Below are 43,290 nucleotides of genomic sequence, written 5' to 3'. Positions count from 1 at the left end.
TAATAAAAGACCAATATTTACCGAAACAGGATGCTTGAGCCCCTCAGGGCGCTTTATTGAGAAACCAAAACCCGTGTGCACGCTCTAAATCGAAATTAATGGAAGTGTTTTGAGTTTTTACACAGCCTCGACCCATAAGAGACGGTGGCTAGATAAAGAAAAACCCACCGAAGTGGGCTAAAAACAAAGCTGAACTACTGATTTATGCAGCAAGGATTGGTTCAGCATTTTGCTTCTTACGACCAAACATCAGGAATAAGCATCCCAATAGGAATCCTACTTTAGGAGCGAGCGAGCCATCGATTTCGGGGGCGCCGCCAGTAACTGTTAAGGTACCGCTCATTGGACCATCACCAGCAGTCAGAGAAACAATGCCCGAATTAGAAGATAAAAGAAAGCTTGTTACACCTGCAGGATCATAATTAGGTGGTGGTGTTGTTACTGGTCCACCGGTTAATAAGTTCACGCCTTTACTGCTAACCCATGGAGAGCTATTTGTGAAAACATTATCATTGTAATTGCCCGGGGCACCAACACCAGTAATAGCGTAAGAAACAATACTATTATCAGATCGATTTAAGTAATTTATTGATCCAGTTGCGTTGGTAATAATTCCCGAATTATCAACTGTAAATGTACCTCCGGCAATATCTAGACCTAAGTATTGGTCGTAATCCATAGTAAAACTAAAGTTGTAGTTAGTTTGTGCTTGTACGGCCCCTGTAAAACTGCTTAATACAAAAAGGATGGCCGTAAATAGTTTCTTAAAATGCATACTCGACTCCAAGGCGAGTGGTTAATTGGTATGTTGATTATATATAAGCTTCATATCCATTGGCACTCCCCCAGCCACACTATTTGCACCAAAAAACAATAATTTTCAACCATGACTGACTGCTGCTGGCCGTTCTCTGCCTGTCAGACACCCCTAAATAGTTGAGTTGAACGTCCGAAATAGGGTTACAAATGGACATTAATTCAAAAAAATACCCCCCCCTGTTTTACATAGAAACGATGATGGGAGGAGGTCATTTGAATCAGCCCACTACCTTCGCATATTCAACCTCAATAGCATTAAATATTTCTTCAGGTACTGTTGTTGTAAATTTCTTACGACGGTTAGCTTTTACGCGATGGCGTGAGGCAGTAGCCTGAGTGATTAGCTCTCACTACATGAATTGATTATTGGGGCGGTTTGTGTGGGGTTTGAATATTTCTGGGGTTTTTATTTACTTAGCTCCTTAGCTCGCTATGGGTCTTTATGCCCAATGTGTCATTGCGCCACCTTGGGCATAAAAGAGCGTTTCTTTGGTCGTGGCCGTCAAGGGTGTGCAAGCCACCCCGTTGGGGTGCCCTTGACGGAATGAATGCCCATAGTCCACATAAGTCCTCTATTGGACTACATACTTTTATCATCAAGTGTGGGACAATAACAAAGTAGATTTTACCTAGATAACAAAGTAAATTTATATGGAAAAACAAAGTAATTATCTGTATTAAATCCATTTAAATCAATATTTTAAGACAATAAATGGCAACTAAGTCAATCAAAAAAAGTACAGATTCTCTGAAGCTTTCTGAGTCTTTAAAGGCTTTAAAAAGACTCCAAGATAAGCATCATGGCGTGATTGAATCAAAAGATCTCGCTGACACTCAGCGCGCCCTGCTTTTAGAAACTGGGTTTATACGCTCGGTAATGAAGGGTTGGTACATTTGCTCAAACCCTAGCGATCATGATGGCGACTCTACCGCTTGGTATGCTAATTATTGGGCCTTTATGTCTGGGTATCTTGCTAAGCGTTTTGGTAAGCGCTACTGCTTAAATGCCGAGGCATCACTCCTGCTGCATACCGGTAGCACTACCGTTCCCAAGCAAATTACCATCGTAAGTAAAGATGGTGGAACTAGCATTGTCAAACTCCCATTTGACACCTCACTGGTTATTTATCAGGATGAGAAGCGCGTCTCCAAAACCCGCACAGAAATTCGAGGCTTACAAGTCTTACCAATAGCTGAAGCACTTTGTATGGTGGGGCCCCAATTCTTTATTAATCATCCCATGGAGGCGGAAATTGGATTGGCGATGGTACGCGACCCAGCAGAATTACTGGCAACTCTACTGATGGGCAATTGCCTCCCAACAGCCGCCGCTCGCTTGGCAGGCGCACTTACTTTTACTAATAGGAAAGATGACGGAGAGCGCATTATTAAGGCTCTGAACAAGGCTGGGCACGCCATCCAAGCCAAGAATCCATTTGAGCTACCAGAACCGACTATCAGCCAGTCCCGAGAAAAGTCTCCTTATGTTCTACGCATTCGCTCCATGTGGGCGACGTGGCGTGAAGACGTTATCCAGAATTTTCCAAAGGCCCCCGGCATTCCGAAAAGCCCAGCAGTCTATATGAAGCAAATTCAGGAACGTTATGTAGCAGATGCCTACAACTCACTCTCCATTGAAGGCTATCAAGTTACTGATGAATTGATTGAGCGTATCGCCAAAGAGGGCTGGAATCCTGAGATCAGCGAAGAGGATAAAAAGAGTAAAGATGCTTTAGCCGCACGCGGCTACTTTTTGGCCTTTAACGAAGTAAAAGAAAGTATTAAATTAATTCTAGCTAGATCTAATTCAGGTGATGTTGTCAAAAAAAGCCATCATGACTGGTACGCCGCCATGTTCAATCCAACAGTGCTCGCGGGTATTTTGCAACGCCATCAGTTAGCAGGTTATCGGACGGGTCCGGTGTTTATTCGCAACTCCTTACACACTCCCCTGCCAAGAGAAGCCCTACTTGATAGCATGGAAGCTTTGTTTGATTTAATTGAAAATGAGCCAGAAGCCTGCGTAAGAGCGGTTCTAGGTCACCATATATTTGTATTCATACATCCTTACTTTGATGGTAATGGTCGTATTGGACGGTTCTTGATGAATGCTTTATTGGCATCAGGCGGCTACCCATGGACGGTCGTTCGAGTAAGCGAGAGAAAGCGCTATATGAATGCACTTGAAAAAGCGAGTGTGGATGGCGACATCAAACCTTTGACTAAATTTATAGCAGGAGAAATGGCTCAATAAATCTCTTGAGCCATTTCTATCCGCTTTAGATTCCCATATTGCCTAAGTGCTGAGCAATTCGATCCATAGGGTTTTCAGAGCTAGCGAGTGGCGCCCCCAATGTTGAAGTTCGTGCCCGAATAGGCTGAAGCGACTTCAGTGGCGTGATCTTTACATTGGCGAAGCTAGGCTCTGGCATCCCTATTGAGTCGTAGATGGATTCAATCGTAGATTACCATTGCTCTGGTTTATTGGTTTGCACAAACACCTGCATATAAAAAGGATCAGTCAGATATTTGTAAAAGCATTGAGCCTTAGCTGAATGATCAACCTCATCTTCGCGAGAGTTTAAGTATTTGATGATCTTGCCCTTGAGTTCTTAATTCTTACAGCTAGCTTTACACAAAAAGAGTTGACGCTTGCAACTAGAAATCTTCCACCAAGCGGGCTGGTAAGCGCTTCAAGAGCGCTAGTGCAAAATCTTGAAGGTGCTGGAGATCAAAAATCTGAATTCTGGAAGCATAGGATTAAGCCCTATATCCATAATGTTTGGCCAAAACAATTGAACAAGAAAACGTTCAACATGGATGCAATTTCAGAAAACTTTTGCAGATTATGCATAGCAGCGGATGATGAATTTCCGGAGGCTCTTGAACTCCTACGTCCCTGGCTAAAGCCATCAAAATATCCTGATAATTTAATTCAAGAGTTATTGAGGGTCAATATTTGCCTCAAATTTCCGGAGGCTGCATTAATCTATTTAAATTGCATTGTAGGAGAAAATCCTTTTTGGATAAGAAGTCACCTACAGGAATGCTTAAATGTCATACAAACTACGAACCCCAAATTAACTTTCGATGAAAATTTTCAAAATCTTTCAATCCTAGTTCGCAAACTCGACAACTAATACAATGTCACTGCTTCTATAATTTTTGCGCCATGAGTCTTTATGCCCAATGCGTCTCTCTGCCACCTTGGGCATAAAAGAGCGTTGCTTTAATCGTGGCCGCCAAGGGTTCGCAAGCCTCCCCCTTGGGGTGCCCTTGACAGAATTACTCTGGGGATTTTTGAATCAGCCCACTACCTTCGCATATTCAACCTCAATAGCATTAAATATTTCTTCAGGTACTGTTGTTGTAAATTTCTTACGACGGTTAGCCGATAGTTTTCCGTTTTGCTCCATGCAAGCCAGAATTAAGGTATTGAGGTCCTTGCCCCGTACATCGTACTGACCATCAATCGCACGGTAAATAAGATCGTACTTGGCTAAGAATTCAGTCTCTTCTCTTAAGTCCTTTTCTAGTGCCTGCTTGGCCATCTCCAATCCAAACTCAACACAGGCAGTGGCATTCCAATAGCGATATAAGGAATCATCTGATTTGAAGGTCATTTGATATTCATCACCATCAATCCAAATAACTTCCCAGCGCTTGCGAGCAGGCTCAGAAAAGCTCTTTAGAGCTGCTAGGTATGCATCTTCATTGCGCTTCATCGCAATAGATACTGGCAATAGCAGGCCATTCTTTAAAGCGCCAGACTGGCATATTGCATGATGAAATAAAAATCTGGACAAACGTCCATTTCCATCCATAAATGGGTGGATAAAAACAAACCCGAATGAAATAATTGCAGCTGCAACCAAGGGGTCTATCTGCTTTGGCGAGGCATTAGCAAAATCTACCAAACCTTTCATCAAGTCATTAACGATTTCAGGTGGCGGTGGAATATAGGTTACGCCAGCAGCACCGCGTAACGGACTACTTAACCAATTCTGCTCATGCCGATAATGAACGGCCCTATCTAATGGGTTTGTAATGGCAGTGTTTTGCAATCCAACCAAGTATTCTTCATTCAATTGAGGAGTCAGATGTGCTTTTTTAAGCAGCTCTACAAATGCTTCTGCTTTAGTTGCGCTTGGTGTTTCATGCTCAATCTCAAAAGAACTTTTGGTCTCGCTTAAATAAGCCCATGACATTGCCCTATCGGATGCGGCCCCACCTAGTTCTGATAGAAATTCATTTGCTTTCTGGAGAATATTAGATTCAAGCAGGCTATTAATACGTGTGGTTCGCTCAACAGTTACGCAGTAATCCAAAGAACCCAAGCCATTGAAGTTAACTCGCCATTTGGCATTGCGTATGCTTGGTCCTGTAATGTATTTTTTGGGGTCAAATAAATTAACCATAGGCCCCGTAATTACTGGCGCGCCCTTTAACTCTTGCTTATTAAAGGCTTCCCACAAAAAACAAGCCGTACGAATGTAAACGCCTGTTGGCGATTCGCTAATTGCGGCCAGCATCTCTTGGGCTGGGATTTTTCTTAAGGCCTGCGATAACAATTGGAGATTAACTCCTTCATGCTTTAGCGCAAACAACAGGTGGCTTAGTGGGCGATCATCTTTGGGAGCCACCTTTGCGGGTATCAACAACTCGCCCTGGGTGGACGTTACACTGGTTACCGAGGCAAGGCGTGCGGGTGCAAGTGGGTCAAAAGCACTGAGATCAAGCTGACTTTTTACCTGTGAATAGCCTATATCGCCCATATTTTCCCCAAGCCCCACTTTTTCGTTCGAATGGCTATTTTCCCACACTTTTTCTTACATATACACACTTTTTCTTACGATTACACATATTTACATACTTTTTCTTACATACTTCAATAGATTCATACATTTTTAAACATATCCTCACTTTTTCTTACGAAATAGCAGTTTGAATGTTTTTTGCTAACTAGCTTCAAAAGCTAAATTCACTTGGAATAGGCAGATTTATTGACAATAACTGCGATTATTAGCAGTTTTATTGACATTCCAGGGCAATTTAGCCAGAAATATGCAGCTTTATTGACATGTCACCCATTAGGAGCGACATGTCAAAAAAACACCTTAAATTCCCATATTGCCTAAGTGTTGCGCAATCCGACCTTCTCTGATCCATGCCGGGCAATGAGCTCAGACAATGTTTTGGTGGTGGGAGAGTGGTGGGTAGAAGAGCCCCAAAAACATAGAGCCCCGTGGTTAGGGGCTCTGCTGTCGTATATGGCGGAAGAGGTGTCTAGATTTTGCCCCTCCAGTGAACTCTAGCATTATCCATAAACCCATGAATTATATGGCTTTAAAGGCTAACCCCCCTCCCGATTAAACCACCTAAATCCATCTGAGACTATGTCTTACTGATGGGTGAGTAACGGGAAAAAAATCATCGTTAGCGCCTTAGAGAGTTTCGACTGCCGAATAACCAACAAAAGGTGAACTAATCTATTTAATCTAATTTTTTTTCTGCATGGTGGGTATCAAGGGGGGTTCAAACTCCATCATTAGACCCATCATTGAAATGGCTTCCATGTAACCATGCTCCCGTGTAACCCATTGAGATTGAATAAAATATGTTGATTAAAGATGAGTTCAAAAGGGGTAATTTTTGCTTGAGTTTGGGATGCCGAATGTCGAATAAATTTAGCCTTACGGCACGTCGTATTGTCAATCTCTCTGAGCCAGGTTTTTACCACGACTCAGAATCCCGAGGGCTATACCAGCTCATCATCAGATTTCTAAGTCTAGATTTAATTTCCTCTTCTGCATCTTTAGAGTTTTGCAACGACCTTGAATTAAAGTTGCCGCCCAAAGACTTTTGCCCAACAGCATAAGTCCCCCAGGCTGAATCAAACAACACAAAGACTTCCCCGGCACTGTTGTCGCTAGAAACTGTGAACTTAATGGCTGGAGAATTAAATTCAATAACAGGCTCCACAAAAGAATGAAAATCAATGCTTTCCAACTCATTTTGAAGATCTATGATTATTTGGGGCGCAACTAAATTTAGAAAATCGTTATAAGCAGTACGACGATTCTCATTTCTAAACAAAGAGTCTATTAAGTTCATATGGCTCTCCTTCCCAATTTAAGCTCTAAACATCAATAATTCGCTGTAAATTTATACAGTCTTCGTTAAGGCGGAAATTACTTGGTTTACTTGAAAACACTTGTATGTTACATTTAAAATCGTTTTTTGCAGAAAATATGCGTAAATTACAATTTAATTACACGAAAAGACATGTTAATAGAATTTAGCGTCGCCAATTTCAAGTCCATTCTTGAGCGCCAAACCCTGAGCATGGTAGCCAGCACAGACTCTGAGCATGCTGAAAAAAATGTAATTGAACTGCCTGACGAGGCAACCAAATACCTTAAATCGGCAGTTGTTTATGGACCAAATGCAGCAGGCAAGAGCAATCTCTTAAAAGCTACACTGGTATTACAACAGCTCATCCTTCACTCCGCCTCCTCTCAAGAGGGCATCCCAATGGGAGGCATTACCCCTTTCTTGCTTGACGGAAATATCCCAAACGAGCCCTCTGAATTCAATATTGTTTTCATAGCAAATGATGGTGTGAAGTATGAATACCATCTCTCCGCCACACCAAAGGCAGTAGAAAAAGAGTGGATGGTTTCTTATCCGAATGGAAGACCTCAACGCTGGTTTGAGCGCGAGCTAAACAAAGAGTCTGGCAAATATGAATGGTGGTTTGGATCGAAGTTTAAGGGTGATAAGGCAGAGAAAAAGGTTTGGCAAGAATTCACTAGAAATAATTCTTTGTTTTTTTCTACTGCCGTTCAATTAAATAACGAACAACTTAAAACTCCTTTTGGCTGGATAGCCAATCAACTCATTGTCATTACATCGGGCATAGACCTCAATCCATGGCTTAGCATTAATCTCATCAAGAACAATGAAGGATACAAAATCCTTGATTACCTAAAAGCTGCTGATGTTGGCATTGATGGCATTGATATTAAAGAAGAGGAGCTACCTCCTCAAACTCAATTTATTGGTAACAACCCCTTTGCGCTAGGTGCATTTCACTTTAACCTTGGCGGTCCTGAGGATGGCGTTGGCCAAAAACCGACTATGATTAAAGTCACTACTACGCATAAGAACGCAAAGACCAATGAAGTGGTTCACTTAAGCATAGAAGATGAGTCTGAGGGCACCAGGAAATTATTTAATCTAACTGGAGGCTGGATTAGGTCGCTTGATATTGGGGCAACCTTATTAGTTGATGAATTAGAACGAAGTCTTCATCCAAAAATTACTCGATTTCTTGTTGAATTATTTCATAGCAAGAAAAATAAAAGTAACGCTCAACTGGTTTTTACAACACACGATACAAATCTTTTGGATACAGCATTATTAAGAAGAGATCAAATTTGGTTTGTTGAAAAAAGCAATCAAAAGGCAACACATCTCTATTCCTTGCTTGACTATAATCCGCGCAAAGAAGAAGCTCTAGAACGCGGATACCTTAAAGGCAGATACGGAGCTGTCCCTGTTGTGGGGGAAATTAACTAATGACTTCTCGTAGACTCTCAGTATTAAGGGGCGAAAGATCATTTACTAGAAAAGCGGGGAATACTCCGCCCAAAGAAGTAACGCTGATTGTTTGCGAAGGTGAAACTGAGACCAAATACCTCAAGGCTATTTGTCAAAGCCTAAGGCTGGCCACTGCTACCATATATGTTTGCGACAACGGCACCGACTCAGCGCCTGTGAATCTAGTTAATAAAGCAGAGCAGCTCAACTTAACAAACGATGGTTACGACCATATCTATTGTGTATTTGATAAAGATATTCATGAAAGCTTTGACAGGGCCAGAGAAAAAATACGAAGCCTAAGTCGGCGGACTAGAAAACCCCTTCCCATTAAAGAGGCTGTTAGCATTCCATCGTTTGAACTATGGGTGCTGCTTCATTTTGAGCAAACAGATCGTTCATTTGGCACCTCTGCCGAAGTTGTGAGATACATCTCAAATCAAAATCACATTCGTGCCTATAAAAAAGCGGATGATTTGATTTGCCAAGAACTAATAACAAGGCTAGAAACCGCCATTAAAAACGCTGGATGGCTTGAGAGACGCGGACACACTAGCAATGAAAACCCAATGACTAATGTTCACAAACTTGTGCAACATATAAAAGAAATTGCCATCAAGCAGTCACAAAATTAAGTCCCCGACTCGACGCTGTCGATGCCATTTGGGAAATATTTGAAACCGCTGTGAGCCACGAGATTCGTTGCTTGTAGGGCAGTAGGTCGCAACCAGCTTAGACCCAATGTGCAGAACTGTTTTAGCCCTCTATCCTACGTTTTCAATTCTCCACTCTTCCAATCGGTATTGGCTGAAAGCAGCCATCTAGGTAATTTTAAACCACCCTCTCAAAATGCGGCACATCCACAAACCCTTTGAAATTCCCGCCCCATCTATTCTTTGGCCCTAGGCTTTCCCAGTATTCACCGACCATGCGGATCAACTCTTTATCCCAAACTAGTCTTCCATTCCAAAAGAAATTTAGATCAATAGCGCAACGCCTTAGGTGGTTGCTATTCATAGTCTTTGATCTGCCGGTCTTAAAGTAGATCTCTTGTTGCTCCGGAGAACGCCAAAGCTCGCCACCAGTAATCACCCACCCCTCCGCAGTAGCAAACTGGATTAGTCTGCTGACGTCAATTAGAAAGGCAGCTTGCTCTGCTACTAGACCACTTACCTTTGTATTCACCTAGCTTCTTCTTTTTTATTTGAGCTATGCATGCGCATCTCAAAGATCTTCTCGACTGATCTACCGCCAAAATAGGCCAGCATGACTAACTGGCCCCATTCGCCAAGAAGCCTTACATAGGCTTCATTGATATCTATACCCATTGCTGATAGCAATGCAAATAACAGGTAGGCCGTGAGGATATAAACCAGCGTTCCTGGTCTGATGTTCTTCGATAACCTGGAGTCACTGCCCATATCGGATTGCCAACGACTGGTGGCATTGTCTTGTGAAGCTCGATGCATCTCCGCTAGAAGCTTGGATTCCTCTATCTCGAGCTCTTTTTGCTTTAGCGTGTATTACAATAGAAGCTGCTCTTGCTCAATCTCCAGCTGTTTGAGCTTGATGAGATCTTCGTGGCTAGGATTGTCGGGAATTCTCACCCCAATCTTGCTCTCAATGAATTCTTTGCCTTTGGCTTGAACCGCGCCCGCAAGCAATCCAAGGCCATTGACTGCTAAGGTTTGTACTAGAGAGGTGATGATTGGAAGCATGTCATTAGCTCTTTTCTTGATGCTCGAAGGTATGAATAAGTATGGAAGTCCACCGCCCCACTACCGCCTAGGCTTTTAATTGGTGTTGGCAGTGGGGCGCAGTTACACGCGCCCACACACCATGGTTACTTCAACACCCGCAGCCGCACCCAAACACCTGCTGCTATCCACAATCGTGATCTCACCAAATCGTGAGTCTGAGTGCTTCTTGATGGTCTTCTCATTGATATCAGCAGAGGCTACCCATCCCGGTATACAGAGGTCGCGGTGTTGATTAAATCGATCACGCGCTTCGTTGTGTTCATCCTGCAATCGCTCAGTCAGATCAACTAGCAGCCATGTTCAGTAACTTGATGCGGTTCTCCGTGATCATGGTGCCACGACCATCATCATGTTCGTTAGCCTTGGTGTCTGGTGAGCATTGCGTTCGCAATGCGATAGCATTGCGAACGCATCCGATATTTTGGGTGATTTCCGATTGTAAATTCTCTGCTGGAAGTGATTGCCACCTCCCTTCTGCGCTCCGCCTGGCTTTGATCCGCTTATCTTTGAAGCGGGCTATTTCATGGTCACAGCGCTCTTGTCTCCAGCCATCATCAGTAAGGGTAAAAAATTCATTGAGGACAGATACAACTGCATTTTTTTCTTCTTTTGATCGCGCGTTGATCAATCTTTGCACTAACTTGATCTCGTTAGGTAGCGGTTTTTCCGTGGCGTAGTACTTTCGGATGAGGCGGCTGTAGGTTGCATCCTCTATGAATGTAAGATGCGCAGTCGCTTCTGCGTAATCTCCAATGTGATGCTCGTAGTAATTCATCTCGATCTGTCTCCGTGTAGTTCTTTTTCTTGCGTGCAATATTTTTTTGCAAGAGATGAATCTAACAATCGGAAAGCGTATCGTCAAACGCGTTTTTTCTGAATTTTTCTTTAATTTATTTATCTATCAAATGTCTGTAATCCTTCTTTGGAAATTCGTATGAATTTATTTTGAGGTTTGATGTATTGATTGATCTATGTGTGTCCACCACTCTCTTTGCGCTATCAGAATTTACTGACAGCTCTGTAGCCATTTATTTATATGACTTGTGTCACTTCTATGAATAAATATTTTTTTGTAGTCAAAAAATAATTTGTGTTTTTAAAGTGGTTATTGACATTTGATTGACCACCAAAATTTCATTGACTACATTGCACTTCAGCAGCACGCAAAATGATTCATAACAAAACATAAACGGAGATTAAATTTAATGATGGCAATTCGCTTATATAGCTTGTATCGCTCTTACGGATATACAAAAATGAGTTCTGCAAAGATGGTGTTTCAGGTTTATCGTAAAAACTTAAAGCGCGCCCGCTAAGGAGATGATGATGAGTCAATCAACCCCCCAAATCCCACCTATTACTTTGATGAGAATTCCGCAGATATTGAAAGTGATGCCCGTTTCTAAATCGAAGTTTTGGTTGATGGTTCAGAAAGGTGAGTTTCCCAAACCAATCAAGATTGGAAGGTCTTCGTTTTGGACAATTGAACAGGTGCAGGCATTTATTCGGGACAGGAGTGGTCAATCCACCAATTAAAAGATGGGTATCCCCTGAGGGTAAGCTAACAATCCTACGGAAAACTCAGGGGACGACTATGGAAGCAATCAACTTATCGAAATCATTTAGCGTTGATGTTTACAGCGACTTTAGAAGGAGTAAACAGAGCCCCTGGGTACGCATTGGGGAGTTTGACAACTTGGACGACGCAATCGAAGCATGCAAGAAGGTTGTGGATGACTTTCTTCAATCCCCCATCAACGCATTTTTAGGCTCTGAACGGCTCAGAACTGCTTTTTTGAGCTATGGGGATGTTCCAGTCATTAACGGCGTCGAGAACCTACGCTCCTTTGATATTTACGAGTATCTTGCCAAGCGTTGCGGGGAAGTTTCCCGCCCACCTATATCCAACTCAATCCAAATCTAGACAATGTTTTGGTGGTGGGTAGAAGAGCTCCAAAAACAAAGAGCCCCATCTATAGGGGCTCTGCTGTCGTATATGGCGGAAGAGGTGTCCAGATTTTGCCCCTCCAAAGCACTCTATCATTACCCATAAACCCTTTAAATATAAGGGTTTGAAGGTTGACCCTACTCCTGAGTAGCCCACTCTACCCCATTAAAATCTATGCATTACTGGTGGGTAGAGCGGTGGGTACAAAGCATAGGGAGCGGCATTGCAAGAGAGTAGGAAAATCAGTTTTACGGCACGAGGTCTTGGCTCAATAGTAACTCCTGGATACCATGCCGACCCTGAATCTAAAGGGCTATATATCCAAGTTTTTAAGGGTGTTAGCGACTACAAGCGTAGCTGGATCTTTCGTTACACCAGCCCCACTCTACTTAAACGCCGTGAAATGGGCCTAGGTTCACTGGATTCTCGATCTTTAGCTGAAGCACGCAAAGCAAGCCTTGATCTCAGAAAAATGATCTTAGAAGGAATAGACCCTGCCGAAGAGCGGTCTAAGGCTCGCAGCAAAGCTACAAGTGCAATTAATGATGGTATTACCTTTGCAAAGGCTGCTGAGTTATGCATCAAAGGCAAGAGGTCTGAATGGAAAAATGCAAAGCATGCCGATCAATGGGAAAACACCTTAGCAACCTTCGTGACCCCAAAAATTGGGAAGATGAGAGTTGATCAGATCAACACCGGTCATATTGCCAAGCTACTTGAGCAAGAGATTAAAAAGAAGTCTGGTGAAGTTGAGGGGCCCTTCTGGAATGTCCGCACTGAAACAGCTACCCGAGTGCGGCAACGAATTGAAGTGATTTTTGACTGGTGCAAGGCTCATGAATATATCAAGGGTGATAATCCGGCCCGTCTTAAAGGCGCCCTAGCCCATCTACTGCCTAAAGCCAATAAGATCCAAAAGAAAAGTCATCACCCCGCTCTGCCATTTCAGCAAATCGGCGAATTCATGAGAGAGCTCAGAACAAAGAGTGGCTTTTCTGTACTTGCTCTTGAGTTTTTGATTCTTACGGCCACTCGAACAAGTGAAGTACTCAATGCGAAATGGGATGAGTTTGATGTAAAGAATAAGGTGTGGACAATTCCGGCTGAAAGGATGAAAGCTGGTAAAGCGCATCGCGTTCCATTAAATACTCGAGCAGTCGAGATATATGAATACCTCTCGAAGCATCGGTCAAATGACTCTTTGTTCCCGAGCAAGCATCACAAGAAAGAGAACATATCCAATATGTCTTTAATTGCCATCATGAGGAGAATGCCGGCATATTCTCAATATGTTCCACATGGATTTAGATCGACATTTAGAGATTGGGCGGGTGAAACAACTGACTACCCAAATGAGACTGTGGAGCTTGCTTTAGCCCATACGATTAAAAATAAGTCCGAAGCTGCTTATAGGAGGCAGGATCAATTAGAAAAGCGTGCACTGCTGATGAAGGACTGGGAGGGCCACATTAAGAACTCCAGATCAATATCTTAATTGTATATTTGAGTTCACTCAATTAAACCCATTTCCTCAATAAAACGTGATGGATATTGAGTACGAATCCCGCCCCAAGGCATAACCCGTAATTTTGGATACGTCAAATAGAGAAGTCTCTTTGAGCGAGTCAACGCCACAAATGCATTGCGCCGCTCCTCAAGAAGCGCTCGTCCTGAAGTAGAGCGGTAATCTGGAAAAGAGCCCTCAGCCATGCCCGCTACAAAAACAACATCAAACTCCAATCCTTTTGATGAATGCACAGTCAATAGCGCCACCCCATCACCATGAGATTTTTGCGTAGCACCAAGCGCCTTATTCACCATAAATCCCGCGATAGTTTGCACAGAGGAATTTGAGCGGAGATATTGATCCCATTCCTGTCTGAATACCTCCAAATCCTCATAAATTGCAAGCTTTTCACCCTCGTCCAATCCATCAGCATATTCCTTGAGGATGCCAAAGGCAGGCATTAGATCCAATCGCTGGGGATTGCGTAAAATAGAATTGATAGCAGTAACTACAGCATCAGCCCTATCACGAAGCAACACATCCGCACTCAAAGTCATTTTATTAAGCGTTTCAATGGCATCGCCTGTTAGCAAAGATGCTTCTGCCTTCCATTTTTTGACTAATGCAGAAAAATGAAGGCGATCTCTGGGGTTCGCAAGAACTCGTAGTGCAAGTTGAAAATCATCCACAAGCTCTGATTCATTTTCATGATTAGCAGTTAGTCTTTTGTAGAAGGGAATTCCTCTGCAGCGCAACTCTTTTTCAACCGCAAGCAAAACGAATCGAGTGCGACCAAGAATTGCACACCTTGATGAGTCAATGTCCCCTTCGATGTCTAAGTGCCCAGAGTTGAAAAGATGTTGCATCTGATCAACAATTCGCTTTGCCTCATTCTCCTCATCATCCCCCTCAATCACCTCAACCAGACCCTCCACTGGCAATTGAGCCGCTACCAAATAATTAGAATCCAGAGCACGTGCCACCCCCACAACTGCACGTGAAGAGCGAAAGTTTTCAGTTAATTCAATTTGTTTTGCATGAAATTCAGACTTAAAGCGAGTCATATATTCAGGACTAGATGTATTAAATCCATAAATGGATTGCTTGGGATCACCAACCATCATGACGTTTCTGAATACATCCCCGCATAAGGCGCAAATTACAGCATATTGAGCTTCATTCAAATCCTGAGCTTCATCTATACAAATAAATCGATAAAGCCTTTGATAGAACTCAGCGAGCCTTGGGTGATCTCCGAATAATCGACAAACCAAAATAAGTAAGTCGTCAAAATCATACGCATTACTTGCCCTCAAACCATTGTCGTACGCCTCCAAAACTCGACGCTCTACATCATCATCCACCACTGCGCATGAAATAGGATGAGCCTTGATCCATGAAATTCTCTGAAGCCATAAGTCAATCTTCCTACCTCGCGCCTTTGCATCCCCCTCTTGATTCAACTCTTCCTCAAGCATGGGATCATCCATAACCGCATTAAGCAAAATCTCTTTACGATCTTTATATTGCTCGAAAATATTTGGCAAACCATCAACGCCAACAAGCCCTCCACGTTCAGTTAGGATTTCTAGGCAAAAGCTATGCATAGTGCCAATAAATGCACGCTGACGCATATCCCCCAAATCAATTAATCTTTCACGCATTTCATCGGCAGCTTTATTGGTAAAAGTTAATGCGAGGATGCGAAAGTGTCCCGGCACGCTTGATAAAAGCGATCTAATGCGCTCTGTCAGGACTCGCGTTTTACCCGATCCAGGACCAGCAACCACTAATAATGGCCCGTCAACATAATTGACAACCGAAAGCTGCTGATCAGAAAGTCTAATTTTACTTGGCAACATCAAGATATGAGGTCCTATGATTTTGGAATGCTGTGATTTGCACTAATAATTCTGAATAAATTATCAATAGTCGAAGGAAACCTTCTAGCTGGATCCGAGATGCCAATAATTTGATGCGCTAATGGCTTGGCTAGTTTAGTCTTTTGCTTCTTCATTGCATCAATCGCTGCTCGCTCCCTGCCTCCAGCACTCTTATAGTCTCGCACACCTTTATTGGGGCCATAAGAGAGTCCATCATTATCGGCAATATAACCATCAAGAAACCCTTTCTTGCCCGATACAGACTCAAACGCAGCCTCAATTTCAGGCATATAACCTTCAAACACTAATTGCGATTCAAAATTATTCCCAGAAGGCAGTACAACTATATTTGAGGATTTGGCAGACTCCGGTAGATTGGCTTTTTTTAGCGCCTTTTCGAGACTTTGAAGAGGTTGAGGCTCCCCATCGGCAATCAAGTACCAGGGAATTTCCAAACTCTGCGCTAGCCAGATAAATGGAAAATAATCAGTGCCATTAACCCTGGCAAAACTGAATCCCAACTCATGAATGGATGCGCCCCAATATTCCTGAGCCCAAATAGGCAGTGCCTGCTCCTCTGTTTGCCCCTCAAAAAGCACGAGTGCTTGAGCAAAAAGAATATCTCCCCGAGACTCTATGACACACTCCTCTAACTTACGCTTATCATCAATCTTCTCCAGTTGAGTTAAATCAAGTTTAGATACAACCGTATCTCCACCTTTTTTAATAAATAGCCTCAAATCCTCAAGTTGCGCTTGCCCAGCAAAATACGGGGAGTGAGTGCTGACAATGCGCTGTCCAGCAATCCCTTTAATGTGCTTAAAAAGTGATCTTTGGGCTTGCGGATGTAAATGTGATTCAGGCTCTTCAAGCGCAAGAATTGTATGTACTTTATCCCCTCCTTTTGTAGCTTGAGCATGTCTCCAGCTAGCAAATGCTTTAAATACGAGCAGTGAAGCAAGGCTTCGGGTTCCCATGCCATGGCGAGAAAGCGGAAAAGATTGTGCGCCTGTTGTTGAAAATGATATGTCAACACCTTTGGATAAGTCTCGTAACTTACGAGCCACTGGTGAAATATCAATCGCCGAACTATCAGCAGAAACTACATTCTGTAAATCTGATAAATTTTCTCGCAAATGAAGAAGTACCGGGCTTTTGTTAACTAATTCCTGATTAATATTGGATAGCGCAGCCTCAATGTCGGAGATATCAGAATCCTCTAAGCCAAGGTCATCCGTTAAGCGGCGCCAAAAAGAGCCCTGCCTACGTAAGTCATCATCCAAATCACGCTTTGCATCAATCAGATGCAGGGCAATTGGCTCAAGCTGGGTGGCACGAACAGAGTTATTTTGCAATGGAGTATCTACCCAATCCTTAAATGCACGCCATTCTTTGAGAAAATTACGCTCAACAATATATTCGGCTTTAGAGGGACTCCAAAAAAGCTGGGTTCTTATAGGAGCAAACTCATAAAAATCAACAGCATCAATTGCAATTTCAGTCCCCCACAAAGCTGTCCAAAAACTACCAACTGGGAACTTATCAAGGATTTTTCCAGTGGAATCAATAGGACGGATGCGCAAATCAATAATGACTTTGCGATCTTTAGGCGCAAATGCCTCGCCAACTGCAATTCTAATGTCGTCTTGCCCTAAAGCCCTTCTACCAGAACCTATTGCAGCAAAGGTCGCATCTAAAAAACTGGTTTTCCCAGCATTATTGGCTCCGATCAATACTGTTAAATCATTTAACGCCACCTCGACATTAACAAGGGAGCGAAAATTATGCACCCGGACATCGGTGACAGCTATCTCGCTTTGCGCATAGTAACTCATCCAACTCGCTTTCGTTTTAATCGTATGCTGAGTCAGATTGATATCAGCCGGTTGAAAAAATATGATTGGTTTTGAATCCAACTCACACAAAATGCTTATTAAAATCGATAAATGCCTGTAGTTTACAAAGATCGATTACAAGGGCACTCATTAAATTCTATTTATATTGATACTCTAACCTACTCGCTCAAAATGCGGAACATCTACAAACCCCTTGAAATTGCCGCCCCATCTGTTCTTAGGATTCAGGCTTTCCCAATATTCCCCCACCGTTCGGATGAGCTCTTTATCCCATACAAGCTTTCCATTCCAAAAGAAGTTTAGATCGATAGCGCAACGTCTTAGATGATTGCTATTCATGGTCTTTGATCTACCACTCTTGAAATAAATTTCCTGCTGCTCTGGTGAACGCCAGAGCTCCCCACCTGTAATCACCCACCCTTCCGCAGTAGCAAACTGAATAAGCCTGCTGACATCAATTAAGAATGCTGCTTGCTCCTTTACTAGACTGCTCATTGCTCTTCTTTTTTATTTAAGCCATGCATACGCATCTCAAAGATCTTCTCTACTGATCTACCGCCGAAGTAAGCAAGCATGACTAGCTGACCCCATTCGCCCAGAAGCTTTACATAGGCTTCATTGATATCTATTCCCATGGCTGAGAGCAATGCAAATAAGAGGTAGGCTGTAAGGATGTAAACCAGCGTTCCCGGTCTGATGTTCTTTGATAGCCTGGAATCGCTACCCATATCGGATTGCCAGCGATTGGTGGCATTATCTTGTGAGGCCCGATGCATCTCAGCTAGCAGTTTGGATTCTTCGATCTCTAGCGCTTTTTGTTTGAGCGTGTATTGCAATAAAAGCTGCTCTTGCTCAATCTCTAACTGTTTGAGCTTAATGAGATCCTCATGACTAGGATTATCCGGAATGCGCGCCCCAATCTTGCTCTCAATAAATTCCTTGCCTTTGGCTTGAACCGCGCCCGCAAGAAGACCAAGGCCATTGACGGCCAAGGTTTGCACTAGAGAGGTGATGATTGGAAGCATGCAATAGGTTCTTTTCTTGACGCCTGGAATATGGAAGTCCACCGCCCCACTACCGCCTAGGCTTTTAATTGGTGTTGGCAGTGGGGCGCAGTTACGCGCGCCCACACACCATGGTTACTTCAACACCCGCAGCCGCACCCAAACACCTGCTGCTAGCGGTGGTCTTCCCTTCTGCTAGCGTTTCTTAGCCCCCTTGGTTTCTGGTGGCTCTTGCTCAAGAGTTCCCTCTAATGCCTTCTCTTGTGCTGGGAGCTGACCCTCTTTCATCAAACCTTCCACGATCTCCATTAGGCGATCCCCATCATCTTCACCAAAGACTTTAGCCACGACCTCATGGCCATACTTGGCACAGAGGCGGTCGTACTCTTGCTCTGGAGTAATAGTGGTCTTTGATGGGTGCTCAAACACCGTGACGTTCTCGCGCCCAAAGAGGTTGCGAAGGATATTGGTCTCATAAGGCGGTACATGCACATGGATGGTTGTGAATGCATCCCTGCGTACTACCGCTTCCACCTCTTTAATTTGGAAGTCGCTATGAATGAGCTCTTTGGTATTCATACTGTTATTCATTTCTTCCTCCTTATTGAATAGCCAATACCGCATGGGCATTCGCTCGAGAGATTGATAAAGCGCAGCGTAGGTTCACCATGGCGTACATCGCCAGGGTATCGTGCGGACGGATTGGGGCAACGATATCTAGATCATCATCCCGTAGCTTCATAAAGCGGGTGTTGAGGAAATAACAGCGCTTACTCCACTCCACCGTTCTATTAGCCATGGCATCAAGTTCATCAAACTGGGGGTCCCAGATGATCTCCACGCCTTTAAAGGCCAACCCTGTATTCACGCCCGCGCCTACTCCTGCATCTATGTACTTGGTTTCACCAGATCCAGCGATATGGGTCACAGTCACTTGCTTGCGGTAGGTATCAATGAACTTACCACCTGCGATGATGAAATCAGGGCTACCACCATGCTTGATGCATTGACGCCAGGCGGTCTCCATCTCGCCTACTAAGTTACCTGGCGATGTTGAGGCAATATCTTTAACTGCGTAGTTACGCCAGTAGCTTGCTTTAGCTCGATCGATACCACCTACGGTGCCGGCATCTGGCGCTAAGCTGACTAGGCTATCTAGTCCGACTACTGCATCTGCGCCGTGTGAGCCGTCGCGGTGCAACTCCAAGTCCAGCTTATTGAGAAAGCCCTCTCTTAAAACTTCCAACTGCTCATCCAAGAGGTTGATTAATTGCACGCGCTCGTTGTATTCGAGCTGAAAGCCTCGCGCTCCACCCTCACGCACTTTGATGCCATTGCTAAATAAACGGTCATAGTCGATATACAAACCATCAACTGCTCTACGCCATGGGAAGGAGGCCTGCTCAGTCGTATTGCGTTTATTGAACTTGACCGTCTCCTCTCCAAATGCCCAACTAAAGTTGCTGCCGTGCTCTTTGCGGATGTTCTCGACTACGTTCTGTTTTGCACCCAATAGGCTTTTACGACCTTCCATGAGTTTTTTAAGGAAAGGTCTCTCTACAGCGATTTGATCGACCGGTAGATTACGCAAGTACTCATCCAAGGAAACCTTAGCTAACTCTTGCAAGTCTGTATTTGAAATTGGCATGTGCCACCCCATCAATAGTTATTTAATAAATTAGTTGTCCTCAATACCTGTTGATGGAGCGTGAACCCATCCATTGCTACGCTGCTAGGTGCGAATCCAGCTTTAACGCATAGGCGTGAAGCACTGAGATCAATTATTGGGGTGACAGATATAGCTTTGGGATATTTGTGGGGTTTTTGTTGGCAGCTCAATCTAGTTGCATAGCTAATTAATATGGGTTACACTTACCCCATGTTTGAACAATGCCTCTATTTCAACACCACCAGCCTAGCTCGCCAGCTAGAGCGGGAGTGGACGAGTGCATTTAAACCCTTTGGGCTCACCCCTTCTCAGGCTTTCATGCTCAGAGTGGTTTTAGATAAAGCACCGCTACTTCAAAGTGAATTGGCTAAGGAAATGAATATTAGCCGCCCTACCGCTACCCGGGCCTTGGATGGCTTGGAGCGCCTGTCTTTAATTAAAAGGCTGGCATCGGAGAAGGATGGCCGGGAGCAAGAGATTCATCCGACTAAAAAAGCCATGGAGATGAAAGATGCCATTAATTCTGCCAGCGTAGCCGTAGCTAAACGCCTTAAGAAATCACTTGGAACCAGTCATTTTGAAGAAGCTGTAGATCAAATTAGAGGTATTAGCTCAGCCCTGAAATGAGCTCTTTTTTATTTCCCTAATAGTTGCATAGCTAACTTGTTGCTATGTACAGTCAAATGGAGAATCAAATGAACATCGAACTAGGCAATACCACCCTTCATGTAACCGAGAGTAATAAAGTGAGTTTTTCACGTGCGAAAAATATACGTCTTGAATGCGTACATGGAAATATCTGGCTTACCTTCAATGACTTGAAGGGCGACTTTTTACTAGCCAAAGGGGAGCAACTCATCATTCCAAGCAACGGCATTGCTCTGATCCAAGGACTGCCAGCGGCAACAATGAAAATTATCAGCCCTCAAATAGCCCCAAGCAATCTAGCAAGGCTATTGAGCTCGATTCGCAATCATTTTTTAATCACAGTAAGCCCATAACCAAGGAGAACACCATGCCCATCTTGAACGTAAAAGTGAGCGGCCAAAAGAGCACTGCAACTACCAAAGCTATACATGAACTACTACTAGATCTAACCCACCGCATTCTAGGTAAGAAGAAGGAGGTAACCGCAATTGCAATTGACTATGTAGATCCTGAATGCTGGATGGTTGGCGGCAAGCTATTAAGCGAGCAAGGTAAGAATAGCTTTTACTTTGATATCAAGGTTACCGATGAGACCAATACTAAGAATGAAAAGGCTCGGTACATAAATGAGGCTTTTGATGGGTTTGAGCGAATCTTAGGCAATCTGCATGAAGAGAGTTATATCTACGTTCAGGATGTTAGAGCTGCCACATACGGGTATGGTGGAAAGACCCAGGAGTATCGATACCATCGGTAGGCAATCGACCCTTCGCACTGGTCTTTATGCCCAAGGTGCCTTTCTGCCACCTTGGGCATAAATAAGCGTTCCTTTGTCTGTGGCCGTCAAGGGTTCGCAAGCCACCCCTTTGGGGTGCCCTTGACGGAATAGCAATTGGGTGTAATTGGGTGTAAGAATGGGTGAGTGACTTCTCCAAATAGAGTAATCAACATATAGAAAATGTGGTTATTTCACATAAATATGCATATTTATTGACAATAATTTATAATATAAGCATTATTATTGACATTACTCGGTAAATAAAGGCCTTATGAGCACTTCTATTGACAACCTCCCCCTCCTCCTTTTTAGCTCGGCCGAGGATAAAGCTAATGCTCAGCGCGTTTCTCGTTTGGCAAGGGCTGGGCGTTTGCGCAAGATTTATAGCGGTGTTTATACGAGCGACTTAGAAAGTCCTCTTGAGCAAATCGTCAGGCCTCATTGGCAAAAAATCGCTGAGCATCTTTATCCGCATTCGGTTGTAGCCTATCGCTCTGCGCAACTAGGCAAGCCTGACGATCAAGGCAATATCTTTCTAGTTCATGGCAAGCGCGTGCGAACTATTGAGCTTCCTGGCCTGAAGTTAAATATTTTGCCAGGCGCACCTGCTATTCAGAATCACAGCCCATCGGTAAATGACATACCGTATGGAAAACTCTTTTTTTCATCAGAAGCAAGAAGGCTTTTGGAAAATCTCTACACCGGCAAAGGTTCCGAGATTCGCACGATGGGTCGCCCATGGGTTGAGTCGCATCTAAGCAAACTTTGCACAATTCGTGGGGAATACAAACTCAATGCCTTACGTGATGATGCCAAATCCATTGCTAGCGAACTAGGTTTAGATGCTCAATTTAAAGCCCTGACAAGTATTGTTTCTGCCCTAATGCAAACTGGCAAAGCTCGTTCATTGCGCGCTGCAGACGCCCTCGCACGAGCCGCTGGCAAGCCGTACGATCCAGATCGCATTGAGATCTTTGAAACTCTGTTTACCGCCTTAAGGAAACCACTTCCCCTCATTGCAGACCCAACCAAGGCTGGGGTAAGTGCATTTAATTTCGCTTTCTTTGAATCCTATTTTTCAAACTACATTGAAGGCACTACGTTTACTGTTGAAGAAGCCTCGGACATTATTTTTGATGGCAAGATCATTCCTAAACGCAATGAAGACTCACATGATGTACTTGGCACATTTAAAGCCATCATGGAGCAACCCTTCCGCTCTAAGCCCCCCAAGAATGAAGATGACTTCTTAGCCTGGCTACAGCAATGCAACCAACAAATACTTTCCAGCCGACCAGATAAAAATCCAGGCCAGTGGAAAGAAGAATCTAATCAAGCGGGAAATACCATCTTTGTGCACCCTGAGCTAGTAAAAGGAACATTGCGGGAAGGCTTTAAACGAGTTGCCTTGCTTGAAGATCCTTTTGCGCGCGCATTAATGGCCATGTTTATTGTTACCGAGGTTCATCCATTTATGGACGGCAATGGAAGAACTGCGCGCTTAACCATGAATGCCTATTTAACTCAAGCTTCCGCTTGTCGCATCATTGTTCCAACAGGCTATCGTGAAGACTACCTGTTACCGCTCAAGGCGCTGTCACAAAATAATGATCCAACCCCATTCGTACGCTCGATGACGCGAGCATGGAACTGGACTGCTGGATTTGACTATTCTGACTTTGCCAAGCTTTGGGAAAAAATGAAGGCTTGTAACGCCTTTACGGACAATCCCTCCCAATACCAATTACTTGATCCACGCGATATAAGCTGATTTATTGACAGAAATTGGTTAAATATGTATTTTTATTGACAAAAATAGGTAATTAACAGAGAAATAGGCCGTTTTATTGACGCACAGTCTTATCAGGCCTTTGCCAAGATAGACAGGGATCAGCATCTAATGCATAGTGAATCCGAGCCCCGCATAAAACTTAATCAGGAGTAATCGATGAACCTTAATTCTCAAGCCAACGTTATCTCAGCAAAAATCATCCTAGAAATAGATAAGGATGAAAAGATTCAAAAAGTTTTAAATGTTGTGACAGATCTTGTCATAGATAGTCAGAATGAAAAGTTTGATAGCTCAGCACTGGATGACTTAACTGACCATATTATTGCTACCATGCGACAGAACACCGGCATTGACAGAGCAACTGTTAGCAACTGATAAGCTTTAATCATGTAAACGGGCCACTCTTTTGGGTGGCTCGTTTACATTTCGTCCAATTAAATCCCCATATTTCCTAGGTGCTGGGCAATCCGATCCATGGGATTGCCTGCACTAGCCAATGGCGCCCCTAATGTTGAGGTTCGCGCCCGAATCGGTTGAGGGCTATGGATTGCCATAGGCTTAACACTTGCAAAGCTTGGCTCCGGCCTTCCTATTGCCTCATAGATAGACTCAATCATGGTCTGCCACTGCTCTGGCTGATTGCTCTGCACGAAGACTTGCATGTAGAACGGGTCTGACATGTATTTGTTAAAGCAGATCGCCTTATCGGTGTGATCGATTTCATCTGAACGGGTATTTAAGAACTTGAGCATTTGCAGCTTTGCTTCTGAGACTAATTCAGAAGGCTTTTTCTGGCTATCGGCGAGGGTCATCACATTGCCTACAAGCTTGCCCTCTATTTCGTATTTGCGAACTGCATCCTGAAGTGTGGCCACCATAGATTGCAAATCAACAACCTGCTTTTCTAGATCACGTTTTTCGTTAATCACCTTCTGAATACGCTCACACCCTCGCTTTGATTTGATACCACCAGAAGATTCTGTATTAACACTAGGCTCGGCATCGGGACTCGGATCCGTGGGTCCGGGGTTCAAAACCTTCTTAATTAGATCTTCAGCTGTTTCAGCTTGAATCTCAGTTTTCGGAAGTGTATCGACGGTAATGGCGACTGGTGCAGGCAATATTTCACCAAGGTCATGGGCTTGTAGTGGCGCCGTAACCTCTGTAGCAGACGTAAAGGCTGGCACATGTATTTCGCCTTTAACAGGTGTAAATATAGACTCGGGCTCTAGAGCTTCCAACTCCTCCTCCAATACTTCGCCCTCATTAATATCCTCAGATAACTTGGCAAGAGATGTGGGGGCCTTGCTTAAATCATCCAATAGGTTGGTGGCTTGACTCTTACGCTCCACCTTTTTTGTTTGTTGTATCTGAGCGCTACGCTCCTTATCCAATTGAGCTTCTGCCTGCCTAGCCTTTGCTTGCGCAATCAATTCAAGCGCGCGCTCTTCCCTTGCCTTATTGCGCCTTGCGGCGCTCTCGGCGGCGTGCTTCTCATAGGCTTCTTTTTCAAGGCGCTCGCGCTCTTTCTTGGCCTCCCTATCCTGCACTCTTTGAATTGAGCCACCCTTGGATAGAACCTCCGACTTAAATCCTTCCACCTCATTTGCTACTTGCGTCATTGCCTGTCTCCTCTTTTAATAAGTTGCTGCCATAATTCATTTCAGCGCTTGTCTTTTGCTTTCGCTCAGAAAACCAATTCATTCCTAAGTTTGGTTCGTCATCGCGTGACCATCCCTCCGCTTGCTTTTCTACATTCGGTATAAATAGATTTGAATCGATACGATCGTCATACCGCAAGAGAGTCTCGTGTAGGAGATTGCGGATATGTTCGTAATCCATCCCTCTGGCTTGTAGGTTTTGCATCTGAATTGATAGATTCGTAATCATGGGTAAAACCTTGAGCCAGCTCTCTTTATCTTCTATGTCGTCTGGAGCGCCGGTAGTGCCCGCTCTTATACGTAGATCGACCATGTCAAAGATTCGGTCTTTAGTGAGCTCTGGCCAGTCGTAGGTTTTCTCCATGGTCATGACTAGTTCGCCATTGATCATGGTGGTCTTGGTGCTTGGTGGCCCCATGTAGCGCTCTACTTGCTCTTTGGTCAGTTCTTGTAAAAGTACCTGGGCGCTGTATTGCGCGATCTCTTGTAACCAATCCTCTATCTGGTCTTTGAATTCAAATACGCGCCCTGATAGTGCTCTTTGTAAGATGTTGGCTTCTGTGGCCGTCTTGGGTCTTACTACTGTTGAGCGCGCAGCATCTTGCAAGCCAGTAACTTGCTCCCAGTCATAACGCACTGCACTGGTGTCATACACAATTGGGTCGATCTTCGGATGACCTCTAGGAATGATCACTTGATTCAGAGGCTTGCCTTCGGTATCGACAATCGTGATCTCACCGAATCTTGAATCCGAGTGCTTTTTGATGGTCTTTTCATTGATATCAGCAGAGGCTACCCACCCCGGAATACAAAGATCTCGATGTTGATTGAATCGATCTCTTGCTTCGTTATGCTCGTCCTGCAGGCGCTCAGTTAGATCTACTAGGCTTGGACCAATAAACTGACCATCCACTACTTGGTAAGGCAATAAAAAGAATGGGTACCAGCGCTCTCCTGCTCTTGGTGGTGAATAAGGCTCACGCAGCCAGTCAGTCGCGCCCTCCACCATCGTATACACGCGTTGGGTAGCTCTATCCCAGATCTCTAGTACTGCTATTTGTTGATCATCAGTCACTGGTCCTGAACCAGCATTCATTTGCATTGAGGCTAGGCGCTTGGCTTTCTTATGGGATGGTTCACCTTGGCCTGGTTGGTAGATCTTGGCATTGGCTAAGTTCTTTTTGTAGAGCGCTTCAGCCTGGCCACGTTTCATGGGGATGATTTGGCAGATCCAGTCTGCATCGGTGTAATCCCAGAACTCACAGATTGATGGGTCGATGAGGAGGTTTTCAGTAAGAACCCTGTCGATTACTAAGCCTTCGGCGGATTGCACTTCTGATTGTTCCTGAAGCGACTTGATGAGCTCTTCTAGCTCTGCCCTCTTGGCATCATGATGATGACGTTGGTCATTCTCTTGGAGGTCTCGCGCTAGCTCCTCTATAGCCAGGAGGTTTTCTTGAGCATCATTAATACGGCTTTGGATATAACCGTCTTTGCCTGGATCTCGCTGATACATCACTTTGAGAATGCCGAAGCTACATGTCAGCGCCGCTCTTACCGTCGACTTGGCCCGATTCTTTAATTGGGCATGTTCTAGCGCTCTATTGGTGACTTTCTCCAGTGTTTTACAGAAAAGCTTAATGTCCGCGCCCGAGTGGGTAGGAGTTGTTGAAATTTCTGGATTGCGAGCGTAGACATTGGGAAGGACTGCTGAGATGGTGCCGTGTATGAGGTTAGCTCTTAGGCTATAAAAGTCTTTGCCGGTGGGGTCGGCATTCCAGTTAAAGCCGGCTACTGTATTGCGGTTGTGTCTTACACGCTTATGAAAGGTTGCCCAGTGAGCGCGCGCATGTGTGATGCGGGCGGTCCATTTTTGCTGGAGGGCTCTTGAGTCTTGGGGCACATCCTATTTATAGATGGCTCGCTCTTTGCTCGTGGATTTATTCTGGATAAATATTAGTAGGTCAGCTATAGGATGAAGAGCAGACATCCTCATGTCAAAATCTAATAGGCAGAGAACGACCCATAGGAGACATTCAAGCTATTGAATTTTTTCCAGTGCAGCCTTTGCAAAAAGAGCGTCTTTAAATCGGGTATTTTTACCATTTGACTGAAGAAATACCATAGCGATATTTCTGCCCTTAATTTTTGCCTCCATAACCAAGCATCTTCCAGCTGCTGCAATATAACCCGTCTTTTGCACCAAGACATCCATGATTTCATTGCGGACAATCGGGTTGGTGTTTACAAATGGCTGCGGTGCATGGATGCCATCAACAACATTGAATTTTTCTGTTGTTGAGAATTCTTGAATCAAGGGGTAGCGCATAGACTCCTGCAATAGGAGAACTAAATCCTGCGCTGTAGAAACATTCTGTGGGGAGAGTCCAGTAGGCTCAATGAAGTGGGTATGCGCCATTCCAAGCTCTTTTGCCTTTAGGTTCATGGCAGCAACAAAAGCCCCCGTTCCCCCTACATATGATCTTGCCAGAGCATTGATCGCTCTATTTTCTGATGACATTAGACCAACTCTCAAGACCCTCATTCGACTTATTTCCGTCCCCACCTTGAGTTTCCATTTTGCGCTTGATTGCCGGGCAATATCTTCACGCTCAATCCTGAGTGGCTCAGCTAGACCTTGACCGGACTCCAAAACAACTATGGAGGCCATTAACTTAGATATTGAGGCAATTGGCGAAATGGCTAAAGAATTTCTATCAACCAACACCTCCCCGCTGTCAACATCAACGACATAGGCAATATTGGAATGGAAATCCTCTGCCTGGCGACCCTTTGCAAATACAGGGGCATCAGTAAATGTTAGCGCTAGTGCGCAGGCTATCAATAACTTATACATATGTTTGCTTATTTCACCAATACTTAAATGGGCGCTCGGTTTTAGTATTTTTTCCAATCGTCTTTATCTTCCGCTTGCAGTGTGGGCATGTCAGCCCATCCCATAAAGTGAGATGAGCATTAGAACCGCATGTTTTGCCAACTGCAGTGCCCGACGATTGATCAACTATAACTACAGGATCGGCAATGGAATCAATATGCAGCTGTCATCATTGCATCATCCTCCCGTCTCAGATTTTAGAATCTGAGAAAAGCGACTTTTTGCATATTGAATACGCATTTGCCTTTCTTGATTAGCAACTCCTATAGTAATTCGCTTATCAATCAAGTCTTTGTATACAGCATCAATATTTGTGTAGAAATTGGTATACACAGCTAACAAGGCTGGGGAAGGTAGTTCATTTGTAATATCTCGACATTTCAAGGTGGACTCTTTAAATCTTATCAATACAGCTGCTTGATCGAAGGCAATCTTGTCGCTTGAATTAAATAACTCTTTTGCGTTTGGACTCTTCTCCGTTAGCACCAAAATATGTTCATCAACATACTTCGCATCCTCTGACAGATTTACCTCAGCAATACATGAGGCGATCTTTTTCTGTACTTCATTAACTTTAGCAATCGAGACGTTATTACCAGGCTTGTTAGTCGGTGCTTCATTTGTGGCGCATCCTGATAGCAAAATTGCAAGCAATGCAATACCGCGATAGATATTTTCCATGATGATCCTTTTGTTAAAAAAGCCCCAAAAACTCCTTTGAGTTCAGGGGCAAGGGAGAACACTGTAGATTAAATAGTGGAGAGGCTTAATTCAGATAAGGCGTCAATTCGATGCAACTCTTCTTCCGGAGATGTCAGCAGATGCTGACCCAATAACACGGAAGCAGTGATGATTACTATCGCAATCAATGCGACAAGCCTAGGATGCAATCTAGCAAGAACCAAAACCTCAGAGATTCGATCCGTTGGTTGATCTCCCTTAGAGACAGCTCGTTGCCAATCTTGATAAATGCGTTGTTCAAAATGGGTAGATGACTCTTGCACTTCGATTTGATCTAACACTTTCTTTAAATGTTTTTTATCATTCGCTCGCATGAGATTCACCTTTTTCTAATTCCATCTTGAGTTTCAACTTAGCCCTATATAACAATTGATCGACGCTATTCTTATTCATACCCATTGCCAGACCAACTTCTTCTGCCGTCATATCTTGATAGGCCCACATCAACATCGCCATTCTTTGTTTGCTACTTAAAACATCCATTGCCTTTTTAATGCTTTCTGGGCTGACGCCCTCTGCGATACTCCACTCAATCTCTTTCATGGGTTGATGCTCAATCTCATCAAACTCCTCGAAGGATCCCTTATTAATACTTTTGATCCGATCCAAACAAAGATTGCTCACGATTGCGTAAAAGTACGTAAAAAGTCCCGACTTTCCCGCAAACGAATCGGCACTTTTCCACAAGCGGATAAAGGCCTCTTGTACGACATCTTCTGCGTCTTCTTTGTTGCCAAGCATCTTCCAGGCCAAGGAATATGCGGGGGAACTCAGTAGGTGAATGACTTCTTTTGACGCCTTGGAATCCCCCGCTACAGCTCTTTTTAATAAAGCCTGTTCGATGCGGTGTTGCTTACTAGGAAATAAAGTCAAGCTGATCCTTAATTGCTCATTGGCTTATTCCAATGTTCTTTTTCATGAGGATGCGCCTTCATCCACTCTTCGCGTTCTTTTTTCATCTCAAGACGCTCTTCAGGAGTCATTGCCGCGATCATGGCTTTGCGGTTATCGCGCAGCTCTTTCTTTTGCTCAGGGCTTAGTGCCTGCCACTGAGCGTGCATTTTGTCGCGCAATGCCTTGCGCTCTTCGGGGCTGAGCGCCTTAAATTTGGCATGAAGTTTTTGGCGATATGCACGGCGCTCTTCTGGAGTAGCTTGTTTAAATTGCTCTCGCAAATCCTTGGACATTTGCAGGCGTTGCTCAAAGGTCATATTAGCAACTACCTGGGGATCTTGCGGCTCTGGTAAGGCGGCGCTGGCAATGCCAATGGCACTCACCATCAATACACTAGCCATAATTAGACCTTGCATCGTTCTTTTCATTTACATCTCCTTGCTTGTTGTTACTACTTAGACGCGGGCCCCTAAAGAAAACTTACGACCAAGACAAAATAATTATTTTCTTTTTAGAGTAAGTATTTTCCAAAATTACTGTCTAACAAGGGTTAAGGATATCCAGTTGAGAGAAAAATGAATCGAGCCATCATGCCATTGCGCTCAATTATCTTGAGTTTTCTAGTTTTAGTAGCAATTTTGCCCATTAAAGAGTCTTTTGCTCAATGGGGCGGATCTCAAGGCTCTGGAATCCCAGGAATGCCTGGAATGCGAAGGGGTGCCGGGCGCAATGCCTCTAATCCCGACTCTTCCAGCACATCGGCAAATACCCATATCTCAATGCCTACTCCAGGCTCACATCTGCTGACTTATGAGCAAATCGAAATTGGATTGTCTCGCCTTGAGGAAAGTCTTAAGCTAACACCCGAACAAAGCAAGGCTTGGAACAATTTCGCAATAAAAGTAAGACTCTATGCAAGTGATGTTGCCAAAGAAAGGGCTAAATTGAATAACGATAGTTCCGCCACTATTGATGGACTGAAATTTCTAAGCCAATCTACCGAAGATGCAAAAAATCGATATACCAGCTTAAAAGAGGTAGATGAGACTGCCAAACCGCTTTACAAACTATTGAGTGCTGAGCAAAAGGCATCTTTTGATAGCAAAGTACCTACTTTTATTAATGCAAGCCAAAAAAGACTGATGCCAAGCCAACCAAACTACAACTTGCCAGAACTCGGTGGATCACCGTCGCCCAACCAAAACCCTGGGTCAGGCACCTTGCCAGGCTACATTCGCCAGTAAATGCGTAACCCCAACAATCTAAGTGGTCATATTCTGCCGACATCAGGCGCAATGCTTGGGGTATGCATGACCGTTATCAGCATTGTGAAGCTAACCCAAACCAACCGAGGTATTGCCTATTGGGTAGATGACCTCCTAGCCCTAGATGCCCTCATCTTTCTAGCAAGCTCTATCTTTTCATACCTATCCATTCGAAGCAATTCAAAAAAGGTTTATTTTGAAGATATTGCGGATAAGTTCTTTATGCTCGCATTGATCTGCATGGGTGCTGCAGTCTTACTTCTGACATATGAAATTGTGTAGTCAGTGCGATGGCTGCGTCTGGCCGTTCTCCGCCGGTCAAGCAGCACAGAAAACTTAGTTGAACGGCAGAAATGGGATGTAAAGCAGACTTTTCGCTTATCAGACAACAGTATCAGCAACTCTTCTCGCCCGCATCACCCCGTATCTAGTTGCATCCCAAGCATGGTCTTCTGCATCGGTATCCACATCTTCTGGGTTCAATGAATCTGGCGGTAGTTGAGGGATGGTTCTAAGCCAATGCTTACAGGTTGAGAAGATCTTCAGCCTATCTTCGGCTAGTAGCCGTATGATTTCCTGAGCGCCATTTACTCTGCTTCTAGGGGCGTTATAGGCCTCAGTCCACTTCACACCCTTATCTCTAAAGATTTGACCAATAGACCTCTCTGCTCCTATCTTTGAAAAGATGGATGGGTCAGCTAGGTTCATGCGGTATTCATAACCAAGACGTTGATCGTGAATCTCGATCTTCTTGATCTTATCTGCAACTACTGTTGCATCCTCTCTGGTGCCGGTGTTTTCTTTATCCCCATACCCATAGAGCTCTCTCCATAGGTAATAAACTCCATCATTAGATAAGGCAAACCAATAGACGGCATATGGCCGTGCATACCCCCAATCCATAGAGCGCCAAACCTTCCATGTCGGCGGAATAGCAAATGGCTCTACAACGTGTTTAGAGGGCTGCCATACGCCTTCCAAGAAACTTCCTACGTGGATATCCCAATCTCCTTCTAACCAGGCTCTACGCCTGTTTGGATCGCTTAGCGACTCTAGGCTCATGAGGTAGTTGGGGTCGTTTCTGAGTAGGTGCGTGTTCTCGTAAATCGTCGAATGTATTCGGACCCTGGGTAATGCGCCCTCTTGCCTGATGATTTGCCCAGCCGGTATTGTCCCAATCTGAAATCTTTCCTTAACCGATGCATGCCCCACTCCAAATGGATTGCAAGTAGCTCTCACCATCCTAGGCATTCCCGGATGAGATGAGCGGCAAGTCGAATGCATGGCTTCGTAGAAAGAAAGGTTTCGCCAGTTTGTGAGCTCTTCAAATCCTAACCAGGGGTATTCATGACCGTGATAGTTCCAGTAGTCATCTTCATTGGCCCCATACCGAAAGTACAGCATCTCCCCCGTGGGCCACTTCCAGACATAGTCAGATTCATTGAACTTGGCTCCTGGGAAGATTTGATAGAACCAGCGTTTGCTCTTGGCCACTACGTCTGCCAGTTGGGGATAGGTCAATCTAAAGAGCGTTCCGCGCCAATGATCCCCGAAGCCTCTGCCTACGTGCTGTGCATAGCTCATGAGCAAGGTATCGGTCTTACCCCCTCCTCGGGTGCCCTCTAGCAATACTTCATACACTGGGCAAGTCAGAAACAAAGTCTGACTACCGGGCAATGGTGCCCAGATGGTTTTCATGGACTAGTGTTTTGGCTGGGCGGCTTGCTCCCAATCATCCATACTCATCGCTCCCGGCACCACCAAGACGCCACTTTGTAGTGGCGCCCCATCCTTGCCCGTATGCTCGATTGCAGATAGGCGCGGGTGAACATAGGGGGCAGCGTGTCTGGCAATGGTGGCAGCCATATTTAGAAGCTTGATTCGACTCTCGGTGATCATGATGTCATGATCATGACCAACACCTTCATGAGCATGATCATCATGCTTGTTGTAGTTTTCTGCCTCCTTGTAAAGCGCCATCATGGTGCTCATCATGACTTCTAAGGGTGTGATGCCTTGTGCAGCAGCTACCTCTGCGATTTCACGAGTCCTCTTGGTTAGACTGCCCTCCTTGCGGCCGGCCCCAAGCCTTGCCCCTCCCTTGCTTTTGCTTGGTGCTGGTTTCTTTGATTTCTTTTGATTGTTTTCAATCATGAGGTCTTGATCAATCGTAAAAGATGGGGTTGCAGCGCCACCGAGTCCCCAAGAGGTTCATCAAACTCGATGATGATTCTTTGGAATAGGTCATGTCGGCTTTGGGCTCCACGATGTTTGACCACGATGCCTATGCGCCCGCTTGGGGTCATTACTTTTGATCCTATGGGAAAGTCTTCCATGTCTAGGCGATCAATGACTCCGGGTATGGCGTGATTAGTTTGCATTTAGTTTCTCCACCGCTTCCTGGCGTTTACGTAGCTCGGTAAAGATTCGGGTTTTGAAGGTCTCGTAACTTTCCGCTCCTTGAGCTCTCATGCCTAGCTCCCTTCCCTTGTTGTCAATGCCTTCATTGGTTTTCCACCAGGCATCTTCATCCGCCTTGGCGGTTTCCAGCTTTTTGCATGCGCCCTTGAGAATGGCTAGAACATAGCCCGCATTGATAGGGGTTGGGTTTGAGACTTTCATTCGGGTTTCCTTTGCTGTGGCAATCGCCTCCGCCACTTCTGCTTCTGACGCCCCGAGATTGACGATGTCGCGTATGCGGTAGTCATCTACGGCTATAGCTCTACCCTCCTTGCTGATCATGGCTGCAAAGCTTTTGTATTTTTCGATACGTTCTTGAAAAACTTTTTCTTCATCGGATGGTTTTGTTAGCTCCTGGGAAATTTTTTCCTTTTCACCCCCGTTGTTTTGTTTGTCTGGTGTATGGAGATTGGTTACTGGTGACTGGTGTTTGGTGTCTGGTGAGCAATGCGTTCGCATTGCGGTCGCATTGCGTTCGCATCCTTTATTGGGTGTGGTTTCAGGTTGAGATTCATCCGTTGGAAATGATTGCCACCTACCTTCTGCGCTACGCCTGGCTTTGAGTTGCTTGTCTTTAAAGCGGGCTATTTCATGATCACAGCGCTCTTGTCTCCAGCCATCATCACTGAGGGTAAAAAATTCATTGAGGATAGATACAACTGCATTTTTTTCTTCTTTTGTTCGTGCGTTGATCAATCTTTGCACGAGCTTGATTTCGATAGGTAGCGGTTTTTCTGTGGCGTAGTACTTTCTGATGAGGCGGCTATAAGTTGCATCTTCTATGAATGAAAGATGCGCGGTCGCCTCCGCGTAATCTCCAATGTGATGCTCGTAGTAATTCATCTCAATCTGTCTCCGTGTAGTTCTTTTTCTTGCGTGCAATATTTTTTGCAAGAGATGAATCTAACAATCGGAAAGCGTATCGTCAAACGCGTTTTTTCTGAATTTTTCTTTAATTTATTTATTCATCATTTCCATGTAATCCATTTTTAAGATATTCGTGAGAATGATTTGCTTTAACTGAAGTGTTTGTTGATCTATGCGCGTCCACTAAACTCTTTGCGCTATCAGAAAGTTCTGACAAGTCTGTAGCCATTTATTTATATGGCTTGTGACACTTCTATGAATAAATATTTTTTTGTAGTCAAAAATTAATATGCGTCTTTAAAGTGGGTATTGACATTTGATTGACCACCAAAATTTCATTGACTACATTGCACTTCAGCAGCACACAAAATGATTCATAACAAAACACAAAAGGAGATTAAATTAAATGGTGGCATTTCGCTTGTATAGCTTGTATCGGTCTTATGGATACACAAAAATGAGTTCTGCAAAGATGGCATTGCAGGTTTATCGCAAAAACTTAAAGCGCGCCCGCTAAGGAGATGGTGATGAGCCAAGTAAGCCCTCAAATTCCACCAATTACTTTGATGAGAATTCCTCAAATATTGAAAGTGATGCCGGTATCAAAATCTAAGTTTTGGTTGATGGTTCAGAAAGGTGAGTTTCCGAAACCAATCAAGATTGGAAGGTCTTCGTTTTGGACGATTGAACAAGTTCAGGCGTTTATTCGAGAAAGGAGTGGTCAATCCACCAATTGAAAAATGGCTATCTCCTGAGCTTATGCTATCTATCCTACGGAAAAATCAGGAGATGACTATGTATGCAGTGAATTTATCCAAGCCACTTAGTGTTGAGGTCTTTGACCATAACCGCCCCATGGATGAGAGTGCCTGGATTCAAATTGGGGACTATGAAGATCTGGCAGATGCTGTGGATGCATGCAGGAGAGTAATTGATCGGGTCTTATACAAACCGCCATATTCACTCCTTACTGGACATGCTTTGATGCAAGAATATCTAAATTATGGACCAGTCCCATGCATTCGCGGGGTTGATAATATAGATGCCTTTGATCCTTATGAATATCTCGAAAGCAAAGCCAAGAGAGGCTGGCAATAACGCTACGAAAATGCTCTAGGCCTTGGTCTTTAAATAACGGACAACAGTCTCCCAATCCGGGAAATCAGGGGTGGCAAAGTGGATATGCTCACCCTTGAATCGATCTACCCCATTCTTAAGGCGATCATCCACCAAGAAATCTCCATCATTCAGATTCTTATGGTGACTTAGGATCAAGCGTTTGTATGCTGGCTTACCCAAATAGTCTTTTACCCATAGCAACTTATCAGACCATGCACTTGGGTTACCCCAGGGTGCAGTAGAAAGAATATAGGTATCGAACATGGTGGCCAACTCTTCATATGCGGCAATTGCTCCTGGAATTGGATCCATCAAATAGAAGATACCTGGAACTTCATCCAATCGATCTTCGTACTGGTCTTGTAAGTGTTCAGGGGTTCTTGCGATGCCTGATGGGAAATCCACCAATACGTTATCCATATCTATGTAGAGTGTTTTCAAATTAACACCTCAAGCAATTAAGATGTCTCATTTCCATAGCGGCAGACAAGACAATATTAAGTCAATAAACCGAACATCAATTGAAGCTAAGCCCTAAAACCTCTTTATTAAAAATATTTAGTGCTGCCTGCTCCAACTCAAATGCTTCAGCCCTTTTGTCATTTGCAGCCAATACCAATTCACCAATTTGGGCCATTAATGGCTCATCGACAAGGGGAACCAGAACACCACCAATATGTGTAGCATCCACTTCATCAACAACGGCTCCATATGTAAATCTCTTAATAAGTTCCTTTGCGTAATCAGTGGAGAGCCAAGCATATAGATAACCCCCAATCACAGATGACGAAGGCTGCAGACGAATTACATGCTGACTGGAGGTCCACCCCTCCCAGTGCCTAGGGGCAATGGCAACTTTTCCAATTGTTCCAGAGCAAGTAATCATTACTTGATTTTGATGAATGGTAAGTTGATCTTTGATTCTTGGACCATGGCCCTGTAAAGATAGATTTTTTCCCGTTCTAGGATCCAATGTTCCAAGCTCTTTACCCCCCAAAAATGGAACGCCAAATCCATCCTCAACATAGATTCTCTTAAATCTACCTGGCAATATTATTTCGTTAACAAGCTTTTTATCACCCAAACTCGAAATAGAGTGTGAAGACTTAACCAGCAGACTCTCAATTGCATTGGCAAGTGGATTGAAATATGAGCCGTCTAATCGCTCATCTAAGTTCCGAGGTGATACTGTCCAGTTTAATACCCCGGCTTCAGTTTTGTATAAAGATAATTTAATGTTGGATAACTCAGGAAGATTAATTGCCTTTATTAATTTACTTTGAGCCTCACTGATCAGGGAATTAGACTCATCACGGTATTTAAAGGATTGAAGAATCATATCGCTAATGCGATCAACAAGCTCCTCACTTGGTACTGGAACTTGGATTTCATACAAATGCTCTGGTTCAATATGCTGTATTACTGCACCATAGTTACTTGTGGTTAACAAGCAGTGCCCAATACTTGACCTAAGAAATGTATATATGTAACCAGCGCCCACTTCTTTTGAGGCATTCATTCTAATTAGATCATGACTAAATACTGCGCCGTCAAGAGTATTGCCAACCATAGAAACCTCACCAACCGTACCAGAGCAAGTTAATAAAATTTGATTCTTCTTTACACGCAAAGGATCAAATTCATTTGGCTTAAACCCCGAGAGGAATCTTGCAGGCGTGGGACTTAAATCATTCAGCTGAGATGGCTGATAAAAAGGTATGCCTGGCTTATCAACATAAGGCCTCTTAAAACGAGGGCGATGATAAGCTTCCGTCAAACCTCCAACTCCTGCGAGGGGCACCTTTCTCCAGGGGCAGCCAGAAATTACTTCGCGAGCCTGTCTTGCTTCAATATTGAAGACACTTGCATCCAAGCGCCCTCCGGCCATTTGGACCTCAGCAAGAGTTACGGAGGTGTATCGAAATAATCCAGATGTTGCATTTACCATTGCAATCCTTCAGCAGACTTCCATTCAGCAAAAACGGCTGGTACGTATCGAGTCTGGTCATCAACAACCTTCTCTTTTCGTTTTTCTAACTTCAATACACCGTCATCTTGAGGAACATACTCCTCAATATCAACGAGAATCTCATTCCCATGATCATCTCTCTTATAGACAGTATTGCCGCGCTTATCATGGCCAACCTTATCAATAATAGCCATGAATACATTGGTTCCTTGAGTAAGCCCTATCTTGACCTCACTACTTTTCTCAGTAATGGTTTTTTTCTGCAGAATTAAAATGGAAGTTTGAACCCCTGTATGTGGTTGGAATGCATCTTGATGTAAATCAACGCTTGCAACTACTCGAGTTTCAGATAAGAGCCACTGGCGAATAAAGCCGAGGCCCGGCGACCCCAAGATACTATCAGGCAGAACAATAGCCATCCTCCCGCCAGGGGTTAGAAATTGAATGCATCGCTCAATAAAGAGTTGCTCAGGAGGCACCCCTCCTTGCAGGCGATCAGTTTTAACCCACTTTCCACCCTTACTTTTTGGCTTTTCCCAAATGTAACCCAAGTCATACTGCTCCAAGATATGGCTATCCTTAATCAAGATTTTGCTGCCAAAAGGTGGATTGGTAACTATTACATCGAACTGAGCGAGATCTTTCGCGCTTCTTACATCAGACTCTTTTAAATGTTTAGCAGAATCAACCTGACCTAAATTTAATCCATGAGCCAAGGCAGCCCTAAATTCAGCAGACCACATGTAAGGCGGAAGCAATGAATCAGCGGACAGCATATTTCCACTTCCATCGTTATTCATCACCATATTCATTTTTGCCGCCTTGGCGAGCTCTGGGGTGATATCAATACCAAAAAAGGAGCTGCTAACTATTTCCGAGACTCTGGAGTCATATTGACGCAGCTCCTCTTGATTCCAGTTTTCTCTTGAATTTCCGCAATGGGCAACAAATGCATTTTCCATCGTCCTCAAAACTCGCAATAACGCGGTAACAATGAAACCTCCAGTACCACACGCTGGATCAAGAGTTCTCTCATTTACCTGAGGATTTACCATATCCACAGCCATATGCATAATATTTCGCGGCGTGAAGAATTGGCCCCTATCCCCTTTTAAATTGCTACCAACAATTTCCTCATAAGCCTTTCCCTTGATATCAATATCCGTAGAGAGTAATGAATAGTTCTGAAGCTCTGCAACAACCCTAACTAAACTTCGTGGATTTAGCTCAATTGCCTCTGAAGCATTAAAAATTTGAGGAAATTTAGCCTTCACCTTACCAAAAATTGATTCAATTCTTTTCTTACATGCAATTTGCCCATCTGGATCATTTAATTCATTCGGTTTTACGTAAAACTCGAGATCATTCAGAATATTTTTTTCGTCAGATATTTTGCTAAATATTATTTTCAACAACTCAAAAAATGCTTTTTCTTTTTGAAAGCCATCAATTGCATGTATTTGGTTATGGCAGGTTTTAAAGGCATAAAGTAAAACATCGCCAACTGCTTTATCTAACTCGCTTCTCTTTCTGAAATTTGTTTTTAATCCAGTGGCAGAGGGGATATCTACTTCCTCAATAAATCCCAGACTACCGTCTGGCTTAGTGACCTTTCGCCACACCTCTCTATGTCTTCCATTGGTCCATAACCCCCACTCACAATTTAAGCAGGCGGCCATGTAACTTTGAAGCTGGCCAACACCCTCTTTTTTATCTTTTGGGCTTATAGATTCTTTTTTGCATTCAACGGCAATCTCAACATTTTCTTGAATTTGTGTAATGCCATCCTTAAAGATGCTAATGTCTATTCGTGGCTTTGCAGAGCCTAGCTTAATTCCATATTCAACTTTTATTCTTGACTTTGGATAGTGCAAGGAATTTACAAGTCTCTTGCTAATATTTTGACGAACACGTTCTTCAGGCGTGTCAGGACGAAATTTACCATCAATAAAATCTACGATTTTGTTGTCTGGAACAACGATATCGATTTCAGACATAATCTTTTATTCTTTCTAAACTGGAACAATTAAGCACGTGAAATGGAAAACTATACAGGAGGTAGGCCAATCAACTCTTACAAACCTACCCAAGGCTGATTCAGTCTCCTAATCAAATTTTATAGCGACTTTATTAAACTCCATCCTCATCGTCACTCTCAATATCATCACCATCAACCATTAACTGGTCTAGGTATTGCGTGCGCACATCTCGTAGAGACTGTTTAGTGAGGGGGTTCAATAACCAAAAGCCCCATCCGTTAATTGCCCTCTTTCTGAGAAATTTACCAGCACCAGATGGTGTATCAGAAATGCTGTCGCCAATACCAATCGAGCCATCCTGAAGAATCACTGCAGTTTCGTCTATAGATTTTGAATCGCTGGGATAAAGAACTTGACCTGGATGCAAAAGATCAGCGGCAATCAAGTCCTGAATGGTCACTCTAATCGTACTTACTTCCTTTTTAGTTCTCGCGCTTGATTGGTGCCCAGGCGGGACTGGCCATATCGCCAGGATGTCATCAATCAAGCCCTCTGTTCGGGCATCAATCTTCCCCTCATCCCAAACTAAACCAGCATCATCAGTAACAGATCTATTTAGAAATAAAACATCACGCTTAAGCATACTGGGCCTTTTACCTTCTTCACCACCCCATGAGCCATTAGATACAGAGCTATTTAACTTGCTACTAAGTAAAGTTAAGTTCCCCAGCCTATGAATACGATCATTGCGATTTTGCTCCGTATATCCATCTGTTAATGGCCAATGCCTCTCCCAGCTCTGCGGCATAAGATGCTCAATTGCGTAAGTTCCGCGACGCACTCGCACGCCTGACATAGAAATTTGATCTCCAATCCAGCCGCGACGGTAATCTTCGATTGACTCTAGAACCATCCTTAACCTACCACGCCCAATCTTTCTGTAAATCATTAAATCGGAAAGCTCACTCTTAACTTCCTTGTCATCCGGCCAATAGGAGCTATCACTCGTTTGATTTGAGAGGAATGCTCTTAAGGCGCTATTTAGTTGTCCTGTTGGAGTTTTCTGAATGACCTTGATCATCTCAGTCATAATTTTGTTATAAGCTTTAGTTGTGCCCCTTACCAACATCCGCCTAATAAGCCATGACTCAATAATCTCTAAAGATGCATTGACATCATTAAGGTCTATCTGATCTTGCTCTCTATCAAATATTGCCAAGAGCACTGGCTTTACAACCTCCACCTCCATTGCTTTAGTTCGATATAGGAAAAGGCCAATACGGTCTATAGCGCCCTCAAGCACATCACCCCTATCAATAAAATCTTTGTACTTGATTGATGCCGCATGAATTCTTGCCAATAGTTCGGGCATTGTCATAGGCGCGACATCGTAATCCGCGAAAGATTTAAATCGTGAAAATACCTCCCTAGATACAATTTCTTCAGTGGTTTGGCAGATTAGCCAATGGTTCAAAAAGATGGATGATCTTGGTGCTTTGACGCGACCAACGCTAATCTCCTGCTCCCAAAATCCTGTTTCAAACTGTTTCCAGTGATTGGAGTACGAGCTTTCAATATCTGCGCCCTGCTCTAATAGCCTTTGAAAAACAAAATTCTTAATAAGGTCTGCGGCAGTTAACTGAGAACCTCTAGCATTAAGGGTCTCAAAGATCTCTTGGGCGTTTTCACTAGCAGTTAAGTCAATCACCACGATCTGAAGTAATTCTCGCGTTGTACGCTCAATAGCCTTTACACGTGCCGGAATCTCATCAGCCCCACCCTCATTTAGCCACCGCTTAAATTGCTCGGAAAAGAATTGATGAGCAAGCACTAGCTTTGAGCCTTTATTCTTGAGGCTCTGGTAAGTAGCTGGCATATCCATAGCCATTACTTCATTGAAGGCTTGACGATCTTTATTAGTTGGCCAAACCTTAAATTGATCCTCATGATGATCGCAATATTCTTTGGGATTCCTAATAAGCAGCTCTAGTCTTTTTGATGCATCAGACTCACCGACTAAATTAATTTCAGCGTGTAAAGAGTCAAGCAAGATTTGCAATGTAGTTAGTCTTTGCTGGCCATCAATAACTGTTCTTTGCTGGAGATTCCCCGTAGGATTTTGAATCTGCTGAAAGACTACTGCGCCCAAAAAATGAGGCTGCTGTTGGTCTGAGCTAGCTAATAGTCGATTTGCTATCCTTTCTAAATCCTGCCACAAGGGCATCCATTGACTCTCCTGATTCCAGACATATGGTCGCTGAAAAAGTGGCACCAGCAACCTCTGGGGTTGCATAAAAATCTGCTGCGGAGTTCTGACTTGTGTATCCATATTCTCAACCCGCTACTGGGGCTCTAAATTAACTAATTTATTGGTCTTATTAGCATATTAAGGCATTAAAAATTACCTTCGTTTATCAAAATGGGTCCACGTCCTTTCCTGACTATTTAGCGCCGTAGGTAAGAATGAATATACGATTTTCGGAGATTTTCATTGCTGGCATTTATCAAGCCTGCATTTTGCTGAAGTACCGCCAATGGCTCCTGGATTAGGTTTTTTTCCGGCCGATATCGATTTCCATTTGAATCCCTCAATTTGAACTTTGGTAGACCCAGGATCTTTGCGCTATCCACGAACACGGCTACAGCCAAGGGACGATTGAATGGAATTGCGTCTTTGCCGCTTGGAGATACCTGCAATGGCAGCATTGTGATTAAAACTAGCGCACTAGTTAGCATTTGGCTCTTTTGTAAAATTTAGTAGATTTTTCATTTTCTTGAGCCTCTAGCTCATTAGGTGAGCCTATAGGTTTTTATTCTTTATCCATAAAACCCACTTGGAGGCTTATATGAAATACTTCATCACCCTTTTTCTTATTGCTCAGTTCGTCATATTGGCTCGCACTGCTTCTGCTCAAGCTATCTATGGTCCTACCGGCAACTATTTAGGCTATAGCCAAACCGCTCCTAGCGGTGTAACCAATGTCTATAACGCCACGGGTCAGAATGTGCAATCTTTTCAGACCGACAATGGGCAAACGAATTTCTACAGCCCACAAGGCGCCTATCAAGGCACAACTACTGCACCAGTTATCGCAGCACCTAATTCCACGATCAATACACCACGTCAAGCACCACAAGCGCCCTCTGCGAAAGGTTGGTAATTCAAATGAATAAGATCATCATCAAAAGTAGTCTTCTGGTTTCTGGAGCTTGCTTCTCATTGGGGGCATTTGCTCAGGTTACTAGTTGGGAAAACAGCCCGCTGAATTATCAGAACAGTCCGATGAACTATCAGAATAGCCCGCTGAATTATCAGAACAGTCCCATGAACTATCAAAATAGTCCGATGAACTACAACTCTAATAATGGGGTTTATGACAACAGTGGTAAACGTATTGGCTATGAAGTAACTGCGCCCTCAGGCGTAACTAATGTCTTTGATAACAATGGCAACCGGATTGGTTATTCACCATCAAAACGTTGATTTAGCCCTTTATTTAGTCATATTGACCACTAGCTCAAAAAATGAGCTATAAAGTATCTAAAGTTATAAAAACAATAAATATTTCTCTTCTTTAGATTGGGTCAATATGAGCGACATGGAGCGGTTACATCGTATTAAGTACATGATTCAGCAGCGTAAATGCGTGCCTCGTGAGGACTTTCTATCCGAGCTTGAGGTCTCCCCTGCCACCTTCAAGCGTGACCTGGAGTATTTACGTAGTCGGATGCAGGCTTCCATTGTTTATGACCGTTTCCTAGGTGGTTATAAGTTTGAGAATTCCTCATCGATCGAGAGAATTGAAATGCCAGGACTCTGGTTCTCCGAGAAGGAGGCTACGGCCTTAGTACTAATGCAGCACTTACTCTCTTCGCTCGATCAAGGCGGCTTAATTGGACCCCATATTGAACCTCTCACCGCAATCATTGATGGAATTCTGGGTCAGAGTGATGCCACAGCCAAAGAGCTGCGCAAACGCATCAAGGTCATTGGTATGGGTTCGCGCAAGAACTCGATTGAGAACTTCTCCGAAATTGGTGCAGCCTTATTAAAGCGCAATCGCCTTCAGATTGCTTACTACTCCAAAAGTAAGGATGAGAATACGGTGCGTGAAATCTCCCCGCAACGTTTAATCTATTACCGTGAGAACTGGTACCTCGATGCGTATTGCC

General features: G+C 43.8%; 48 protein-coding genes (1 of these 48 cut by a window edge). 19 read left to right on the top strand and 29 right to left on the bottom strand.

Translation table 11 applies throughout. The features are described 5' to 3' along the window. Positions 1 to 202 precede the first annotated feature (202 nt). A complete protein-coding gene (locus ICN37_RS03185) occupies positions 203 to 775 on the bottom strand; it encodes a hypothetical protein (protein WP_216154810.1) in 573 nt (190 codons plus the stop codon). A gap of 756 nt (positions 776 to 1,531) precedes the next feature. Between ICN37_RS03185 and ICN37_RS03180 the strand changes: the two genes are divergently transcribed. Further along, positions 1,532 to 3,073 (top strand): Fic family protein, encoded by a 1,542-nt coding sequence (locus tag ICN37_RS03180; protein ID WP_216154808.1) that lies wholly within the window; start codon positions 1,532 to 1,534, stop codon positions 3,071 to 3,073. A gap of 25 nt (positions 3,074 to 3,098) precedes the next feature. On the opposite strand, the gene ICN37_RS03175 is transcribed toward ICN37_RS03180, so the two are convergent. Then, positions 3,099 to 3,251, bottom strand: a complete 153-nt coding sequence (locus ICN37_RS03175) for a hypothetical protein (RefSeq protein WP_161484811.1) — start codon at positions 3,249 to 3,251, stop codon at positions 3,099 to 3,101. A 213-nt stretch (positions 3,252 to 3,464) separates the two neighbouring features. On the opposite strand from ICN37_RS03175, the gene ICN37_RS03170 reads away from it, so the two are divergent. Next, on the top strand, positions 3,465 to 3,959 hold the full coding sequence (locus ICN37_RS03170) for a hypothetical protein (protein WP_068948670.1): 495 nt from the start codon (positions 3,465 to 3,467) through the stop codon (positions 3,957 to 3,959). 165 nt (positions 3,960 to 4,124) lie between these two features. Here ICN37_RS03170 and ICN37_RS03165 read toward each other — a convergent pair whose 3' ends face one another. After that, a complete protein-coding gene (locus tag ICN37_RS03165) occupies positions 4,125 to 5,594 on the bottom strand; it encodes a Fic family protein (protein ID WP_216154805.1) in 1,470 nt (489 codons plus the stop codon). A 958-nt stretch (positions 5,595 to 6,552) separates the two neighbouring features. Beyond that, positions 6,553 to 6,933 (bottom strand): hypothetical protein, encoded by a 381-nt coding sequence (locus ICN37_RS03160; protein ID WP_216154803.1) that lies wholly within the window; start codon positions 6,931 to 6,933, stop codon positions 6,553 to 6,555. A gap of 126 nt (positions 6,934 to 7,059) precedes the next feature. Here ICN37_RS03160 and ICN37_RS03155 point away from each other — a divergent pair, with 126 nt between their 5' ends. Further along, positions 7,060 to 8,400: an ATP/GTP-binding protein gene (locus tag ICN37_RS03155; protein ID WP_216154801.1), complete on the top strand. Its 1,341-nt coding sequence runs from the start codon at positions 7,060 to 7,062 to the stop codon at positions 8,398 to 8,400. Next, entirely contained in the window at positions 8,400 to 9,056 is a 657-nt protein-coding gene (locus ICN37_RS03150; protein WP_216154799.1) for an RloB family protein, read from the top strand. Before ICN37_RS03155 ends, ICN37_RS03150 begins: the two co-directional genes overlap by 1 nt. A gap of 196 nt (positions 9,057 to 9,252) precedes the next feature. Here the strand turns inward: ICN37_RS03150 and ICN37_RS11675 are convergent, their stop codons facing one another. The 5 genes from ICN37_RS11675 to ICN37_RS03125 form a co-directional block, all read right to left on the bottom strand. Then, positions 9,253 to 9,606 (bottom strand): M15 family metallopeptidase, encoded by a 354-nt coding sequence (locus tag ICN37_RS11675; protein WP_216154797.1) that lies wholly within the window; start codon positions 9,604 to 9,606, stop codon positions 9,253 to 9,255. Further along, positions 9,603 to 9,890 (bottom strand): hypothetical protein, encoded by a 288-nt coding sequence (locus tag ICN37_RS03140; RefSeq protein WP_216154795.1) that lies wholly within the window; start codon positions 9,888 to 9,890, stop codon positions 9,603 to 9,605. Before ICN37_RS03140 ends, ICN37_RS11675 begins: the two co-directional genes overlap by 4 nt. A gap of 54 nt (positions 9,891 to 9,944) precedes the next feature. Beyond that, the gene (locus ICN37_RS03135) at positions 9,945 to 10,139 is read right to left on the bottom strand and encodes a hypothetical protein (protein WP_216154793.1); all 195 of its coding nucleotides are present in this window, start codon (positions 10,137 to 10,139) and stop codon (positions 9,945 to 9,947) included. Positions 10,140 to 10,241: 102 nt separating this feature from the next. Then, positions 10,242 to 10,451 (bottom strand): hypothetical protein, encoded by a 210-nt coding sequence (locus ICN37_RS03130; RefSeq protein WP_216154791.1) that lies wholly within the window; start codon positions 10,449 to 10,451, stop codon positions 10,242 to 10,244. A gap of 13 nt (positions 10,452 to 10,464) precedes the next feature. Next, the gene (locus tag ICN37_RS03125; RefSeq protein ID WP_216154789.1) at positions 10,465 to 10,956 is read right to left on the bottom strand and encodes a YdaU family protein; all 492 of its coding nucleotides are present in this window, start codon (positions 10,954 to 10,956) and stop codon (positions 10,465 to 10,467) included. 551 nt (positions 10,957 to 11,507) lie between these two features. Here ICN37_RS03125 and ICN37_RS03120 point away from each other — a divergent pair. The 3 genes from ICN37_RS03120 to ICN37_RS03110 all read left to right on the top strand — a co-directional run bounded on the left by ICN37_RS03120 (position 11,508) and on the right by ICN37_RS03110 (position 13,624). Beyond that, the gene (locus tag ICN37_RS03120; protein ID WP_215294500.1) at positions 11,508 to 11,717 is read left to right on the top strand and encodes an AlpA family transcriptional regulator; all 210 of its coding nucleotides are present in this window, start codon (positions 11,508 to 11,510) and stop codon (positions 11,715 to 11,717) included. A gap of 58 nt (positions 11,718 to 11,775) precedes the next feature. After that, complete coding sequence (locus ICN37_RS03115; protein WP_216154787.1) at positions 11,776 to 12,105, top strand: hypothetical protein; 330 nt, start codon at positions 11,776 to 11,778, stop codon at positions 12,103 to 12,105. 247 nt (positions 12,106 to 12,352) lie between these two features. Then, positions 12,353 to 13,624, top strand: a complete 1,272-nt coding sequence (locus ICN37_RS03110) for a site-specific integrase (RefSeq protein ID WP_216154785.1) — start codon at positions 12,353 to 12,355, stop codon at positions 13,622 to 13,624. 14 nt (positions 13,625 to 13,638) lie between these two features. Here the strand turns inward: ICN37_RS03110 and ICN37_RS03105 are convergent, their stop codons facing one another. From ICN37_RS03105 to ICN37_RS03080, 6 genes are all read right to left on the bottom strand, one after another. Then, positions 13,639 to 15,498, bottom strand: a complete 1,860-nt coding sequence (locus tag ICN37_RS03105) for an ATP-dependent helicase (protein WP_216860884.1) — start codon at positions 15,496 to 15,498, stop codon at positions 13,639 to 13,641. Positions 15,499 to 15,512: 14 nt separating this feature from the next. Beyond that, positions 15,513 to 17,354: an ATP-dependent endonuclease gene (locus tag ICN37_RS03100; RefSeq protein WP_216154784.1), complete on the bottom strand. Its 1,842-nt coding sequence runs from the start codon at positions 17,352 to 17,354 to the stop codon at positions 15,513 to 15,515. A 174-nt stretch (positions 17,355 to 17,528) separates the two neighbouring features. Next, a complete protein-coding gene (locus ICN37_RS03095; protein ID WP_216154782.1) occupies positions 17,529 to 17,870 on the bottom strand; it encodes a M15 family metallopeptidase in 342 nt (113 codons plus the stop codon). Then, the gene (locus ICN37_RS03090) at positions 17,867 to 18,505 is read right to left on the bottom strand and encodes a hypothetical protein (protein WP_216154780.1); all 639 of its coding nucleotides are present in this window, start codon (positions 18,503 to 18,505) and stop codon (positions 17,867 to 17,869) included. The genes ICN37_RS03095 and ICN37_RS03090 overlap by 4 nt, the downstream gene beginning before the upstream one ends. A gap of 69 nt (positions 18,506 to 18,574) precedes the next feature. After that, entirely contained in the window at positions 18,575 to 18,970 is a 396-nt protein-coding gene (locus tag ICN37_RS03085; RefSeq protein ID WP_216154778.1) for a hypothetical protein, read from the bottom strand. A 10-nt stretch (positions 18,971 to 18,980) separates the two neighbouring features. Beyond that, complete coding sequence (locus tag ICN37_RS03080) at positions 18,981 to 20,027, bottom strand: phage major capsid protein (RefSeq protein WP_071461894.1); 1,047 nt, start codon at positions 20,025 to 20,027, stop codon at positions 18,981 to 18,983. Between the two features lie 231 nt (positions 20,028 to 20,258). Between ICN37_RS03080 and ICN37_RS03075 the strand changes: the two genes are divergently transcribed. From ICN37_RS03075 to ICN37_RS03055, 5 genes are all read left to right on the top strand, one after another. Further along, the gene (locus tag ICN37_RS03075; protein WP_216154775.1) at positions 20,259 to 20,675 is read left to right on the top strand and encodes a MarR family winged helix-turn-helix transcriptional regulator; all 417 of its coding nucleotides are present in this window, start codon (positions 20,259 to 20,261) and stop codon (positions 20,673 to 20,675) included. A 68-nt stretch (positions 20,676 to 20,743) separates the two neighbouring features. Beyond that, complete coding sequence (locus ICN37_RS03070) at positions 20,744 to 21,049, top strand: DUF2917 domain-containing protein (protein ID WP_216154773.1); 306 nt, start codon at positions 20,744 to 20,746, stop codon at positions 21,047 to 21,049. Between the two features lie 14 nt (positions 21,050 to 21,063). Next, the gene (locus ICN37_RS03065; protein ID WP_216154771.1) at positions 21,064 to 21,453 is read left to right on the top strand and encodes a 4-oxalocrotonate tautomerase family protein; all 390 of its coding nucleotides are present in this window, start codon (positions 21,064 to 21,066) and stop codon (positions 21,451 to 21,453) included. 292 nt (positions 21,454 to 21,745) lie between these two features. Next, the gene (locus ICN37_RS03060) at positions 21,746 to 23,245 is read left to right on the top strand and encodes a Fic family protein (protein WP_216154769.1); all 1,500 of its coding nucleotides are present in this window, start codon (positions 21,746 to 21,748) and stop codon (positions 23,243 to 23,245) included. 177 nt (positions 23,246 to 23,422) lie between these two features. Then, positions 23,423 to 23,641, top strand: a complete 219-nt coding sequence (locus ICN37_RS03055) for a hypothetical protein (RefSeq protein WP_216154767.1) — start codon at positions 23,423 to 23,425, stop codon at positions 23,639 to 23,641. A 59-nt stretch (positions 23,642 to 23,700) separates the two neighbouring features. On the opposite strand, the gene ICN37_RS03050 is transcribed toward ICN37_RS03055, so the two are convergent. From ICN37_RS03050 to ICN37_RS03020, 7 genes are all read right to left on the bottom strand, one after another. After that, positions 23,701 to 24,888 carry a hypothetical protein gene (locus tag ICN37_RS03050; protein WP_216154765.1) on the bottom strand — a complete coding sequence of 396 codons (1,188 nt, stop codon included), beginning with the start codon at positions 24,886 to 24,888 and terminating at the stop codon, positions 23,701 to 23,703. Continuing rightward, positions 24,869 to 26,830, bottom strand: coding sequence for a hypothetical protein (locus ICN37_RS03045; RefSeq protein WP_216154763.1), 1,962 nt, complete (start codon positions 26,828 to 26,830; stop codon positions 24,869 to 24,871). The genes ICN37_RS03050 and ICN37_RS03045 overlap by 20 nt, the downstream gene beginning before the upstream one ends. Positions 26,831 to 26,968: 138 nt before the next feature. After that, on the bottom strand, positions 26,969 to 27,841 hold the full coding sequence (locus tag ICN37_RS03040) for a serine hydrolase (protein WP_216154761.1): 873 nt from the start codon (positions 27,839 to 27,841) through the stop codon (positions 26,969 to 26,971). A 159-nt stretch (positions 27,842 to 28,000) separates the two neighbouring features. Continuing rightward, on the bottom strand, positions 28,001 to 28,504 hold the full coding sequence (locus ICN37_RS03035; protein WP_216154759.1) for a hypothetical protein: 504 nt from the start codon (positions 28,502 to 28,504) through the stop codon (positions 28,001 to 28,003). Between the two features lie 68 nt (positions 28,505 to 28,572). Then, a complete protein-coding gene (locus ICN37_RS03030; RefSeq protein ID WP_216154757.1) occupies positions 28,573 to 28,878 on the bottom strand; it encodes a hypothetical protein in 306 nt (101 codons plus the stop codon). After that, a complete protein-coding gene (locus tag ICN37_RS03025; protein WP_216154755.1) occupies positions 28,865 to 29,437 on the bottom strand; it encodes an RNA polymerase sigma factor in 573 nt (190 codons plus the stop codon). The genes ICN37_RS03030 and ICN37_RS03025 overlap by 14 nt, the downstream gene beginning before the upstream one ends. Before the next feature lie 8 nt (positions 29,438 to 29,445). Continuing rightward, complete coding sequence (locus ICN37_RS03020) at positions 29,446 to 29,886, bottom strand: DUF3106 domain-containing protein (protein WP_216154753.1); 441 nt, start codon at positions 29,884 to 29,886, stop codon at positions 29,446 to 29,448. Positions 29,887 to 30,033: 147 nt separating this feature from the next. Between ICN37_RS03020 and ICN37_RS03015 the strand changes: the two genes are divergently transcribed. Next, complete coding sequence (locus ICN37_RS03015; protein ID WP_216154751.1) at positions 30,034 to 30,702, top strand: Spy/CpxP family protein refolding chaperone; 669 nt, start codon at positions 30,034 to 30,036, stop codon at positions 30,700 to 30,702. Beyond that, on the top strand, positions 30,703 to 31,005 hold the full coding sequence (locus tag ICN37_RS03010; RefSeq protein ID WP_216154749.1) for a hypothetical protein: 303 nt from the start codon (positions 30,703 to 30,705) through the stop codon (positions 31,003 to 31,005). A gap of 99 nt (positions 31,006 to 31,104) precedes the next feature. On the opposite strand, the gene ICN37_RS03005 is transcribed toward ICN37_RS03010, so the two are convergent. The 3 genes from ICN37_RS03005 to ICN37_RS02995 all read right to left on the bottom strand — a co-directional run bounded on the left by ICN37_RS03005 (position 31,105) and on the right by ICN37_RS02995 (position 34,026). Continuing rightward, positions 31,105 to 32,421 (bottom strand): terminase family protein, encoded by a 1,317-nt coding sequence (locus tag ICN37_RS03005; protein WP_216154747.1) that lies wholly within the window; start codon positions 32,419 to 32,421, stop codon positions 31,105 to 31,107. 3 nt (positions 32,422 to 32,424) lie between these two features. Then, on the bottom strand, positions 32,425 to 32,877 hold the full coding sequence (locus ICN37_RS03000) for a hypothetical protein (protein WP_216154745.1): 453 nt from the start codon (positions 32,875 to 32,877) through the stop codon (positions 32,425 to 32,427). A gap of 216 nt (positions 32,878 to 33,093) precedes the next feature. Then, a complete protein-coding gene (locus tag ICN37_RS02995) occupies positions 33,094 to 34,026 on the bottom strand; it encodes a YdaU family protein (protein WP_216154743.1) in 933 nt (310 codons plus the stop codon). Between the two features lie 551 nt (positions 34,027 to 34,577). Here ICN37_RS02995 and ICN37_RS02990 point away from each other — a divergent pair. Then, positions 34,578 to 34,787, top strand: a complete 210-nt coding sequence (locus ICN37_RS02990; RefSeq protein WP_216154741.1) for an AlpA family transcriptional regulator — start codon at positions 34,578 to 34,580, stop codon at positions 34,785 to 34,787. 52 nt (positions 34,788 to 34,839) lie between these two features. Further along, positions 34,840 to 35,148, top strand: coding sequence for a hypothetical protein (locus ICN37_RS02985; protein ID WP_216154739.1), 309 nt, complete (start codon positions 34,840 to 34,842; stop codon positions 35,146 to 35,148). 15 nt (positions 35,149 to 35,163) lie between these two features. On the opposite strand, the gene ICN37_RS02980 is transcribed toward ICN37_RS02985, so the two are convergent. From ICN37_RS02980 to ICN37_RS02965, 4 genes are all read right to left on the bottom strand, one after another. Next, positions 35,164 to 35,610: a hypothetical protein gene (locus tag ICN37_RS02980; protein WP_216154737.1), complete on the bottom strand. Its 447-nt coding sequence runs from the start codon at positions 35,608 to 35,610 to the stop codon at positions 35,164 to 35,166. A gap of 76 nt (positions 35,611 to 35,686) precedes the next feature. After that, complete coding sequence (locus ICN37_RS02975) at positions 35,687 to 37,042, bottom strand: restriction endonuclease subunit S (RefSeq protein ID WP_216154735.1); 1,356 nt, start codon at positions 37,040 to 37,042, stop codon at positions 35,687 to 35,689. Positions 37,043 to 37,110: 68 nt separating this feature from the next. Beyond that, positions 37,111 to 39,135 carry an N-6 DNA methylase gene (locus tag ICN37_RS02970; protein ID WP_216154733.1) on the bottom strand — a complete coding sequence of 675 codons (2,025 nt, stop codon included), beginning with the start codon at positions 39,133 to 39,135 and terminating at the stop codon, positions 37,111 to 37,113. A gap of 133 nt (positions 39,136 to 39,268) precedes the next feature. Beyond that, positions 39,269 to 41,446: a DUF262 domain-containing protein gene (locus ICN37_RS02965; protein WP_216154732.1), complete on the bottom strand. Its 2,178-nt coding sequence runs from the start codon at positions 41,444 to 41,446 to the stop codon at positions 39,269 to 39,271. A 517-nt stretch (positions 41,447 to 41,963) separates the two neighbouring features. Here ICN37_RS02965 and ICN37_RS02960 point away from each other — a divergent pair. The 3 genes from ICN37_RS02960 to ICN37_RS02950 form a co-directional block, all read left to right on the top strand. Next, positions 41,964 to 42,278 (top strand): hypothetical protein, encoded by a 315-nt coding sequence (locus ICN37_RS02960; protein ID WP_216154730.1) that lies wholly within the window; start codon positions 41,964 to 41,966, stop codon positions 42,276 to 42,278. A gap of 5 nt (positions 42,279 to 42,283) precedes the next feature. Next, the gene (locus tag ICN37_RS02955) at positions 42,284 to 42,601 is read left to right on the top strand and encodes a hypothetical protein (protein WP_216154728.1); all 318 of its coding nucleotides are present in this window, start codon (positions 42,284 to 42,286) and stop codon (positions 42,599 to 42,601) included. A gap of 106 nt (positions 42,602 to 42,707) precedes the next feature. Further along, positions 42,708 to 43,290: the 5' portion of a YafY family protein gene (locus ICN37_RS02950; protein ID WP_216154726.1), read on the top strand. The gene runs 386 nt beyond the window's last position; 583 of the gene's 969 nt are visible here — the first part of the coding sequence; the start codon lies at positions 42,708 to 42,710; its stop codon lies beyond the right edge, outside the window.

It is taken from the genome of Polynucleobacter sp. P1-05-14 (genome assembly GCF_018881675.1).
Lineage (GTDB): Bacteria > Pseudomonadota > Gammaproteobacteria > Burkholderiales > Burkholderiaceae > Polynucleobacter.
This window is presented reverse-complemented; position numbering and strand designations above follow the sequence as displayed.

What these genes read in the sequence shown, in the direction of transcription:
- ICN37_RS03185 (WP_216154810.1), bottom strand. Translation starts at nt 775, where the DNA reads ATGCATTTTAAGAAACTATTTACGGCCATCCTTTTTGTATTAAGCAGT.
- ICN37_RS03180 (WP_216154808.1), top strand. Translation starts at nt 1,532, where the DNA reads ATGGCAACTAAGTCAATCAAAAAAAGTACAGATTCTCTGAAGCTTTCT.
- ICN37_RS03175 (WP_161484811.1), bottom strand. Translation starts at nt 3,251, where the DNA reads ATGCCAGAGCCTAGCTTCGCCAATGTAAAGATCACGCCACTGAAGTCG.
- ICN37_RS03165 (WP_216154805.1), bottom strand. Translation starts at nt 5,594, where the DNA reads ATGGGCGATATAGGCTATTCACAGGTAAAAAGTCAGCTTGATCTCAGT.
- ICN37_RS03160 (WP_216154803.1), bottom strand. Translation starts at nt 6,933, where the DNA reads ATGAACTTAATAGACTCTTTGTTTAGAAATGAGAATCGTCGTACTGCT.
- ICN37_RS03150 (WP_216154799.1), top strand. Translation starts at nt 8,400, where the DNA reads ATGACTTCTCGTAGACTCTCAGTATTAAGGGGCGAAAGATCATTTACT.
- ICN37_RS03140 (WP_216154795.1), bottom strand. Translation starts at nt 9,890, where the DNA reads ATGCATCGAGCTTCACAAGACAATGCCACCAGTCGTTGGCAATCCGAT.
- ICN37_RS03135 (WP_216154793.1), bottom strand. Translation starts at nt 10,139, where the DNA reads ATGCTTCCAATCATCACCTCTCTAGTACAAACCTTAGCAGTCAATGGC.
- ICN37_RS03125 (WP_216154789.1), bottom strand. Translation starts at nt 10,956, where the DNA reads ATGAATTACTACGAGCATCACATTGGAGATTACGCAGAAGCGACTGCG.
- ICN37_RS03120 (WP_215294500.1), top strand. Translation starts at nt 11,508, where the DNA reads ATGAGTCAATCAACCCCCCAAATCCCACCTATTACTTTGATGAGAATT.
- ICN37_RS03115 (WP_216154787.1), top strand. Translation starts at nt 11,776, where the DNA reads ATGGAAGCAATCAACTTATCGAAATCATTTAGCGTTGATGTTTACAGC.
- ICN37_RS03105 (WP_216860884.1), bottom strand. Translation starts at nt 15,498, where the DNA reads ATGTTGCCAAGTAAAATTAGACTTTCTGATCAGCAGCTTTCGGTTGTC.
- ICN37_RS03100 (WP_216154784.1), bottom strand. Translation starts at nt 17,354, where the DNA reads ATGAGTTACTATGCGCAAAGCGAGATAGCTGTCACCGATGTCCGGGTG.
- ICN37_RS03095 (WP_216154782.1), bottom strand. Translation starts at nt 17,870, where the DNA reads ATGAGCAGTCTAGTAAAGGAGCAAGCAGCATTCTTAATTGATGTCAGC.
- ICN37_RS03085 (WP_216154778.1), bottom strand. Translation starts at nt 18,970, where the DNA reads ATGAATAACAGTATGAATACCAAAGAGCTCATTCATAGCGACTTCCAA.
- ICN37_RS03080 (WP_071461894.1), bottom strand. Translation starts at nt 20,027, where the DNA reads ATGCCAATTTCAAATACAGACTTGCAAGAGTTAGCTAAGGTTTCCTTG.
- ICN37_RS03075 (WP_216154775.1), top strand. Translation starts at nt 20,259, where the DNA reads ATGTTTGAACAATGCCTCTATTTCAACACCACCAGCCTAGCTCGCCAG.
- ICN37_RS03070 (WP_216154773.1), top strand. Translation starts at nt 20,744, where the DNA reads ATGAACATCGAACTAGGCAATACCACCCTTCATGTAACCGAGAGTAAT.
- ICN37_RS03065 (WP_216154771.1), top strand. Translation starts at nt 21,064, where the DNA reads ATGCCCATCTTGAACGTAAAAGTGAGCGGCCAAAAGAGCACTGCAACT.
- ICN37_RS03060 (WP_216154769.1), top strand. Translation starts at nt 21,746, where the DNA reads ATGAGCACTTCTATTGACAACCTCCCCCTCCTCCTTTTTAGCTCGGCC.
- ICN37_RS03055 (WP_216154767.1), top strand. Translation starts at nt 23,423, where the DNA reads ATGAACCTTAATTCTCAAGCCAACGTTATCTCAGCAAAAATCATCCTA.
- ICN37_RS03050 (WP_216154765.1), bottom strand. Translation starts at nt 24,888, where the DNA reads ATGACGCAAGTAGCAAATGAGGTGGAAGGATTTAAGTCGGAGGTTCTA.
- ICN37_RS03035 (WP_216154759.1), bottom strand. Translation starts at nt 28,504, where the DNA reads ATGGAAAATATCTATCGCGGTATTGCATTGCTTGCAATTTTGCTATCA.
- ICN37_RS03030 (WP_216154757.1), bottom strand. Translation starts at nt 28,878, where the DNA reads ATGCGAGCGAATGATAAAAAACATTTAAAGAAAGTGTTAGATCAAATC.
- ICN37_RS03020 (WP_216154753.1), bottom strand. Translation starts at nt 29,886, where the DNA reads ATGAAAAGAACGATGCAAGGTCTAATTATGGCTAGTGTATTGATGGTG.
- ICN37_RS03015 (WP_216154751.1), top strand. Translation starts at nt 30,034, where the DNA reads ATGAATCGAGCCATCATGCCATTGCGCTCAATTATCTTGAGTTTTCTA.
- ICN37_RS03010 (WP_216154749.1), top strand. Translation starts at nt 30,703, where the DNA reads ATGCGTAACCCCAACAATCTAAGTGGTCATATTCTGCCGACATCAGGC.
- ICN37_RS03005 (WP_216154747.1), bottom strand. Translation starts at nt 32,421, where the DNA reads ATGAAAACCATCTGGGCACCATTGCCCGGTAGTCAGACTTTGTTTCTG.
- ICN37_RS03000 (WP_216154745.1), bottom strand. Translation starts at nt 32,877, where the DNA reads ATGATTGAAAACAATCAAAAGAAATCAAAGAAACCAGCACCAAGCAAA.
- ICN37_RS02995 (WP_216154743.1), bottom strand. Translation starts at nt 34,026, where the DNA reads ATGAATTACTACGAGCATCACATTGGAGATTACGCGGAGGCGACCGCG.
- ICN37_RS02990 (WP_216154741.1), top strand. Translation starts at nt 34,578, where the DNA reads ATGAGCCAAGTAAGCCCTCAAATTCCACCAATTACTTTGATGAGAATT.
- ICN37_RS02985 (WP_216154739.1), top strand. Translation starts at nt 34,840, where the DNA reads ATGACTATGTATGCAGTGAATTTATCCAAGCCACTTAGTGTTGAGGTC.
- ICN37_RS02970 (WP_216154733.1), bottom strand. Translation starts at nt 39,135, where the DNA reads ATGTCTGAAATCGATATCGTTGTTCCAGACAACAAAATCGTAGATTTT.
- ICN37_RS02965 (WP_216154732.1), bottom strand. Translation starts at nt 41,446, where the DNA reads ATGGATACACAAGTCAGAACTCCGCAGCAGATTTTTATGCAACCCCAG.
- ICN37_RS02960 (WP_216154730.1), top strand. Translation starts at nt 41,964, where the DNA reads ATGAAATACTTCATCACCCTTTTTCTTATTGCTCAGTTCGTCATATTG.
- ICN37_RS02955 (WP_216154728.1), top strand. Translation starts at nt 42,284, where the DNA reads ATGAATAAGATCATCATCAAAAGTAGTCTTCTGGTTTCTGGAGCTTGC.